The sequence below is a fragment of the Prevotella sp. S7-1-8 genome (assembly GCF_000758925.1).
GTDB lineage: Bacteria > Bacteroidota > Bacteroidia > Bacteroidales > Bacteroidaceae > Prevotella.
Genome location: NZ_JRNC01000012.1, coordinates 1 through 57,671 on the forward strand (window position 1 = coordinate 1; position 57,671 = coordinate 57,671).

The window sequence follows — 57,671 nt, forward strand, 5'->3', positions numbered from 1 at the left end:
GAACATGTTCAGGCGGGCGTCGCCGTTAAGGGCGCTGTCAGTGTGTCTTAAAAATGTTACACGTACCTTATGATTTGCCCAGGTCGCACTCTTTGATTTTTGCGATAACCGTTGAGCCTGCAAATCTCATTGATTGTCACGCCGCATTTTTTGGCAATAGACTCAAGCGTGTCTCCTTTCACCGCCTTGTAATACACGCGTTCAGGCTGGTTGGCCGCGCTCATGGCGTAGGCGGCCATGTTGTCCTTGCTGCGTCCGGGCACGCCGTATATTTGATCGCGCGTGTATCCGCCGTTGCCCACTTTGCCACGCTCGCGCGTAGCGTTTCTCGACTCCCTTTCGTAAGTGGCCTTGCTGAAGAGCACTTGGTCAGCCACGACATCCTGGTTGCGAAAATCGAAGAACAGCCCAGGGTTTAGCGCCACGCCGCATAGACGTGTCTCGAAGTGCAGGTGGGAACCCGTGCTTCGGCCGGTGTTGCCTCCGAGGCCGATAGGCTCGCCTGCCCTGACCACTTGGTTCTCTCTTACCAATTGTTTGGACAAGTGCCCATAAATGGTCTCCAACCCATTGGGATGGCGTATCACCACATAGTTGCCATAGCCGCGAGGCTCGTATCTCACGATGCGTATCTTGCCGTTGAAGGCCGCGCGGATGGTGTCGCCGATATAAACTTTGATATCAAGGCCTTTGTGTTGGCGTCCCCAGCGATTGCCAAAATTGCTTGTCACAACCCGGCTGGGCGTTGGCATGCAGAAATGGCGAAGGTTGATAATGAATGAGTCGGGTAGCTCTGTTTGGTGATGGGTGTATCTGTTGTTCCATTCGTCTCCATATAGTTGGGCCGCGGGGGATGCGATATTTTCTCTTGCTATGACGCTCCTAACCTCTATGGAGTCCAATTTTTTTGCTCGTCTGTCCACTGGCGCTTGTCGTGCCAACAAATCTTGACCGGCGACAGGCTCTGCCACGAGGGCAAAAAGAAGTGATATGGTCAGGGTCTTTAATGTCTTTTTTAAAGCCATAAGCTCTGTTTTGTACTTTAGATTTTTATGATGGGATGTAGCGTACGTCCCAAAAAGAAAAAAGAGAGATTTGCCAAACGAAATCGGTCTGTTTTCCAAAAGATGTCACAAATATAATAAAAATATCCACTTGTATCCTACAAAACGGTATAAAAATAATTACTATTTAACATAATCTTTTTGTTTTCCGGCCGTGATTAACATTTTGGGGCATGTTGTTCACTATATTGTAATCATTGTAAATTGTGGAAAACCTGAGGCTTCCAATGTGTTTGCGCGTTTGGTTTTCAGAGGATAGCCATTTTGTTGCGCGCCGCTTGAGATGTTGCTTGTTTTGTTCCACGGCTGCGGCATGTAAGTTCTGGGCGAGAACAATGTGGTTGGTGGAACCGTGATGCGCCATGCCCTTGGTCGCGATGCCTTGTGTGTTGTGCCGTATTGTCTCGATGGTCGTGCGACAATGGGCCCGTCGCGGGTGTCATGCCAAGTGGATTGTTGTCAATAAAACGGAGTGAAAAGCGTGTCTTGTAAAATGCGCGCGTTAGGTGTCATGATTGTGTGTTTGAAGTGCCGGGTCACCGTTTTCCGCGTGATTTTTGCCACCGCTTGCGCCGATTGGGCACTGTTCGTGCCACGTTTGGCCGCTAAACGCATGCTGATTAAGGCTTGATGGCGTTGTCATTGGGTAGCGAACGCGCCGCCATTGGGTATCGATGGCAAGGAGAAAAACAAAAAAAACAAAGTGAAAAGGTTGTATGTCTTCACAAGTGGCTTATTTGTAGGCGTTTGCGCAAGTGGCTCATTTTGGCCGTATTTACGAACAAGGCTGTTTCTGTTTGCGAATACGCACGTCACGGAGCGGTTGTTGTCAAAATAATTCGTGTGTTTGTATATCTGTTGCCTCAATCGTCTTTTGTCCATGATCAGCTGATGGCCGACCAGTTTACGTTGGTGTTTCGCAGCTCTTTCAGACGTTTCCAGAACAGGCTGTACTGCTCCTTCTCGCACTGTGGGTCGTCTTCTATGATTTTTTTCGCCTCGTCACGGGCCAACTGGACGATTTGCCCATCGCGAGCTATGTCGGCTATTTTCAGGTCGAACGCGACGCCACTCTGCTGCGTGCCCTCCAAGTCGCCGGGACCTCGCAGCTTCAAGTCGGCCTCGGCTATGCGAAATCCGTCGTTGGTTTGGCACATGATGTCTATGCGTTTGCGCGTCTCGGTGGCCAATTCGTAACCCGTTACCAACAAGCAGTAGCTCTGCTTGGCCCCGCGGCCCACTCGCCCGCGCAGCTGGTGCAGTTGGGACAGCCCGAATCGGTGGGCGTCGAGTATCACCATCACCGAGGCGTTGGGCACGTTCACGCCCACCTCTATGACGGTCGTGGCCACGAGTATCTGTGTCTCGCCGCTCGCGAATTTGCGCATCTCCTCATCCTTCTCTTTGGCTTTCATGCGTCCGTGTATCTTGCTGAGACGGTATTCGGGAAACACCTCGCAAAGGGTCTTGAACCCGTCTTCGAGATTTTTCAGGTCTATTTTCTCGCTTTCTTCTATCAGCGGGAATACGATGTACACCTGCCTGCCTTCCTTGATTTGCTGCCTGATGCCATTGTATAGCGAGGTGGTCTGGTTGTCATATTTATGTATTGTCACAATGGGTTTTCGACCAGGGGGCAGCTCGTCAATGACGCTCACGTCCAAATCGCCGTAGACGGTCATGGCCAAGGTGCGCGGTATGGGCGTGGCTGTCATGACGAGTATGTGTGGCGGCCGCTCGCTTTTGCGCCATAGCTTGGCTCGTTGCGCCACGCCAAATCGGTGCTGCTCGTCCACCACGGCCATGCCCAGCCGCTTGAACACCACCGTTTCCTCGATGATGGCATGGGTGCCCACGAGGATGTCGATGTCGCCTTTGGCCAAATCGGAGAGTATCTTGGCGCGCTTTTTGCCTTTCACCATGCCGGTGAGCAGTTCCACCCGCACGCGCATGCCTTTGAGAAACGAGAGCAGGGTGTCAAGGTGTTGTTCGGCCAGTATCTCCGTTGGGGCCATGATGCACGCCTGAAAGCCGTTGTCCATGGCGATGAGCATGGCCATAAGGGCCACCAATGTCTTGCCCGACCCCACGTCGCCTTGTAGCAGTCGGTTCATCTGCTCGCCCGTGCGCATGTCGTCGCGTATCTCGTGCATCACGCGTTTTTGCGCTCCTGTTAGTTCGAAAGGCAAGTTGTGGTTGAAAAAGCTGTTGAAGATGGGGCCAACTTTGCTGAACACGTAGCCCTTGTATTTTTTCTTTCGTTCGGAGGCGTAGCGTAGGATGTTGAGTTGTACGTAGAACAACTCCTCAAATTTCAGTCGTGTTTGCGCGCGCTGCACGTCGTCCAACGAGCGTGGGTAGTGTATTTTTCTGAAAGCCTCTTCGCGCGGTATCAGGTGCAGTCGCTTGGTCATGTTGGTCGGCAGTGTCTCTGGTATGGCGCCATCGGGTATGCGCGTGACGAGCGTCTTTGTGAGCCTCTCGATGGCGCGCGACTGCATGCCTCTGGCTTTCATCTTCTCGGTGGTGACGTAATAGGGCTGCATGCCCATCTCGTCCAGTTTCAAATCCGCCGCCCGTTCCATCTCGGGGTGCGCGAATTGGTACCGGCCTTGGTAGACGGCGGGCCGCCCAAAGACGATGTACTCATCGCCCACCTTGTAGTTTTTGTAAACATATTGCGAGCCATGAAACCACACGATGTCCGCCACGCCGGTGCCATCGGATAAGTGCGCCACCACGCGCTTCTTGCGATTGCCCATGGCAAACTCCTCGAAACTGAGTATCTTGCCTTTCACTTGCACGAAAGGCATGTCGCCGTTGAGCTCGCATATGGCGTAGACCTTGGTGCGATCCACGTATTTGTAGGGGTAATACTCCAACAGGTCGCGCCATGTGCGGATGTTGAGCTGCCCGCTCAATATCTCCTTTCTGTGCGGGCCTACGCCCGGAAGGTACGTGATGTCTTGTTCAAGGATGTTTCCCATGCTCGCGGTGTGGTGTGTCAGAGGTCTGTCGTGAGCAGCTCGGCGAGTTTCAGGTCGAGTGGGGTGGTGAGCTTGATGTTCTCCCGTTCGCCCTCCACCATGGCTATCGCGTGGCCCAAGCTCTCTATCACCGACGCGTCGTCGGTGAACGATTGGCTGTAGGGCTGGTTGAAAGCGCGCTTGGCCAACGCTATGTCGAAGACTTGTGGTGTTTGCACCGCGCGGAAAAGATCACGCCGCACGTTGTGCGATTGTCCGTTTTCCACATGGCGCAGTGAGTCGGTGACGGGCGTCACGGGTATGGCGGCTTGGTGCTTGCGGGCCGCGGCGAAGCATCGTTCTATGACGGCTGTTGATACGAAAGGGCGCGCGCCATCGTGAAAAGCCACCACGCCATTCGTGCCGTCGGGCACGGCGGCCAATCCGTTTTTGGACGAGTCGAAGCGCGTGGCGCCCCCGTTGACCACGGTGTGCGGTATCTTGAACGCGTGTTTTTGGCACAAATGGAGCCAAAAATCCTGTTGCTCTTGGGGCAGCGCGACGATGATACCTATCGCGTCGCTGTATGCGTTGAAACGCTCTATGGTATGCATCAGCACGGGTTTGCCGCGCAAGGGCAGGAACTGTTTGGGCAGTTCGGTACCCATGCGCAGCCCTTTGCCGCCGGCTACGATGATAGCGTAGTCCATCGCCTATCTCTTTTCCATGAGATGCGCATACTGCATTTTCTTCTGTAACTCGGCCGATTTCTCTTCGCCCACGAAAAAGCTCAGTATGCGATAGGCGTAGGGCAGGGTGGCGGCTGGCCCCTCGCCGGTGATGATGTTGCCGTCTTCTTGGTACAGCTCGGCCGTATAGGTGGCGCCCGTGAGGTATTTCTCGAAGCCGGGCGAGCAAGTGGCTTTTTTGCCTTGGAGCAATCCCAATGACCCAAGCACCATCGGTGCCGCGCAGATGGCGCCAATGCGCTTGCCGCGCTTGTGTTGCTCAATCAACGCTTGGCGCACGCCTTCGTGCTCGTTCAGGTTGGTCGAACCGGGCATTCCGCCAGGCAGGAGCAGCATGTCGGCGTCTGCGTAGTCGGCTGGACTGCCAAATTGCAAGTCGGCTTTCACGGTCACGCCGTGCGACGATTCTACATATTCTGACCCCGTGACGCTCACGGTCTTGATGTCAATGCCCGCGCGACGAAAGATGTCCACGGGAGCCAGCGCCTCTACCTCTTCGAAGCCGTTGGCCAAAAATGTATAAACTTTAGCCATAGTGAGTATGTTTTAAATGCGGAGACAACGTTGTCGCCACAATAATCCTTTACAAACTTACGCAATTTTTTCGATAGATAAGGGCCTGATCGGCTTAAAAATATAAAAAAGGTATATCTTTCGCCGCCTTGACCCTTGTCTCGCGATTGGTGGGAATGTGCTTTAAATCGCTCGCTGGAATGTCGATTTCCTCATTGGCGCCAAATCATCCGATATGGAAAAGTGGCTTGGCGAGCTACTCTATGCTCATCATCGTCACGTCGTCAAACTCGTTCATGTAGTCGAGTATGCGCCTATTGTGGTCGCCGCTTAGCACTTTTATCTCCATTTTGACCTCATAAATGCTGCCGTGCGATGTTCGGCGGTCGTGCAATTCGAACGAGTAGACCTCTTTGCAGTCACTCTTAATTTGCTCGATGACGCGCTTGGCGCTCTCTTTCGAGTCAGAGGTAAACGCTAATTGCAGTGCCGTGGTGCCCACTTGTGGAATGATCTCGTTGAGCACCTCCAATCCAAAAAGGATGAGGCCGGTGACCAGCGCCGCCACATAGAACATCCCGGCGCCACACGCCATGCCGATGGCCGCGGTGACCCATAGGCCTGCCGCCGTGGTGAGGCCGCGCACCACGTTGCGCTGAAAGACGATGAGGCCCGCGCCAAGAAAACCGATACCTGATACCACTTGAGCCGCCACGCGCGAAGTGTCTCTCACAGCGTCGCCAAAACCATATTGCGAAATGATTGTGAACAGGGCCGCGCCAAGCGCCACGAGAAAGTGAGTGCGGAAGCCAGCGTCCTTGGAGCGGTATTCGCGCTCGATGCCCACGATACCCCCAAGTATGAGCGCCAAGACGAGACGAAGGCAGTTTTCAAAAAAAAAGTGGTCCATAATTACAAAGCTGTTTGGTGATACGACAAAGATACTTCTTGTTGTTGGTATAACCAAGCGACAGGCCAATATATTGTATAAGGAAGAAACGGATTTGTAACAAAAGGACGCTTTTGTAAAAAGAATTAAATAAATAATTGGGTTGGCGTCTCGAATTTTCAACAATTCTATGTATATTTGCAAGAGATGTAAGCCCGACGCACTGCGTGGATGGTGATTGCGGCACGCTGCATAGACCGCTTGTTGCGCCATAAAAAGAAATGAGCGGTGGCAGCTCGAAGAATAGCTAACAACAGATATATGGCAAACCGAAAGCTTTGTTTCGCTCTTATCGGCAACGAATACCAGGCTCGAAAGTCAATGGTTGTCCAGCGTGTGTTGGATTATCTCAACGCGCGCGAGGCGGATGTTCGCATTGATCGTGCATACTATAACGTTCTCAGGCAGAAACTGCATGTTGATATTGTGTGTTCGGGCGTGTTTGACGATTGTGATTTTGAGGCCGATTACGTCATCTCGTTGGGTGGTGATGGCACATTTTTAAAAGCCGCCAACCGTGTTGGAGGGCGTAATATACCTATAATAGGTGTCAATATGGGACGGTTGGGCTTTTTAGCCGACGTGCTGCCAGCCGAGATAGAAAACGCCCTTGACGAGTTGTACAAAGGTGATTGTGCGATAGAGGCTCATTCAGTGATAAAGATTGAGGTGGACGGTGAGAAGATAAAAGGCCGGCCGTATGCGTTGAACGATATAGCGGTGCTCAAAAGAGACAACGCCTCCATGATTTCAATCAAGTGCAGTGTCAATGGAAAGTTCTTGGTAACGTATCAGGCAGACGGTCTCATCATAGCCACACCCACGGGCAGCACGGCGTACAACCTGTCTAACGGCGGCCCCATCATCGTGCCTTCCGCGCGTAATTTGGTCATCAGCCCAGTGGCGCCACATAGCCTGAACGTCCGCCCCATCGTAATCAATGATGACAGTGTGATAGACCTTGAGGTGGAAAGTCGCAACCATAATTTCTTGGCTGCCATTGATGGACGTTCGGAAAAGTTGCGCGAGGGTTCAAAAATACGCGTCAAGAAGGCATCCTACGATATAAAAATAGTGAAGCATAAGGGTAGCCATTACTTTTCCACGCTGCGTGATAAGCTGATGTGGGGCATGGATCAACGTTAGGATGTATTGCTCCACGCCATCCTATATAAAGATAAAGAATGAGCGATCGCTAATCATATTGCGTAGCATGGTGGCGACAAGTACACTGCCAAGATGAAAGATTTTGAGCATAAGAACATTTTTTCGGATACAAAACGTACCATGACCGGCACCAAGGGTGTCAACGCGGATGGTTCGCGCGGGTGGCTATCTATATTGCTAACCAAACTGTCGGGTAGTTCGCGGCGATTTTCTTCCACCGCCATCCTGCGGTGGTTGTGGTTGTCATGGCGTGGCAACAGGTTGCAGGCTACGTTGAACGCGCTTATCGGCTTGGCATCGGTTGGCGTTTCTCTCGCTCAGGTTTGGGCCGTTCAGCATGCCATCGACGTGGCGTCCAACCATGTGGATGGTTCTATTTACTGTGCCGTGGCCTTGATGGGCACATTGGTGTTGTGCGGTTTCGCACTCAATATAGCGGGCGTTTGGGTGCGCAATATATTGGGCATACGCGCGCAAAACCGAATGCAGCAACGCATGCTCGACCGTATATTGCGCTCAGAGTGGCAGGGACGAGAGAAAATGCACTCGGGCGATGTGCTCAATCGGCTGGAGACAGACGTTGGCACGGTGGTCAACTTTCTCACCGAGGTCATCCCAAACACGCTGTCGGTGCTCACGCTCTTTGTCGGCGCTTTTTTTTATTTGTTCTCCATGGACGCCACGTTGGCGCTTATCACGGTGGCCATCGTGCCTGTGTTCGTGGTGTTGAGCAAGGTCTATGTAAGACGCATGCGCAAACTTACGCGCGCCGTTCGTAACTCAGACTCTGACGTACAGAGCGTGCTTCAAGAAACCGTGCAGAACCGCATGCTCATCAAGACACTCGAGAGTGAGACCTCGATGGTGGACCGTCTGGAGTCCATGCAGAGCGTTTTACGGCAACGTGTGGTTAAGCGCACGGCCTTTTCGGTTTTCAGCAACTTGGTGCTGAACTTCGGTTTTGCCCTTGGCTATCTTGTGGCTTTTCTTTGGGCGACCATCAGGTTGTCCGATAACACGTTGACATTTGGTGGCATGACGGCTTTCTTGCAATTGGTAAACCGCATTCAGAACCCTGCTCGCAACCTTACGAAGCTTGTTCCCGCTTTCGTGTCGGTGTTCACGGCGGCCGAGCGATTGATGGAGTTGGAGGAAAGCCCATTGGACGAACAAGGCGCCCCCATTGCCATGGAGCCTCCTTGCGGCGTTCGTTTTAGCGGCGTGAGCTATTGTTATGACGACAAGGATGGCGACGTGATACAAGACCTCAATTTCGATTTCCCACCCGGTTCGTGCACGGCGGTGCTTGGCGAGACGGGCGCCGGCAAGACCACTTTGGTGCGCATGATACTCGCGCTCGTCAAGCCACGGAAAGGCAAAGTGGAGATATACAACGAGAAAAAGTGTCGCGAGTTGTCGCCGAGGATGCGTTGCAATTTTGTGTACGTGCCCCAAGGCAACACGCTGATGAGCGGAACCATCAGGGACAACCTGCGTCTTGGCAAGCTCAACGCTACCGACGAGGAGATGAAGTCCGCGCTCAGGGAGAGTTGTGCCGAGTTTGTGTTGGATTTGCCCGAGGGCTTGGACACGGTGTGCTCCGAGTCGGGAGGCGGACTGTCGGAGGGGCAGGCGCAACGCATAGCCATAGCCCGCGCGTTGCTTCGTGGGCGTGGCGTGATGCTCTTCGACGAGGCAACGTCGGCCCTTGACCCGGACACCGAGCGACAATTGTTGCGAAACGTATTGGCCAAACACGACAAGACGGTGATATTTATCACCCACAGGCCAGCCGTGGTGGACTATTGTGACCAAACGTTAAAAATAAAAAAACAATAAAACGCACTTTTAAGTTATGAAAAAGTTGTTATTGATGACCATGCTTCTGCTGGCTGGTGTTGTTATGACAAACGCCCAAGGCAATGTTGAAGACCCTGACGTAAAGTATGCCGCCGACCTGCTTCGGCCAGGCACGGTGGCTCCCGAGTTTGTCGTAGACGCTAAAGACACTACGGATAATACCTCCTTGAGCAGCTTTCGGGGGAGCTACGTGGTGATCGATTTCTGGGCTTCGTGGTGTCCGGACTGCCGAAGGGACATTCCTAAGTTGAAGCAAATCCACGATGAGTACAGTCCGAAGAGTGTGCGGTTCATCGGTGTTTCGTTCGACACCGACCGCGACGCGTGGGTCGGATGCATCCAAAAGAACAAAATGAACTGGCTGCACTACAGCGAGTTGAAGAAATGGAAGAAGGAGAGTAAGATAGACCAAGACTACCACGTGAATTGGATTCCCACCTATTATATAATAGACCCGGACGGCAAGGTGCTGCTCGGCACGGTGGTGTTGGATAAAGTGGAAAACGAACTTCGCAAGTTGAGTGAGAATGGTTTGATAGACAAGCGAGAGATTGAAGATGATAAATGCTGGGCTACGCCTGACGCCCCGGAGTTTCCCGGTGGAGAAGTGGCGCGACAAAAATTTGTTTCCGACAATCTCAAATATCCCGATATAGCGATGCAATATGGGGCGGAGGGAAAGGTAATCATGATGCTTGAGGTGGACGAAAACGGCAATTGTGGTAATTTTAAGGCTGTGGATTGCACTGTCTCAAACTACAATCGCGCTAAATTTGATAAGCTGACCACCTTCAAACAAGAAGAGCTGAAGAAGGCTATATCGCTTGCTTTTGCCAAAGAAGCCTATAACGTGCTGAAAAAAATGCCTGTGTGGAAGCCGGGAGTGTGGAATGGCAAACCGGTCAGGATAAAACTTCGCCAGACCTTTAGATATAATCTTAAATAGTTTGCGGGGCTGCAACCTTTTGCCGTTTCGGCTCGTCAAATACAGCGATGATACATTTAAAGGATATAAACAAGACCTATTTTGGCGCCCAGCCGCTGCATGTGCTCAAGGGAATTGACCTTGACATCGAGGAGGGTGAGTTCGTTTCCATCATGGGAGCGTCAGGGTCGGGCAAGTCGACGTTGCTCAACATCCTCGGCATTCTCGACAACTATGATAGCGGCGAATATGTGTTGGCTGGCACGCTCATCAAGAATTTGAGCGAGAAGCGAAGTGCCGAGTACCGCAACAGGTTCATAGGCTTTATCTTCCAGAGTTTTAATCTCATAGGCTTCAAGACCGCCGTGGAGAACGTGGAGTTGCCGCTGCTCTACCAAGGCGTGTCGCGACGCAAGCGGCATCAGCTGGCCTTGGAGTACCTTGAGCGTTTGGAGCTGTTGCCTTGGGCCGACCATTATCCCAACGAGATGTCCGGAGGCCAGAAGCAGCGGGTGGCCATCGCTCGCGCGCTCATCACCAATCCAAAAGTCATCTTGGCCGATGAGCCTACCGGCGCGCTCGATTCCAAGACGAGTGTGGAGGTGATGAAACTCCTCAAGAGACTAAACAAGGACGAGGGAAAGACCATTGTCGTGGTGACACACGAGAGTGGTGTGGCCAACGAGACTAACAAAATAGTGCATATCAAGGATGGCATGATAGGCAAAATAGAGGAGAACCTTGAACACAACGCGTCGCCATTCGGATTGAATGGACTGATGAAATAGCAGACTGGCATGCTTGACATTCTCGAAGAAATATGGGCAACGGCACGCCGCAACAGGCTGCGCACTGTGTTGACAGGCTTTTCCGTGGCATGGGGTATATTCATGATAATATTCCTCTTGGGTGCCGGCAACGGGTTTATCAATGCTGTCGAGCACAATTCGTCTAACTTTTTGGCCAACTCTATGCAAGTGAGCGGTGGGCGAACGTCCAAGGCTTACGACGGCATGAACGAAGGAAGGGAAATCACGCTCAACGACAGGGACATGCAAACCACTAAGCACAAGTACGCCAATGTGGTCAGGGAGTTGGGCGCACAGGTCATGCAGAGCGACGTTCAAGTGTCTTATGGCAATAACTATGTCAGTGGAACGATATGTGGTGTTTATCCCAACCTTATGCACATCAATAAGATAGAGATGTTGCACGGACGCTTTGTCAACGACATGGACAATGACCAGAGGCGCAAGGCGATGGTCATCAGCGAGAACCAAGCTAAGGAATTGGTGGATGGCGACATAGCCACCTTGGTGGGAAAGGAAGTCAAGGTGGACAACTTCGCGTTTCAAATCGTTGGCATTTACAAAAGCGACATGAGCCAGATGAATGCCCAGTTTTACTGCCCTTTCAGCACAGTTCGTACCATATATAACCGTGGTGACAAAGTGGAAAACATCATTTTTTCTTTCGACGGACTGAACAGCGTGCAGGAAAACGAGGATTTTGAGAAACGCTACACAACCGATTTGAACGCCAACCACAATGCGGCTCCCGATGACGATAACGCCATTTGGATTTGGAACAGGTTTACCCAAAATCTCCAAATGAACACAGGCATGTCCATTATCCGTACCGCTTTGTGGATCATTGGCATCTTCACGCTGCTATCGGGTATCGTCGGCGTGAGCAATATCATGCTTATTACCGTCAAGGAGCGCACCCGAGAGTTTGGCGTGCGCAAGGCCATCGGAGCCACGCCATGGTCCATCCTTCGGCTCATCATTGTCGAGAGCGTCATCATCACCACCTTTTTCGGATATATAGGCATGCTCCTTGGCATTGGGGCCAATGCCTATTTGGATGCCACCGCGGGGTCAAAGACGGTCGACTCGGGATTGTTTGAGATGACCATATTTCTAAATCCCACGGTGGGATTAGGTGTTTGTTTGGAGGCCACGTTGGTGATGATTGTGGCCGGAACCATCGCGGGGATGGTGCCGGCGCGGCGCGCGGCGCGCATCAAACCTATCGACGCGTTGAGAGCCGAATGAGCCAAGGCATGGCAATAATGATAGCAACAAAGTACGAACCATGAAGTTTGACATTGACACATATCGTGAAATATTGGATACGCTCACCCGAAACAAGACGCGTTCGTTCCTCACAGGGTTTGGTGTTTTCTGGGGAGTGTTCATGTTGGTGGTGCTCATTGGTGGTGGCGATGGGCTGGAAGAGTTGTTGGCTAAAAACTTCCAAGGGTTTGCCACAAACTCCGCTTTCACTTTCGCTCAGCCCACAACCAAGCCTTATGAGGGCTTCCGCAAGGGGCGTCAATGGAACATGACTTATAAAGATGTGGAGAGATTGCGCGCCAATGTGCCCGAGTTGGACATAGTGACCCCATTGGTGACAGAGTGGGGGAAAACCGTCGTCGCTGGCGACAAGAAGTTTGTGGCTAACGTCAAGGGTGTCTATCCGGAATATGCCAAAGTGGAGGAGCCGACCATTTTATATGGCCGATACCTCAATGACATGGACATTGCGGGAGACCGTAAGGTGTGCGTGATAGGCAAGAAGGTTTACAAGACGCTCTTTCCCAACGGTGGAGACCCATGTGGACAGCTGCTGCGCGTAGACTCGTTGTATTTCAACGTGGTGGGCGTGGATTACAGTCCGGGAAACATGAACATCAATGGCAACGCGCAAGAAAGTGTCACTATTCCGCTAACCATTTTGCAACGGCTCTATAATTTGGGCGATGTGGTACACCTCATTTGTGTCACGGGAAAACCTGGCGTGACCATGAGCAACTTGGCGCAACCGCTGCGCAATGTCATCGGGAGGGCGCATCGCGTTGACCCGACCGATGAAAAGGCCATCTCGGTCTTCAATACTGAGGTGATGTTTGGCATGGTGGACAGCCTGTTCGAGGGTGTCAACTTCCTGATTTGGCTGGTCGGTATAGGCACGTTGCTGGCCGGAGGCATCGGTGTCTCCAACATCATGATGGTCACGGTGCGCGAGCGTACCACCGAGATAGGCATCAGACGAGCCATCGGGGCCACGCCCAAGATGATACTGTCGCAAATTGTTTCGGAGAGCGTCGCGCTCGCCACGGTGGCCGGCATGAGCGGCATACTCTTCGCTGTGTTCGTCTTGCAAATGCTCGAGGTGGCCAATACCAACGACGGCATCATGGCGGCTCATTTCCAGATAGGGTTCTGGGCCGCGCTCGGAGCGTTGGCTTTCCTCATCGTGCTGGGCGTGGTGGCCGGTCTCGCGCCTGCCATCAGGGCCATGAGCATAAAGCCGGTGGATGCCATGAGAGATGAATAATTCACAATTAACAATTCTCAATCCACAATGATCGAGCCTCTGTATTCCACGCTTCACATTCATAACATGTAATCATAAAACATATAACTCATAATCGGTGATGAAAAAATATTTCAAATTTATCATTGCGGCGTTGGTGCTGCTTATTTTTATCGGAACGTTCGTATTCCTCTGGAAAAAGAGCAGGCCGCAGCCGGTGGCCTACGAGGAGTTTGTGCCCACCATGAGAGACCTGCGCAAAACCGCGGTGGTGACTGGCAAGATTGAGCCTCGCAACGAGGTGAACGTCAAACCACAAATATCGGGTATCATCACCAATATATACAAAGAGGCGGGCGACATGGTGACAGCCGGCGAGGTGATAGCCAAGGTGAAGGTCATTCCCGACATGAACATGCTCAGCTCGGCGCAGGCGAGAGTGCGCTCGGCAAAGATTGTGCTGAGCCAAGCCAAGGTGGACTTCGACCGGCAAAAAACGCTCTACGACAAAGGGTTGATAGCCGCCAACGACTATGACCAAGTGCGCAAGGCATACCTGCAAGCCAAGGAGGAGGTGCGGGCCGCCAACGATAACTTGCAGGTGGTGCGTGACGGCGTGTCGGCGCAAAACGCCAATACCAGCAGCACGCTCATACGGTCCACCATCAGCGGCCTTATCCTCGACGTGCCTGTCAAGGTGGGAAACACCGTCATTCTGTCCAACACGTTCAACGATGGTACCACCATCGCGTCGGTGGCCAACATGGGCGACCTGATTTTTAGGGGCAACGTGGACGAGACAGAGGTGGGGCAGATTGTCGTGGGCATGCCTATGAAAATTACCGTTGGCGCCATGGAGGGCGAAAAGCTCGCTGCCTCGCTGGAGTATATCTCGCCCAAGGCCGTGGAAAACAATGGCGCCAACCAGTTCGAGATTAAGGCGGCGGTGCATGGGACGAGTGGCACGAAGATACGCTCGGGCTATAGCGCCAACGCGGAGATTGTGCTGAAGGAGGCGAGGGGCGTGCTTGCCGTGCCGGAGAGCGCCATCGAGTTTGAGGGCGCTAACACTTATGTATATGTCGTTGGTGGCACGGCCGACAACAAGACGTATACCCGCCGCAAAGTGGTGACGGGGCTGAGCGATGGCATCAACATCCAAATAAAGAGTGGACTGAGGAAAAACGAGAAGGTGCGCGGGCCCAAGGTGGTGAAGACGGAGGATGAAAAATAAATGGTGAAAGGATTTCGAGGTCAAGCGTTCGCGGGTCGAGAAATCCTTTTTTTATGTTTACCCTAAGGTAAGTTTGCTTTTTTGGTAACAGAATGAAAGATAGGAAATAATTTGACATAAACTTTCCCATATTTTGTACATGGGGGCATTTAGAGTCGTTTCCGTTCTGAAACGACAAAAACGTTATCCTTATTTAATTACCTATGTATCAGAAAGGAATGGCAAATTTGTCATTTTCCTGTTTTGATAAAAATGGGTTGGTTTTGCGATTGCTGCTTAATCGCGATGTGATTAATGCTTAATCACGACGTGATTGGTGCCTAAACAGATAGTGATTAACGTCTAATCGTGGCGTGAATTGCGCTTAAACGTGGGCTACCCAAATATCTTTACAAAAATGCGCGGCGCACTTGTGTTTTTCCCTCCCTGTGTGGCGTGATGTCGAGGGCATAAAAAAGCGACTGGCATGGTAGCCAGTCGCCCAGTATATAGATAGAATGTTACCGTGAGGTACGTTTACAATCAGTTCACGACCACTTTCTTGCCGTTGTGGATATACACGCCTTTATGGGTGGGCTTGTTTGTTTTTACGCCCCCAATGGTGTACCAGCCATCAACGTTTTGCGAGCCATGCACCTTCTTGATGCCCGTGGGTGTGGTAACGATGCCTTTGGGCTTGGCGCCGGAGTAGTAGTCGTAGTAGCCGCCGTTAACAAATTCCAAGTCGGCTGTTTTCTTGCTTCCGTTGTCACAGTTGAAGATGATGCCGGCGTTGGGGTTGTTGGCAGGCTTGGTCTGCTTGTTCCAACTCCATTTGTAAACCTTGTTGCCAGCCTTGGTCGTTCCTACGTACTGGCAGTCCGCGCCGGGCCATGAGCCACCGGTGTAGTTGGCTTTTTGGTCCCACTGCCAGCAGCTTACGGTGCCTGTCCAGAAGCTCGGGGCCTCGAAGAAGGCGCATCGCTCGTCTTTGTCGATGGTGCAGAATGCGGGCGGCGTGAACGTTTGCGGCTCCTCGTCGGCGATAGCTTGGACGGCCGAAATGTCCACGTTGTCGGCCACATAGTATTTATAGCCATCACCCTCCACGGCTAATTTGTAGCCGTTGACGTCATAGCTGTCGGGTGTTCCCAAGGCCAACAGCACGTTGCCTTTCTCGCCTCGCACGATCACGATATAGCCATTGCCATGTCGCTCGGACTTGAGGATGGCGCTTTGGTTGGAAATGCCGGCGGCTTTGCGCGCCAAGATGAGCTTCTTGAGTTGGGTTTTGTACTGTTTCCAATGGGTGAGAAACACGCAGGGAGTGCCTGGCATGGCCATGATGTAGGCGTTGGCGGCTATGTAGTTGGCCGCGAGCCGGTTGTTGTCGCGGTCGGTGTCGTGATTGTCCACGAAGGTCACGGCGTACCTGCTGTATGCGGGGTCCTTGGCTGGGCAGTCGCCGTCCAGACGGTTCCATTGGCCGCTGCCGAGCGCGTCTTTGATGTAATATTTCAGCGCGAAGTCGAACGCCGCACTCTGTATCTTTCCATCTACCTTGGTGCCGTCTAACCAGCTTTTCAGTTTGGCGGGATCTCCGTCCCAGTATTCGCCCACGGAGTAGGTGGGTTGGGCCGAAGCGTTATACTCGCCAATGTATTTCGCGGCGAAACCCTTCACCATGTCGTAACGAAAGCCGGTGTAGCCAAGTTCCTCTTTGAGAAACCGCAAGTATAGTTTCACGTTCTTTCGCACGTTGTCCGAGGTGTGGTCAAGGTCTCGGCATCCGCGAAAGTCGTCGCCGGTGTCCATCGCTCCCGACACGTCGTAGCCGTTTTGCTTGGTGTTTCCGCCATCATCGTTTTGGCAGATGTCGGCCAGTGACCAGTGCATGGTTTGCTCTTTCCATGTCTCCTCGGGAAAGTCGCACCAGTTATGGTTGCCGTTGCGGTGGTTGATGACCACGTCCTCAATGACGCCCGTGCCTTTGTCCTTGTAAGCCTTGATCATCGAGCGCAGTTGGTCCTCTGTGCCAAACGCGCTCTTGTGGTTGAACCACCAAATGGGCGCGTAGCCCATCTGCATGGACGTCTTGTTGCAATTGCCCGACTGCGGCACCCATATCAGGTCGAAATATTGCGACAGCTCGTCGGCCTGGCTCTCGAGATTGGTCCACTGCGTGTCGCTGTAGCTGTCCCAATAAAACGCTTGCAACATCACGCCCTTGTAGTTGGCGGGCCAGCCCTGTGCGCCGGCGTTGGCGCAAAGCGATAGCAATAGGACAAGAAAGGAATAAAAATGTTTCATGATTTGTATTTGTTAGGTGGATTGAAATGATGCGTGTCTACAAGAAAGGCGTACCCCCGGAAGATGTGGGAGTACGCCTTGTTAGAAGTTTGTTTGTCTCCCGCGGCAGCTTATTTCTCTGTCACGGTAGCGGTTTTGGCTTCGGGGTCAAGTTCGATGAGATAGGTACCCGCGCCAATCTTGATGTTTGGGCCACCTTGGGTAAGACCCGTCAAGGCACCACCGAAGTTCTTTTCCCATGAGCCATCCCAACGGAACTTGTACTCACCATCTTTCATCTTTATGGTGATGGACCACTTCTTGGTCTTGGGGTTGTAGGTCATCAGTTGTCCCTTGTCCCATTTACCGGGGGTAGCGTCGCCGATAATCTCCCATCCTGTCTTGGCAATGGAGGCAAGCATCTTCTTGGTGTTGGCCGTGATGCGATACCAGCCGCCTTCGGTGAGCTTGATGTTGGCGCCATCGCCAAGGGCAAACTCTGCCTTGGTCTTGGTGTCGTTCCATTTCACTTCGTCTACGCTTCCCAGCCATTTGCCGTCATCGTAGAGCTTGAACTCTGTGTTGGCAGGATAGTAATAGATGCCCGTGTATTGGAAGTCGCGGCTCTTTGACTCGAGTCGGTAAGCGTCTTTTGCTGTCGGATTCCAACCCTGATAAGAGCCAGGCACTGAAAGCTCGGTACTCGACACTTCGATGTTGGTCTCTTCCATGGTGTAGGTGTACTTGCCCGCGGTGGTCAAATTGAGCTTCACGATGTATGCGTGTGTCTCGGCCACCTTGAGGTTGTTGCCATCTTGCGCCAAAACGTCTGGATTGGTTTTGTCGCTACCATAGTTGATTTTCCATCCCTCATTGGCGCGGAACTTAAACTCTTTATCTGTCAACGGTGTGATAGCCGTCCACATACGGGTGTCTTTGTCGTACTCCATCTTGGTGTCTTTGGTCCATCCACCAGACGTAGCCTCTCCAATCATGCCCCATGTACAAGGCTCTCCGATGGTCACCTTGCCGCCGGGTGCGAGCGTCACCTCCACAAATCCCTTGTGCTTTGCATCAACCTTCTGGTCTTTGGCGAGCACCTTGGTAACGTCTTTGCCATCCACGACAGCGAAAGAACACTCTTCATCGAACTGCACCCAACCTTTGTAAGTGCCGTCGCCGTCAGGGTCGCCAAGGAGATAAGCCTTGGTATAATCCCACTCCGGATAACCCACAGCCACGTAGGCATACTTCCAGTTGATGCTCACGGTGTTGGGGTCGTAAGGCGTGGCCTTGAAGTTGACAGTGTTCTGCGCGTCGTTGGTCATCGTCTTGAATGCCGAAGACTTGAGCGACACGGTGAAGTCGTATGTGTGCCCGGGGTAGGCGCCTACCTTTGCCAACAGCGCGTTCATTGCTTCGTTGGTGAATGTGAGCTTTGTGTCTTCTGTTATGCCAGCCACGACACTCTTCTTGTTCTCGTTATTGGTAATCGTAACCGTGTAATCCACTACCGCTCCTTTGCCGTAGTTTGCTTTTTCCCAACTGATTTGTGGAAAATCCGCAGCACTGTTTGCCTTTGTGAATGTTATCGAGGCTGGATTGACAGCGTTGAGCTTCGCGGCTTGTTGCAGCTTGAGTACTGGCGTGGTGATATCGTCAGAGCACGATGTCATGGCCATGAAACCAGCTGCGAGGAATAATATATTTTTTAATTTCATGATCTTTAGTTTTAATCAGTTTATCCATTAATAACCATCGTTCTGTTTCAAGTTGAGGTTGGAGCCAATGTCGTCTGAAGGCAATGGGAACACCTTATACTTGTCGTTCACGGCTTTACCTTCGGCCACGCCGCCCTTCCAAGGCCATACATAATCGGCAGAAGTATACTTGCCAAAGCGCACGAGGTCGGTGCGACGCTGAGCCTCAAAGAAGAGTTCGCGTCCGCGCTCGTCGAGCAAGAACTTCAACGTGAGGTTGTTGTCATCTATTGGCGCCGCGGTCTTGTCCTTGTATGCGCGCTTGCGCAGCAGGTTCAGGTATTTCATGGCATCGTTCTTTGAGGCGCCTGTGCCTCCGCGGAGAACCGCCTCGGCCAAGTTCAGGTAGATTTCGCCCAATCGGAACAATGGGAAGTCAACGTAAGCCTCGTTGGACGCGGGCTTGCTGCCATTCTTGTTAAGATTGCAGAACTTGGTCACGGGAATACCGTTGTCCTTGAAGTCGCCCTCCTTGACAATTTCCACATTCTTGGTTCCGTCCAAGCGCAGCATAGAGAAACGAGTGTCTTTTTTGTATTCGTTCTCGTTGGTGAATAGCTTGAGCAGTGACGACTTGGCGCGCACGCCCTGCCAAGCGCCCTTGGCATTAGTCTCTTCTTGGAATTGTGAAGAACCCCAACACAACAGAGCAGTCATACCACCCCAAGTCATGGTTTGATCACCTTCATAGCGAAGTGGGAAAATCATTTCCTTGGAATGATCATTGTCAGCCTTGAACATGTCAGCGTATTTGGGTTCCAACTCATAGCCGGCGTCGATAATCTTCTTGCAATAAGTGATACACTCTGTGTACTTCTTCACCCCCACGTAGGTCTCGGCATTGAGATACAAACGTGACAGGGCAGCCCATGCGGCGGCCTTGTTGGCCTGTCCGTAGTTGGGATTGTAACCCACAACTGGGGACGAGAGATCTTTCTCGCTTTCGAGTAATTCTTTCTCCACGTAGTTGAAGAGGTCTTTCTTCATGATTTGCTTGGGACGCTTGCTGCCTATCGGGCTGTTCTCGTCAAAGAACGGATAGTTGCGATACAAGTCAAGGGCGTACATGTAAGTGAGCGCGCGCAAGAATCGAGCCTCGGCCCTATACTCCTTGATAGTATTTTTCACTTCATTGCTACAACCGCGGCTACTGAGTTTGTCATCGGTGGTCTCACGAAGGAAAGCGTTGGCCAAGTTGATTTGGTAAGCCAATCGGTAATACGATCCCTTGATCCATGGACTTGACGAATCCCAAGAAAGATGGTTAAAGTCGGGGATTCCAGGGTCGTTCCAAGCGCAGTGGGCCATGTCTGAGGCTAATTCTTGCATGTTCCATAGCATGCGTAAGAAAGAAGCCTGCGAGCCACCGTCAATACCCTTGACGTCTTGGTCGGCGTCTCCACCTTTGTTTCCACCTATCACCATGCCCGCATAAATCTTGGCGAGACTTTGGGTGTAAGCGTTGATGTTGGCCTTGAACACCACGTTGGAAACCAACTCGTCCTTGTCCAAAGGCTGAGTGTCCAAGTCGTTTACGCACGATGTCGTTCCCAACAACGCTCCCGTGAGGAGCAAGAACAACGATTTTTTAATATGATATGTTTTCATTTTTTACTTGCTATTTAGAATTTGAAATTGAAACCAAACATAAACGAGATAGGTCTCGGATAGATCTTGTTGTCTATTCCTTCGCCGCTGATTTCAGGATCAATGCCACTGTACTTGGTGATGACAAATGGGTTTTGCACGGTGAGATACAGACGCGCGGACTGTTTGTCGGTGAACAGCTTGCTGAAGGTGTAACCGAGCGTGATGTTATCCATGCGCACGAAGTCGGCTTTCTGAACGTAATAGCTGCTGCGGAACTGCCCAATATGGAAGTTCTTGTTGGCGGCGGAGTTCAGGCGGTTCTTCAAGAAGCCTGACTGGTCGTACATCTGTGAGCCGTCCCATGCCTCGCGGTTAGACTGTGTGTTGTTGTACACGTAGTTGCCGATGCTTGAGCGAAGCGCGAACGACAAATCCCAGTTCTTGTAATTCATCTGCGAAGTCAAGCCCATGTACACGTCTGGAGCCGATTTCTTGTAAGGAATAAGGTCGGCCTCGTCTATCTTGTTGTCGTTGTTCTGGTCCACGTAAGCCCCCTCGATAGGAGTTCCGTTCTTGTCATACATCTGCTCAAACACGTAGAACGAGTTGTATGGCTTGCCAACGGAGTTAATCTGAACATTGTAACCCACGGCGCCATCTACACCACCATGAATCACGCCCTTGTATCTGGGGTCGTCGTTGATGGTAAGTTTGGTAATGGTGTTTTTGTTGTACGACACGTTGTAGCCCAATGTCCACTGGAAATTCTTGGTTGTGATGGGGTGCGCTGTCAACGAGAGTTCCACACCCTTGTTTTCCAACGTGCCCACGTTGGTCAATATTTCATTGCTGAAGTTGGTGCCGGCTGGTGCCGTCACGGTGTTCAACAGGTTGTTGGTCTGACGATAATAGAAATCCAACGTACCCGAGAGTATGCCCTTGAAGATTCCAAAGTCGAGGCCGGCGTTGTAGGTTGTGGTCTCTTCCCACTTCAAATTCTCGTCGTAAGCCAATGGCGCGATGAGCTGTACGCGCTTGTCACCGAAGTAGTAATTGGCTCCGGGCTGTGAGTAAGTGTAGCGCGCCATGTAAGGATAGTCGCCGCTATTGAGGTTCTGCTGACCTGTCACGCCGTATCCCAAACGCAGTTTCAGGTCGTTGAGCCATTGTGTGTCTTTCAAGAAAGACTCCTCGTTGATGCGCCAAGCCAAAGCCACGGATGGGAAAACACCCCAGCGGTTGTTCTTGTTGAAACGCGAGGAACCGTCGTTACGCAGCGTGAACGTCAAGAGGTAGCGATCCAATAAGGTGTAGTTCACGCGGCCGAAGAACGACACGAGGTAGTTTTCCGTGACAAGGTCTTCCGCGCCTTTGTAGAACTCTTTGCCGTACTCCTTGGCTTTGGCTGCGGAGTAGGGGAATTTAGTCCATTCCGAGCGATAGAAGTGCTGCCATGAATAACCGGCCATGGCGTCGATGAAGTGTGCGCCGAAAGTGTTGGAGTAGTCCATGTAGAACTCCATCAGCGTGTTGCGTTTGAGCTGCCAGAAGCTGCTGTTCTCACCAAATCCTTTCTTGAAGTTGCCCCAAGTCCACGACATGGGCGAGTTGTCCACGGTAACCACGTCGCCAGTTCCTTTGGAAACGTCATATCCTACGTTGAGGTTCGCGCGCAGTTCGGGCAAGAAATGGAATTTGTAATCAAGTTGAATGTTGCCGATGCTGCGGTACACCTTTGACTTGTCGCTCTTGTCCGTGAGTATGGAGACGGGATTAGCCAACGCAATGTCAATGGGCTTTCCGTCCTTCTTGAGATACATGAAATAGCCGTTGCCATACTTTGAGCCTTTCATATAGATGGGCTGCGTGGGGTCATATTGTGTCGCCATGCCCAAAGAGCCAAGGTCAGCAAAACGGTTTGTGTTGTAAATGCCCTTGAGGTTCAGCTGTACGCTGAGGTGCTTGTCAAAGAATTGCGGACTCAAGTTGACAGCGCCCGTGAAGCGTTCCATGTCAGATGTCTTCACGATACCATTCTCTTTCGTGTAACCTACCGACACACGGTAAGGCAGATTGGCCACCGCGCCCGACACACTGACGTTGTGATCGGTGCTCAACGATGTGCGCAACACTTCCTTCTGCCAGTTGGTGTTGGCGCTGCCAAGCGCGTTTGCCTGCAGGCTTCCCTTGCCAAACTTGGAGGTAACAAAGTGCTTGAAGTCGTTTGCCGACATCACATCCACCTCTTTGGCGTGGGTGCTTACCTTTACAGAACCGCTATATCCAACTTGGATGCCACCCACCTTGCCTTTCTTGGTGGTGATAAGAATCACACCGTTTGACGCGCGCGAACCATAGATAGCCGTTGCCGACGCATCCTTCAATATGGTCATGGTGGCAATATCGTCAGGGTTAACGGTGCTCAGAGGGTTGGCCATACCTTTGATTTCGCCATCATCCACTGGCACACCATCGATAACTACCAATGGGTTGTTAGACGCCGACATGGACGAGCCACCGCGAATACGTATCTTTGCCCCGGCGCCCGGCGCGCCACCATCCGTGATAACGCTCACACCGGCAGCCTTACCTACAAGCATGTCGCTTGCGGAGGTTACGGCGCCCTTGACCATTTTCTCTGCGTTCAATGCGGTGACACTACCTGTCAGGTCGTTCTTTTTAACCCTGCCATAACCAATCACCACCACTTCGTTGAGGGATTCGCTCTTCGCTTCTTTCAGGGTGAAGACCATGTTGGCGGTTGCCGGAGCTTCCACAACACCATAGCCAATATAGCTTACGGAGACTTTGGCGCCAGAAGCGGCGTTGAGTGTGAAGTTGCCGTCAATGTCGGTCACCGTTCCACTCGTATGCCCTACAATTCTAACGGTGGCGCCAATGATCGGTTCGCCGGCCTCATCTTTTACATGACCTTTCACAACGATTTGCTGCGCAAAGGCACTTGCTGAAAGGACCAACACGCACAAAAGTGTTAGTAATCTCAGCGGAAACGTGAATTTTTCCTGCTTCATCATTTTGGTTTTTAAGTTTATATTAAGTTATTGTCTCGTCTAAAGGTAGTCATCCCGTCCGCGAATTGTTGTTTAGGCTGCTGGGTCGGGGATGATTGTTTTTCTGTTAGCATCGATTGATATTGCAAAAATAGTCCTTATTTGGGTAGCTTGATGTTTTTTAACGGCAAATTTGATATTATTGACGTGCAATCGTTTGCACTGATTAAAGTAAAAATTGTATTTTTGCAAATGGCTAATTATATGTTAATTGCGTATTTTTGCAACATCTACCTCATAACCGCGCCGTCATGGTTGCGATATTAGAGCCATGGCATGGCAAGTTGCCTTCATTTCAGACCTAAATTATGAAACCGTCAATCCCGATAACGATGAAAGATATTGCCCGAGCCCTTGGGGTGTCGGTGGCAACGGTGTCTCGTGCCTTGAAAGACAGCCCAAGCATCAGCCTGGCGCAGCGCGAGAAGATACAGGATTACGCGCGGGAACATAATTATAGCCCAAACGTGCTGGCCGAGAGCTTGCGCAATAGCAGGAAGAGGCCCATGAAGATCATAGGCGTGATACTTCCGCAGTTTCAACACTATTACTTTTCGTCCGTATTGAGTGGCATAGAGCGAGAGGCCGCTTCGCGCGGATATGCCATCATGATTGGCCAGAGCGCCGAGGAATACGATCTCGAGGTGCAACTCTGCCGTCGGTTCTATGAGCAGAAAGTGTGTGGCGTCATCGTTTCGCAAGCCAAGGACACCCGGCGGTACGACCATTTCCAAAAACTCATTGACAATGGAATGCCGCTTGTGTTTTATGATCGTATTTGCACAGGGCTCGATTGCAACCGCGTCGTGGTGGATGACTACCAAGGAGCGTTCAACGCCGTTACCCATCTCATCGTGACTGGTTGCCGGCGCATCGCCTATTACAGCTCGCCGATGAACATGCAGATATCCAAAAATAGATACAATGGTTACCGTGACGCGCTGCTGCGGCATGGCCTTCAGCCCGACGAGCGTTTTTTTCGCATCTGTGACAACCGTGCGTACGCGGAGGCCATCACCCCTGACATACTATCCCAAAAAGACATTCCGGATGGGTTTTTCGCCGTGAACGACGACACGGCCATCGGCATTCTGTACACGGCCAAGCGCATGGGCTTCAAGGTGCCGGCCGAAATATCCATCTGTGGATTTACCAATGGCCAGCGCGCCATGGCTTGCGACCCTATGCTTACCACCGTGGAGCAACGCGGGGTGCGGGTGGGCGAGGAGGCCGCCGATATTCTTATTAACAAGGTTGAGGGGCTTACGCCAATGGAAAAGATAGACAAGCGGGTGGTGAGGACGCGCTTGGTGGTGAGGGGGACGACGAGATAGCTCGCGTCTCGAGGCTTTCAACTCACGGACAGGAAATGCCATTATTAAATTTTCATATCGCAATTTGGATTTAACGTTTCAATCATGAAAGATGTATACGATAATGTTACCATGGTGAAAAGCATGGGTTTTGCCCCTCGCGGTGCAAGGATCGAGCGTTGTTTGCGAGAAAGTTTTCGCGAGTATGATTTGACAAGCCGGATATTTGGGCGCGGCGCAAGCGTGGAAGCCAACGCCCGAGAGTCGTCGCGAGGGCATAACCGCGCGGACATCCGTTCAAATGCGGCCATTGCCTTGCGTGGGGCGGGGGAGTCGAGCCGTTGGCTCGGGCCGTTGCGCCAAGTGGGATATATGCCAAGGCAAGATAAAACAAGTACGAACAACGATAGCGCGGGGGCGCGCAAGGTGTCAACGCCTATCGTAAAATCAATATCAACAGCAAACGATAAAAATATAAAAACAGAACCGCTATCTTGACCGGTTGCCATAATTGAGCGTCGGAAACGACGCGTCGTAAATTATCACACCACCTAATTGTGCATCGTAAATTATGAATAGTGAATTAAAAAAGCCCAATTTGTCCTTTTGGGGTTTATGGAACCTTAGTTTTGGTTTCTTCGGCGTGCAGATAGCTTATGCCCTGCAGAGCGCGAACATCTCGAGAATTTTCGCCACGTTGGGGGCCGACCCCCACAGCCTTAGTTATTTTTGGATACTGCCCCCGTTGATGGGCATTGTCGTGCAACCCATTGTCGGGTCGTGCTCTGACAAGACGTGGACGCGTTGGGGGCGGCGCGTGCCCTACCTGTTTCTTGGCGCCGCGCTGGCCGTCATCGTGATGTGCCTGCTGCCCAACGCCGGGTCGTTTGGCATGGCCGTGTCCACCGCCATGATGTTTGGATTGGTGGCGTTGATGTTTCTCGACACCTCCATCAACATGGCCATGCAGCCCTTCAAGATGCTTGTGGGAGACATGGTCAACGAGAAACAGAAGGCAAAAGCCTATTCCATACAGAGCTTCTTGTGCAACGCGGGGTCGTTGGCGGGCTATGTCTTCCCGTTTTTGTTCGCCTTTTTAGGCATCGCCAACACCGCTCCCAAAGGCGTGGTGCCCGATTCGGTGATTTATAGCTTCTATGTTGGCGCCGCCATCCTCATCCTTTGCGTTGTCTATACCGTTGCCAAGGTGAAAGAGTGGTCACCAAAAGAGTACGAGCAATACAACGGAGCCACCGAGACCTCTGGTGAGGACAAGGCCAGTGGCAACTGGATCAAACTGCTCCAGAACGCTCCGGCCACGTTCTGGAAAGTTGGTGTGGTACAATTTTTCTGCTGGATTGCGTTCATGTATATGTGGACATACACCAATGGCACGGTGGCTGCCAACGTGTGGGGTACCACCGATGTCGCCTCCGAGGGCTACCAGACGGCCGGCAACTGGGTGGGCATACTGTTTGCCGTGCAAGCCATCGGCTCTGTGCTGTGGGCCCCCATCCTGCCCAAGTTCACCAATCGCAAGATGGCTTATGCCGTAAGTCTGTTCTTGGGCGCGGCCGGATTTGTGTCGTGCGCCTTTGTCCACGACCAGTACCTGCTCTTCGTTCCGTTCTTGTTGATAGGCTTCGCGTGGGCCGCCATGCTCGCCATGCCGTTCACCTTTGTCACCAACGCCTTGCAGGGCTACGGTCACATGGGCGCCTATCTGGGCCTGTTCAATGGCACTATTTGTATACCACAGATTGTGGCCGCGGCCATTGGCGGCGTCGTATTGGCTTTGGTTGGCAGCGTGCAGAGCCACATGATGGTTGTCGCCGGCATTTCGTTATTGCTGGGTGTCGCCGCCGTCTCGTTGATCAAGGATGTCAAGGACTGACGGTCTTGCAAAACACCTGATGTTTTCCATGCTCTCTCTCGCATCTCACTTCATCCCGGTTTGGGAAACAGAGGCTTGAGTGACAGGAGATGACAAAAGCGTTAAAGGCTGGGCTTCTCGCAAGGAGTCCAGCCTTGCGCGTGTCATGCCACAAACCAGCGCCTGCTGATATGGCGACAAAAATAAACATATGAGTAAGAGCAGACAATGTTCAGATTGAAAATTCCGCTTCAAATTTTCTTAATCAGCATACTGACAACTTGCGGATTTTATGTATTTTTGCAAACTTGTTTACATGTCGAATTGTATCTACGCACTTTCATTTTATTAGCGATTACATATAGATTCAATAAAATACAGAATGAACAAACGAACGAAAACACTATTTTCCGTGATGACAATGTTGGCCTGCGTTGTGTTTGCGCATGCAGAACCGATAACAAAACGACAAGCTTCAGACATTGCTTCAAAGTACGTTAAGAACCCAAAGCCTTGGAACGACATTCCACAAACTCGCTCATCAAAAGCTACATGCCCGCCCGCCTACTACGTCTTCACGGGCTCTGCCGACCATAAGTTTGTCATCATATCCGGAGAAAGCACGCTCAACGAAGTGGTTGCTTATGGTAGTGGGCAACTGAAAGACAGCGACAATGGCTCATATTGCTTCAAACAGTTTCTAAAAGATTATGAACGTGTGGTGAGGGCAGTGCGAGCCAACCCCGCGAAAGCGGCACGAACATCATCTTTAGTGAAACGCAAAGTAGGACCATTGCTTACTTGCAAATGGAGCCAATTCTACCCTTTCAACAAATACACTCCTGTTACCGGTGTGAAAAAAACGCCAACAGGATGCGTGGCAACAGCAACCGCGCAAATGATGTTTTATCACAAATGGCCTAAAAATCGTCCTAAAGATTATATATCAAAAACAGGTGATGAAGCGCAGCGGAGTGCCACCTATTGGTGGAATGACATGAAAAACACTGTCGCGGAGACAACTTCTGAGCGTTCGGCACAAGCCGTTGGCGTGTTGATGCGTGACATTGGCAAAGCAGTCAACATGACATATTATTACCAAGGAAGCAATTCTAATTTGCAGTACGCGTGCAATGCGCTTCGCAATGTTTTTGATTATACCGTGAAATTTCTCGACAAGGACTTTTTGCCAGCCAACCAATTTCACTCTAATGTGATACGAGAGCTGTCGGAAGGGTATCCCGTTTTGGTGGTGGGAGGCAATCACGCATTTGTTTTCGATGGCTACGACGAGCGGGGATTCATACATATCAATTGGGGATGGGCTGGTGAAAACGATGGCTATTTTGACATCAACACCGTTTATATGAACATCAAAGGCTTTGGCATTTCGGGTACTTTCTGGGACGACATGCAAGCGCTCCTCGCACATCCAAACAACGGGAAAGCCACTCCTTTTGAAGACATACCTCGCGGATTGGACGCTCGGGCCACCACAGCGTTCACCATTGACAAGACAAAGGGGGCGAGAACAGATGCGTTTAATGCCAAAATTAACAAACTTGGATCGTACAGTTCAGTGAGGGATGAGCTGGGTGTGTTCACGGGCAAGGTGGGACTTGCGCTTTATGACAGCGGCAATCATCTTGTTAAAGTATATCCGACAACGAATATCAACCACAGCTGGGCTTCCATTTTTGCAACCATGGACTTTGAGGTGAATAACTTTAATTTCGAAGGAGTGTCGAACGGAAACTACCGCTTGGTGCCAGTCTATTCGGAATTGCTTGATGCAAAGACTAAAAAGAATGGCGAATGGACTCGCGTCAACCACGTCAATGAGATGCAAGTGCAACTCTCAAACGAGGAAGTTACCATTGAAACAAACAATCCAAAAGATGTCGTGGTGATGGAAAAGGCTCCCTCGGTGCTGGCTCCTTTCTACGAAAACTCAGGCAAATATGCCGCTTTCAGCCTCACCTTATACAATCCAGGAAGAGAAGAGGTGCGCGGCGACTTGGTGATGACGCTTAAAAACAAGGTGACAGGCGAAGTGTTTAATGGCTTCCTGCTCACTCCTAACGTCGTCGCACAACGTCTTGGAAGCACCACGTTCGCCATCAACATGCTGTCACAATATTACAACGCAGGCAGAGTGGGAGCCTTAAAAACTGGCAAATATGATGTAACCTTTTCGATAAAAACTGACAGAAAAGGAGCGGAAGCGCTTATCCCCATCACCATGAAAGAGCCATTCGAGGTGGAGGTGATGACTGACAACAGTGATGGAACCATTGAATTTAGCTATGTAGACTTCCTTGTGGATGGTAAAGAAACCAATTACACTACATTTGATTTGAACACAACAGCCGAAATAGGATTGCAAGTACAATCGAGGGTGAGAGGATATGGATTGAGAAATGGCTATCATGGCAACGTTTATTACAGATTGTTAGACTTAACAACTGGCAAATGGATTGATTTAGGCGTAGTTCATCATGTTTATCTGCCTTGTGAGCAACCAAATGACAAAGCTCAAACACGTCTCACATTTCCTACTTCCAAATTAGAAGCCAACCACGCTTACGAAGTACATGTGGAGATTGAACGAAATGGAAAACGTGAGGACGTGTGGAATCCTTTGGCTTTGCGCCATGTGTTCCATATGATAAACGCCCCCACAGACATAAAGGCATGTGAAAACAAAAAGAGAATTCATCAACATATAGTCAATCTGGAAGGAGTGCGCCAAACAAAAGCGTGGGACAGTCTGCCTGCGGGCATTTATATCGTAGATGGCAAGAAGATATTGAAGAAATAAAAACGGGCGTAAATGACAAAAAAACATTCCTCTGTTCGACAGAAGAGGAAAAGTTTGCAATAAGAAATATTCTTGCGCCAGGCATCAACACTCGCGTGTTTGCAAGCAACCGGTGGGTTGACTGTAAATGCGCGAGTGTTGCATATCGTTCATTATCAAAACGGTGTACATGGCGAGCATTCTCGGTCGGCAGTAAAATACATGCTATTGACCGGCAAAAGAATTGTGTTTGCAAGACAACCAGCGTCACTTCTCGCCTCAAAAGCTTTGGCCTGTTCAACCAAACGTCGTATTTTTGGCTCGCCAAGGCATGAAAACTGACCTTCAAATGGCCCAAATGAACCCCTTGGGAGGCTATGATTGGTTTTTTGAAATGACCAAATAATCGGACAAAAACCACCCCAACAACACCTGCGTTCGGGAGGTGAGAACAATATCGGCGCAATCGATTGCGTAACGTTTTCCAAAAAATTAGACTTGCAAGCCAGCCACACCTTATATATTATTCATATATTTGCAAGGATTAGAACCAAACCTAAAATAACTCAATCGCAAACCCTTAGTCTATGAATCTATTATTTAACATTGAATACAAAACGGTTTTCGGGGAAGACCTCATCTTGAATGTGGCCAACGAGGGGCAGCTTGCCGCAGGGCTTCATACTCCTTATAGAATGTACACCACCGACGGATTGCACTGGAAGTGCGACCTTAAGTTACCTGCCACCACAGACCATGTTTCCCTTTGCTACTACTACTCGGTAGAATGCGACGGAAAGGTAACGCGCAGGGAATGGACCACCCTTACCCATCAGCTTGACCTCACGGCGGAAAAGGCGAAGCAATACCAGGTGTACGACCACTGGATGCAGATACCGGAAGACTCGTACCTGTACTCCTCAGCTTTCACCGACTGCCTTCACCGCAGCACATTGCAAGCCCTTCAGCCTACGGCTTACGACAAGACGGTGCGCATCATCGTGCGTTCTCCGCAACTCAACCCCAACCAACACTTAGTGCTGTCGGGCGACACCGAAGCCTTGGGCGAGTGGAATATCAGCGAGGCACTGGCCATGACCCAGCACCAGCACAACGAATGGGTTGTGGACGTGGACGCCGAGACGCTGAGCGGGCAGCGCATAGAATTGAAGTTTGCCGCCCTGTCGACTCATTCCTCCAAAGAACCCATGTGGGAACCGTGCTTCAACCGCACCATCGACGTACCCAAACTCAACCATGGCGACGTGGTGGTGTACCACTTGGACCAGGCTTTCATGCCAATGCCCAACACGAAGGTGGCCGGAACGTTGGTTCCCGTATTCTCACTGCGCAGCAAAGGGAGCTTTGGCGTAGGCGACTTCGGCGACCTCAAGGCAATGATCGACTTTGTGGAAGTCACCGGACAGCACGTCCTTCAGCTGCTGCCCATCAATGACACCACTGCCACCTATACCTACACCGACTCTTATCCTTACAGCTGCATCAGCGTGTTTGCGTTGCATCCGCTTTATTGTGACTTGCGACAACTGCCCAAACTCAACGACAAGGAGCAACAAGCGCGATTTGACGCATTGCAAGAAGAATTGAACCGCCTGTCACAAATAGATTATGTGCGCGTGATGAAAGGCAAGATGGATTTCTTGCGGCTACTCTTCAAGCAAGAGGGCAAGCGCACCATGGGCACCAAGGCATACAAGGAGTTCTTCCAAAAGAGCGCGCGCTGGCTGGTGCCTTACGCGCAGTTCTGCTTCTTGCGCGACCAATACGGCACGGCAGACGCCGCCCAATGGCCCGATCACCACACATGGAACGAGGCGGATCGCACGGCGTTGAGCGCCCCAAGCGACAAGGCTTGTCAACAAGTGGCTTTCTATTACTTCGTGCAGTTCGCGCTGTACACACAGATGAAGGAGGCGCACACCTATGCGCAAGGCAAGCGCATCGTACTCAAAGGCGACGTGCCGATTGGCGTGAGTCGCCACGGTTGTGACGTTTGGGTAGAGCCCAAATACTTCAATATGGACGGACAGGCAGGCGCGCCACCCGATGATTTCTCCGTAAACGGACAGAATTGGGGATTCCCCACCTACAATTGGGATGAGATGTTGAAAGACGGATGCGCTTGGTGGGAACGCCGTTTCAAGAACATGGCAGAGTTCTTCGACGCTTACCGCATCGACCATGTGTTAGGATTCTTTCGCATTTGGGAAATACCCATTAGCTGTGTCAACGGCTTGTGCGGCCAATTTTCGCCATCGTTGGGCATGTCGCGCGAGGAGATAGCATCCTATGGGCTCAACTTCCAAGAAGATTTGTTTACCAAACCCTACGTCCGCAACTGGGTCATCGACAGGGTGTTTGGCGAACATCAGGAAGAGGTCATCGCCAAATATCTCAACCATATTCACGATGACGTGTTTGAGTTGAACGATCATTTCAACACCGAGCGCAAGATTGAAGCCGCCTTCGAGGGGCAAGAAATGGACGAGAAGAACACATGGATACGCGACGGACTGTATGCGCTTGCCAACGATGTGTTGTTTGTTCGTGACAAGAAAAATCCGAACCTGTTCCACCCGCGCATCACGGCACAATTCAACTTTATCTACGAAAGCCTGTGGGACGTGGACAAACAGGCGTTCAACCGTTTGTATAATGAGTACTACTATCGCCGCAACAACCAGTTCTGGTATCACGAGGCGATGAAGAAATTGCCCAAATTGATACAGGCTACCCGCATGTTGGTGTGTGCCGAAGACTTAGGAATGGTGCCCGATTGCGTGGCATGGGTGATGAACGAGCTGCGCATCTTGAGTCTCGAGGTGCAGTCTATGCCCAAAGACCCAAAGGTTACCTTTGGCTATTTGTCACGCAACCCATACAGAAGCGTGGCTACCATATCCTCGCACGACATGCCGACACTGCGCCAATGGTGGGACGAGGACTACCCACGCACACAGCATTATTACAACACCATGCTGGGAAAGGAGGGCCCCGCCCCCCATCCACTGCCTGGTTGGTTGGCTCGCGACATCATTTGGCAACACTTGGCATCACCCTCCATGCTCTGCATCTTGTCCATACAAGACTGGCTGGCCATGGACGAACGCCTCCGATTGGACGACGCCAATGCCGAACGTGTCAACATCCCGGCCAATCCCAAGCACTATTGGCGTTATCGGATGCACCTGAACATAGAAGACATGCTGACCGACAACAGCTTGGTGAGCAATCTACGTGAGCTGAACTCACAGTCGGGAAGGGTCTGACACCCTACCCCTTATAACATATGGCCACAAGGGTTTGCGCCCTTGTGGCATACCTTTCAACCACAACGTCATGAAGAAAATCAACCTTATCCTTTTGTTTTTTATGCTGTCAATGGCATTGTTGGCACAAGTAGTCAAATCGCCCGATGGCAATGTATGTGTCAACTTCTGTCTGCAAGGCAATGGGGTGCCCACCTATTCCATGACCTACAAGGGCAAAGCCGTGGTGAAACCCTCGCGATTGGGTTTGGAACTCATGAAGGACAAGCACGCCTCCAAGGGGCTCAAGGAAACCGACTTGATGAATGGGTTTACGGTTAAAGACACTCAGGCATCAACCTTTGACGAGACATGGAAGCCCGTTTGGGGAGAGACCGCAACCATTCGCAACCACTATAACGAATTGGCCGTCAATCTTTCGCAGCCATCATCCAAACGAATGATGGTCATTAGGTTCAGGGTTTATGACGATGGCATGGGCCTGCGCTATGAGTTTCCGAGGCAAGACAGCCTGACTTATTTTATCATCAAGGAAGAACACACGCAGTTTGCGATGGCCGGAGACCATACGGCTTGGTGGATTCCAGGCGACTATGACACGCAAGAGCAGGAGACACAGGAGAGCAAACTTTCGGAAATCAGGGCTCGCTTCCACGACGCTGTGAACTGGGGAAACTCGTCGGTGGCAGTATTCTCGCCCACCGGGGTGCAGACATCGTTGCAGATGAAGAGCCAAGACGGCTTGTATATCAATATTCACGAGGCTGCCTGCGTGGACTATTCCACCATGCACCTCAACCTTGATGACAAGACTATGACGTTTGAGAGTTGGCTCACGCCAGACGCATACGGGGCCAAAGGATGCTTGCAGACGCCATGCGTGAGCCCGTGGCGAACGGTGATGGTGAGCGACGACGCACGCGACATGCTGTCGAGCAACCTCATACTGAACCTCAACGAGCCATGCAAGATAGAGGATACAAGCTGGATTCACCCCATAAAATACTGTGGCGTGTGGTGGGAAATGATCGTCGGCAAGAGCTCATGGAACTACACGGACGAGTTCCCTTCCATCAAACTTGACCAGATAGACTGGTCGAAAGCCAAACCAAACGGGCGTCACGCGGCCAACACGGCCAAGGTGAAACGGTACATTGATTTCGCCGCCAAAAACGGTCTCGACCAAGTTTTGGTGGAGGGTTGGAACGTAGGATGGGAGGATTGGGCCAACCATTGGAAACAAAACGTATTCGATTTCGTCACCCCTTATCCAGATTTCGACATTAAGGGCCTCAACGATTACGCCCATTCCAAGGGCGTGAAACTCTTGATGCACCATGAGACATCATCGAGCGCCGTAAATTATGAGCGGCATTTGGAAAACGCTTTCAACCTCATGAACAAGTATAACTATGACGCGGTGAAGACGGGATATGTCGGAGACATCATCCCGAGGGGCGACCATCACTTCTCGCAATCCATGAATGACCACTACATGTATGTTGTCAAAGAGGCCGCCAAGCACCACATCATGGTCAACGCGCACGAGGCAACTCGACCCACTGGGTTGTGTCGCACGTGGCCAAACATGGTGGGCAATGAGAGCGCGAGGGGCGGCGAGTACGAGGCTTTTGGCGGAAACGCCCCCGGCCACACCGTCATCCTGCCTTTTACGCGCCTGCAAGGCGGGCCGATGGACTATACGCCGGGCATCTTCGCGACCAAACTCTCTGAGTGGAGCGATAACAAAAGCTATGTACATTCCACCCTCGTGGGGCAGTTGGCGCTATACCTTACCATGTACAGTCCTTTGCAAATGGCCGCCGACTTGCCGGAGCACTACGAGCGTTTTGACGACGCTTTCCAATTCATCAGGGACGTGGCGTGTGACTGGGACGACTCCAAGTACCTCGAGGCGGAACCCGCCCGGTATATCACCGTGGCCCGCAAAGCCAAGGGAACGGACAATTGGTTCGTGGGAGGAAAGTGCAACGAGGACGGGCATGTCAGCGTGGTAAGGCTTGATTTCTTGGATAAAGGCAAGGCCTATCGGTGTACCATCTATGCCGATGGCAAGACGGCCGACTACGAAACCAACCCGCAAGCCTACACCATCAAGCGCAAGACGGTGAAGTGTGGCGACGTGTTGAAAATAAAACAAGCCCGCGGCGGTGGCTTCGCCATGTCGTTGTTCGCCAAATAACGCGCGCCGAAAGCCCTTTGATGACGATATGGGATAGATGGAAATGAGGAGGGATGGCGAACCGCCAAGCTCTTCGGGATTGAGCGACAAGCATGGAGGCGATTGCCCCCAAGGGATGAATGAATGTACTTGCGCTGTTTAAAGATAATAAAAAAAATATGATACGAGAAAATTTTTTAGCTGGAATCCTCTCGTTTTTGATAGGTCAGCCCATGTGCGCGCAGACTTTCGACGAGATGGTTTATAGTCCGAAATCCACAGTTTTCAACCTCAACGCCCCTACCAGCGCCAAGCGCGTGGAGGTGAAATTGTATGACGATGCGTTGGGGGGCAAGCCAATCAAGACCCTGTCGATGAGGCGTGTTGGCAACGATAGATGGAGTAAGTCGGTGAAAGGAGATTGGAGGGGCAAGTTCTACACTTTCCAGATACCGTCGCTTGGCAAAGGCGAGACGCCTGGAACGTTCGCCAAGGCTGTGGGCGTGAATGGCAAACGTGGGGCCGTTATTGATATGAAAGACACCAATCCGGCAGGTTGGGATCGCGACGCGAGGCCTGCGTTGGCGTCGCCGGCCGATCTCGTGATATACGAGATGCACCATCGAGACTTTTCCATCGACCCGTCATCGGGATTGCGTCACAAAGGCAAGTTTTTGGCGCTCACGGAGCCGCGCGCCATAGAGCACCTGCGTATGTTGGGTGTCAATGCCGTGCACATCCTGCCATCTTTTGATTACGCCTCGGTGGACGAGACCAAGTTGGACCGCCCACAATACAATTGGGGGTACGACCCACTCAACTACAACGTGCCCGAGGGTTCTTATTCCACCGACCCCTACAACCCCACGACCCGTGTGCGCGAGTTCAAAGAGATGGTGCAGGCGTTGCACAAGGCCGGTATCAAAGTTTTCTTGGACGTGGTATACAATCATACTTTCGATATAGACGGCAGCAATTTCCAACGCACTTACCCCGATTATTATTATCGAAAGAATGCGGACGGCACTTATTCTAACGGCTCCGGGTGCGGCAACGAGACAGCTTCGGAGAAACCCCTGATGCGCCAGTTCATGATCGAGAGCATGAGATATTGGGCCACGGAATATCATATTGATGGTTTCAGGGTGGACCTTATGGGCGTGCACGACATTGAGACGATGAACCTCATACGCAAGGAGTTGGACAAGATAGACCCTTCCATATATATATATGGAGAGGGGTGGAGCGCCGGCTCGTGCGCTTACCCGGCAGAGAAGTTGGCGCTCAAGGCCAATATGAGAAAGATGCCACGTATCGGCGCGTTTAGCGACGAGTTGCGCGACGCGCTTCGAGGGCCATTCTCTGATGATAGCAAGGGGGCGTTTCTCGCTGGAGTCGCCGGGCAGGAAGAGAGCGTAAAATATGGCATAGCTGGCGCTATAGCCCATCCGCAGGTAGACATGGATAGGGTGAACTACGCCAAGGAGCCGTGGGCGACGGAGCCAACGCAAATGATCAGCTACGTGAGTTGCCATGATGACATGTGCCTTAACGACCGCTTGAGGGCCAGCGTGCCAAACCTCACGACCGCGGAGCAAATCAGGCTGAACCTTTTGGCGCAGACGGTGGTCTTCACGTCGCAGGGCGTGCCTTTCATGTTGAGTGGAGAAGAGATGTTCCGGGACAAGAAAGGGGTGCACAACAGCTTTAACGCTCCCGACTCCATCAACCATCTTGACTGGAATAATTTGCGTCGTTACCCACAGGTGTTCGCTTATTACAAGGGCCTTATCGCGCTGCGCAAGCAGTTCAAGGCTTTCCGTTTGGGCACCGCGGAGGCAGTTCGTCGCGACTTGTTTTTCTTGCCAACGCAACCTTGCGTGGTGGCCTATCGGGTGTTGGACGAACCTACGCGTAGCTATATCTATGTGCTGCTAAATGCCAACAAGACCGAGCGCAAGGTTCGATTGCCGCATGGCGTGTACGATGTGCTGTGTTATGACGGTGTTATCGACGTTACCGGAACGGAGAAACTGTTTGTTGACGAGGATGCTGGCATGGCGATAGTGCCTGCCCAGTCGGCCATGATACTGAAGACAAAAACGACAAATTAATGCGATATGAAAAGAGTGGTATTCTTCTTTTGGCTTTTAATGCAAACGTTTAGCATGAACGCGAAAGTCAAAGTGACACGCGTAGACCCTACCAATTGGTATGTGGGCATGAAAGACCCAAGTTTGCAACTCATGTTCTACGGTGATGATCTGGACGGCGTGGAGGTCACCACAGACTACCTTGGCGCGCGCGTGGACAGCGTTGTGCACCTTCCTAACGCCCATTACCTGCTCGTTTATCTCAATTTGCGCGACGCCCGTCCGGGTGTCATGACGCTAAGGCTGGCCAAGGGCAATGCCACCAAGAAAGTGCTATACGAGCTGAAAAAACGAGAGATGAGTGGCGATAAGCGCATGGGATTTACCAATGCCGACGTGTTATACATGCTTATGCCCGACCGTTTCGCAAACGGCAACGGCAAGAACGACCAGATAAAAGGCATGAACAAATATGTCTGCGACCGTACCAAGCCGAGCCTGAGGCATGGCGGCGACCTCGAGGGCATACGCCAACACTTGGACTATTTCAACCAGCTGGGTGTGACGGCGCTGTGGTTCACGCCCGTGTTGGAGAACAACTCGCCAGACACCAACGGCTTCAGCACCTACCACGGATATGCCACGACAGACTATTACAAGGTGGACCCTCGCTTCGGCACAAACGAGGAGTATCGAAAACTCATCCATGAGGCGCATGAAAAAGGGCTGAAAGTGGTCATGGACATGATTTTCAACCACTGCGGCTTGGAGCATCCTTGGATATCGGAGATGCCCAGCCCCGATTGGTTCAACTGCCCCGAATGGCTTCGCGATGGGCGCGACAGTGGGCGCGACAGCAAAACCGGCATGGCCAATGGCGCCAAGACTAACTCCAAGTACTTGCAAACGAGCTACAAGCTAACGCCCGTTCTCGACCCATATGCGTCCATGGTAGACATGAGAGAGACTGTGGACGGATGGTTCGTGCCATCCATGCCCGATCTGAACCAGCGCAACCCACACGTGATGAAATATCTCATACAGAATAGTATCTGGTGGATAGAGACCGCCGGCATAGATGGCATACGCATGGATACCTACCCATATGCCGACCGCAGGGCCATGGCGCGATGGATGAAAACGATCGATACGGAGTACCCCAATTTCAACACCGTTGGAGAAACTTGGGTCACTGAGCCCGCCTACACGGCCGCTTGGCAGAAAAATTCCAAACTGTCAGATGTGAACAGTTATCTCAAGACGGTGATGGATTTCAGCTTTTTCGATAAGTTGAACAAAGCCAAAAACGAGGAGACGGACGCATGGTGGAGTGGGTATAACCGTATATACAACAGCTTGGTGTATGATTATCTCTACCCCAATCCATCCTCCGTGATGGCCTTTATAGAGAACCACGACACCGATCGCTTCCTTGGCAAGGGCATGGATGTGCCGGCTTTAAAACAGGCGTTGGCCCTGTTGCTCACCATAAACCGCACGCCGCAACTGTATTACGGCACCGAAGTGTTGATGAACGGCACCAAGGAGGTGAACGATGGGTATGTGCGCGAGGACTTCCCCGGTGGCTTTCCCCGCGACACCCACAATTGTTTCACGTCGAAGGGCCGCTCCAAGGCGGAGAACGACATGTTCTCATGGCTCAGCCGTTTGCTGCATTGGCGTCAAGCCAACAAGGTTATCACCAAGGGCAGCCAAACGCAATTCATCCCATTTCATGGCGTTTACGTCATCGCTCGCCAGTATCAAGGGAGGACGGTGCTTGTCGCGCTCAATGGCAAGAGGGGTGACAATGTCATGTCGGTGAAACGTTACGCCGAGGTAATCGCAAATCACGCCACGGCCAAAAACATCCTCACCGGCCAGCAAGTTGACTTGACCAAGGACGTGCCAATGGCAGACCGCGCGGTCATGGTGCTCGAGTTCTAACCGTGGATAGCCGATGGGGGCGGCGTGATATCTACGGACACAAATATCTTTCACAAAGATTTCTTATGCCATCAAACAGCTTGACGCAAGCTCATGACAGAGTTTTGTTCAAGTTGTTTGATTTTTTTTATTTGCTTTTTTTGCTTTAAATGACGGCTTGTTCCCAAAAATTGCTACCTTTGCAACCAGAAACAAAAATATATTGTTTTTTTCAGAAGAATCAAGCGTGCCTAAGAGCATGCCAATTGGATAGCGAACATTTAAACAACACCATGCGTATTTCTTTCATATGTGAACACGGGCCTTTCGCTCAAGACGTTTGTAGCTTTGGTGGTGAGACTCTAACGAAGGCTTGCATGGGTCGGTTGTTAAGTTATGTTACCCCCCCCCTTTTTATATTTAACATCTTTTTACAATACGGGATATGACTCGTTTCTCTTGTCTTTCTTCTTCGCGAGAAAGGCCGGGGGCGCTGTCGCCATGTCTGTACGTAGGCTGTTATTCTCCATTTGGAAATGGAGAAAAAGTAGATGTCTGAGCTTTGCGTGCCCGCCTAAGAGCGGCAAAGCCTCTATGGCCTGTCTCTGCGCCTGCTTGCTCGTGGCGGAGGCAAATGGTGTCGTTGGATACATGGTTTGTACATTATAAAACAAATAACGATATGAAAGAGACAACAAAACGGAAATACCTTCGGCCGGAGGTGATGATAATAGGCATTCTGGACGAGTGTCAGCTACTTGCGGGTTCGAACCCCAACAGTTTGGGGTTAGATCATACTGATGCACAAATTTGCGACATAGATTCTGAAGAGAATTGGGAGAAAATATGTGAATGCGAGGGGGATTATTGCTACTATAAAAAAGGATATGAGCCTTAAGTTTTTCCAAATATACCGAATGGTTTCGTAAGCGTCCAGTGGTCGTCGGCTTTCTCTCCGGCAAATAGCCCTTGTATGTTGGTGTCGTACAAGGGCTTTTCTATTTAAAAGTTTGCTTGGGCAGGCGTTTGTCGCCGCTCCTGTCATGAGTTTCGTTGAGTGTATGCGTAAATTTTCGGGCAAAGGTCGTAAAGCGGCCATGTCGCAAAGAAAAACCGCTTATGTAGAATGCTCACATTATTTCTTGTCATCGTTTTTGTCGCTATTTGCTTCAAAACGTATTAGCGTCAAGTCGTAAAGCTCGCCTCTCTTGTTCCGTCGCTCAACGTTTTGGCCTCGAGAACGAAATAGAGGGCTGGCGTGCCTAATTTTTAGAACAATACTTAATTGCAAGTTTAGTCCTTAATCGCATTTTATTTCAATATTAATCACTAACTTTGCGACAGCGAATAAACTATAATTTAAGATTTGTGTCATGATGTTAGATAAGAAAAAGACTATCAACGAGATACGCGATTATTTGATGATTGGCATAGCCATGCTGTCTTACAGTATCGGTTGGAATATCTTTCTTCTGCCAAACAGCATTGCCACGGGTGGCGTGCCGGGTATTGCCTCCGTGGTGTTTTGGGGTGTGGGCATTCCTGTCCAAATCACCTATTTCTTTGTAAATGCCGTTCTTCTGCTCATCGCGTTGCGTATATTGGGTTTCAAATTCTGCATCAAGACCATATTTGGTGTCATTGTCCTTACGCTGATGACCACCGTGGTGCAAAAGGCCACGGCCGGATCGAGCCTGCTACACGACCAGCCTTTCATGGCCAGCATTATCGGCGCCATCTTTTGCGGTTCGGGCATCGGGATGGGATTGGCTTTCCGGGGTTCCACGGGCGGCACCGATATCGTGGCCGCAATCATCAACAAGTATCGCGACATCAGCCTTGGTCGCGTCATCATGCTTATCGACATTGTTATCATATCGTCCACCTATTTGGTGTTTCACAATTGGGAGAAAGTGATATATGGTTATGTTGTACTGTTGGTGACGAGTTTTTGCGTAGACCAAGTGGTGCAGTCCATGCACCGCAGCGTTCAGTTTTTTATCATTTCCGACAAGTACAAGGATATCGCTTCGCGTATAGCCCTGTATCCACATCGTGGCGCCACGGTCATAGAGGCGCACGGTTTCTATACCGGGCGCGATGTCAAGATGCTGTTCGTGATGGCCAAGCGCAGGGAGAGTGGCGTCATTTTCTCAATCATTAATGAGATAGACCCCAAGGCATTTGTCACCCAGACCAATGTGATAGGCGTGTATGGCGAGGGTTTTGCCAAGTTCAAGGTGCGGCCGCCACGCCAGCCGCGAACGAGAAAAATCACGCCATTGCAACAGGTCGCGCTCAACAAATAGCCTACGTTCGTGTAGCCGACGAGAGCATTGTGGCATCGCCTGTACATTTGGGAATGTGGAAACAGGACAGGGCCTCAACCGTGGTCATGGCCTATAACGACGACGAACCCCATCTCACCAATACGTTGCGACAGCGCCCGGACGCTACGCTCAACCGCGTGGAGCGCTTTTCAGGCCTTGGCCGTTTTAAGGTCATCAAGAAGCTCGCTCGATTTATTCGCTACAATATCGCCGAGATAAGATTAAAGGACGAGCGGTTTGTCTTTGGCTTGACGGTATCGTGAGCGTCGCCGTCACGCATAGATTTGTGCCCCTAACAACACGCCAAGGCTACCCTATAACTCTTTGAAAATATCCGACAAACGGTCGCTCGTAAGCGGCTTGTTCTCAAATGATAAATCTATCTGTCAAAATACGCTGTTTTCGCGAGTTTTCCTCAATGTGTTAATTGCCACCAGATTATACTCTCCAGAGTGTTTTTCTTGGCAAAAAAGTTTTCTATACCTATTCCGATTAGGTATCAATTACCATGCGATTCGAACTTAAACGTGAAGTGTATGCTGCCTAAACGCATCGCCTTTAGCACTTATTCGCGCAGCCTTTAGGCATTGTTCGCATTTTCGACTTTCTTTTTTTGTCTTTCCATGGTACAAAAAAAGGTTTTACGCTATGATTTTTTCTGTAGAACACCAAGTTTATGAACCCCCTGATTTAGTGATTTTATATTGACACATTCGCATGTCGCCCCATTGTGTCGCGAATTTTTCCATGTGAGTGTCGTGCTCCAATCATCCGCGATACACGCTGCTCATGTTGGTTATAGCCGTTGGCGCGACCAGTTCTTTTTTATTAGGGTATTCCCTAATATCCTGTAGGGATTGCTGCCGTTGAGTTTGGTATGTCTTTTATATCTTTGTCTGCGTAATAAACAATACTATATAAACCATGCGAAAAAATCTTTTTCAACACATAGTAGTGACGCTTGCCATGGTCATGACGCTTAGCTCATGCTCTATCCTGACGATGAGAGACACGGCACAAGTGGTTGGCAATTTGCGCCGCGGCCAAACATACGAGGAGGTCGTCCAGGTCATGAGGGGCAAACCCAAATACCGTAGGTTCACAGAAGAGGGGTTGGAACAGTGGGAATATCGCAGAAACATGAATATGGCTGGCGATTATGATGTCATCATCATCGGGTTTAGGGACGGTCGCGTGATTAGCATGGACTCGTTCCGATATGTTGCCCCATATCAACCCACGATTAAAGTGGACAAGTGAGAAAAAGGCAAGAAAGCCATTGGTTTGGTGCCAAGGCCGTCTTCCTTGGCTCTTCTCGTATGCCTTATACCGCATTTTATGCCTGCGCTCCGCCAGTGCCTTTGTCAAGGCTCTCATGCGTTGGATGGGTGGTAGCTATGCCATGCGCTCAGAGTGTTGAGGGCGAGGAGTGTCCCTTGGTGTACCGAAATGGCGAGACGGTGGCTTTTCGACCGGTGGGGCTTTGTGCCATATTTGCGCCGCGATAGAAGGCGTTTTTTCCAAAGCCAACAGGCAAGGCGGTGGCGGTGTGCCTGCTTCTCGTTGCCGTTTCTCAAGCGAGACCCAAGCCGTGGCGCCATCCAAATTGTGTGTAATGGATATCCCCATAGGGCTTCGACGTGTCTATGCCGACAACCTTAAGCCATTAGCTTTAAAATATACAGGGGCACTTTGGTTTAAACCAAAGTGCCCCTGCGTGTTGCTTGGCTGTTTAAGTTGTAACCCTCCGGTGACAACCCAATTTTAAATTATTTCTCTTCGGGAGCCTTGTCGATAAGGTCCATGAACTGGTCAAGTTTAGGCGTGATGATGATTTGGGTGCGGCGGTTTCGCTGCTTGCCAATCTCCGTGTCGTTGGAGGCTATCGGGTTGAACTCGCCACGGCCGCCAGCGGTGAGGCGTTTGGGAGCCACGCCGAAATGATCTATGAGGTATTGCACCACCGACGAGGCGCGCAGGGCTGAGAGATCCCAGTTGTTGCGTATGTTTTGCATCAGTTTTGAGGATGTGTTGATGGGCACGTTGTCAGTGTTGCCCTCGATGAGCACGTCATAGTCCTTGTAGTCCATGATAATCTTGGCAATCTTGCTCAAGGTCTCTTCAGCCCTGTCGTTAATCTCATAGCTGCCGCTCTTGTAGAGCATGTTGTCTGCCAAGGAGATGTATACCACGCCTTTAAGCACCCGAACGTCCACCTCTTTCATTTCCTCGCGACTCAAAGAGCGTGTCAATCTGTTGGTAAGCGCCATGTTGAGCGAGTCGCTTTTGGTTTTCACCTCCACCAAATGGCGTATGTATTGGTTCGACTCGTTGATTTGGTCCACCAATTTTGAGATGTTGATGTTGTTGTCCGTGGTGTTCGAGAGGCTCTTGTCAAGGCTCTGTTGCAGCGCGGCGTAGTCTCTCTTTTGCTGCGCCAACTGGTCCTCCAAAGAGGTGACGCGCGCCTTTGCGGCGGCCAATTGCTCCTTGGCGTCTTGGTAATTGCCGGTAAGCTCTCGGTTCTCGTTCTGGCAATTCACCAAGTCTTTCTTGCTGGCACAGCTCGAGATGAGCAGCGCGCCAGTCATCATGGTCATTATTAAAACTGTTTTTCTCATGTCTGTTTATATTTTTGATGATCTATTGTATTATTGTCACGCTATGCTAATAAGGTAAGCCAAATTTATGAAAAAGACGGCTTAAGAGTAAAATTGTTGCGTTCTGTTTGTTTTTTTTAACCACAAACGCGTTTATTTAATATATGATGACATGTGACAAGCCTTGCCAAACGGAATGTAAAGTGAAGAGAGTGATAAGCTGTATGGTTCGTATGTATGCATTAATGGTACAAAATCCATGCACATATACGGCTTTTGATGGATTTTTTTCTTAAATTTGTTGCCCAATGAAAGTTATGGCCTTTTTTTTGATGAGCGTGTTTTCCGTGCTATCCGTGAGTGCCAATGAAAACGACACAACCGATTGCAAACATTGGAGCGCGGGCTTGACCGTGCAGCCTGGATGGGTTATTGGAGCTGACCAATATGTGCGAAAGTGGCTGCGAGGAAACTTTGCCATTGCCTTTGACGCGGCGGTGCGTTATGCAGTTTTGCCTGGCGACAGTGACGCTTACGCGAAAGACTTCGGGTATCCGGCTCTTTCGGTTGGTTTGAAATATGCGCTAAACCACGGTGTGACGATGCGGCGTGAGAAAGATGCGGCATGGGGTTTGTTGCGGCCGGTGGATTATACCTCGCGGTTGGGAAATACCGTGACGCTCTACGCTATGTTTGAGCGTGCCATCCTTCGAACACCCCATTGGCGGATAGACTATACGTTGGCAACGGGGGTGGGGTATACCAAATCGAAATACAACACCTACAATGCCATAGACAACGAGTTTATCGGCTCGCGATGGCTTATCTATTTTGGCGCGGGCGCGCATGCCACCTACTACCTCGACAGGGCGTGGGGAGTGCGTGCCGGCGTGGATTTTTACCATCATAGTAACGGCGCGATGAACCGCCCAAACAAGGGCGTCAACGTTCTGGGCCCATCCGTGGGGGTGGTGTACGAGCCTTGTCATGATGAGTTGGACCGCCCCGGAAAACCATGCGCGCGACAACCTTTCACGCCTTTTAGTTTCATGGACTTCACTTTCAGTGTGGGAGTCAAGACGCTGCACGAAGATTGGCAGCTCACGCAGTTCAGAACGCCACCCGGCGCTCCCAATTACCGCACGCCGAACTTCAAGGTTTATCCCACTTACTCGTTGCAAACATCGTTCATGAGGCGCTACGCGCGGCGATGGGCATCGGGCATTGGCGTGGACGTCTTTCTCGTATCGTATGCCAACAGGGTAAGACAGTTGGACGAACGGGACGGGTTGCGTCTCAAGCATAGTCCGTGGTCTATGGGTGTCTCGGGGAAACATCGTGTGTATTATCATAACCTCTCACTTGACATGTCGTTGGGATACTATCTTTTTAGGGCCTTGGGTGACAATGCTAACAAGGTGGAAACTCCCTATTATGAGCAGATAGGTGTGCACTACACCTTCACGAAACTCAAATGCCTGAACATCGGCATCAACGTAAAAGCGCACAAAACCAAGGCCGATTACACGGAGCTGGCGCTTTCTATGCCAGTGACACTTTGACACTTGCAATGCGAGCCTTGTAATACATGGCAACATGAAAAAGTCTACATGCTATGATGTTTTCAGCTAAAAAAACATAATATCATACTATTTTTTGTACCTTTGCAATTAGAAGTTACGAAAAGAGTGTAATTTATTGGAAATGAGCGTAGGTTAATTGCTCTTGATAGTAATAGGTTACGATTTAGTTAGTTATCTACTGCATTATCCTTCTGCGCGTTGCGTAACCTTCAAAGAACTCTTCGTATGCAAAAGTAGCTATTTAATTCGAGATTTTGATATAAACTCCCGTTTTTTATCCCCTCATTCATAAGAATTTTCCGTAAAAGCGGTATTGTCCGTCGGCACACCATTGCCCAAAACGAGTTTGGAACAAACGTGTGCCGACTACCGCATAGCTGGAGAAAAGGGCATTGCCTCACGCCTAAACGATGTTTAGACAGATGAAGCAATGCCCCTTTCTTTTGCGCCTATGCCAAGAGATGCTTTTACGGGTTTTCAAATGATTTTTCTTTTTTCGCTGTCTCTTTTGCCGGAAGCGGAAAGTGAATGCAGAGTGTGTCAGCCTGCCCCATGAATGAAACAGGCGCCCACACACAGCCGGACAAACCGGGAAGAATGATTGTTGCCACCCGGCTGAACAAGTTCCGTCGGATCGGAAACAATCATACTTCCTTTGTTGTGGTTTGCCCTTTTCACGCTTCCGGTGATGTCTTTTTCCTTTTGGTGATTCTTTTTTTTACGGATTTTCCCCTGAAGTTTTTTTCTACACAATCTGCCTCTGTTTTCGTTTACCTCCATTTTGCGCCTTTCAGTAAGCCGCATCAGTCAGTCATTTTCGTTCTGGGCGCAAAGGTAATTCCGGGATTGGACGGGAAAGCAAGGTCAAGCCTCCTGTTTTCGGTAAAAATCTCCAGCCCTGCGGGTAGTATTTTGACCGAAAAACCTTGCATTCCCTAATCCCTACCTTTTCAAGCACCCGAAACGAAAACGACCGATGCGACAGAAAGACGCATAAAAAAAATGTCGGATAAACGAGAGGCAGATAAGATAGTTTGAAACTCAACTCCCTCAGCTCTTGAATCCGCATTAAAAACAAAAAAATCAAAAACAGCGAAGATATGACGGCAACGGCAAATTTCAGACAAATGGCGCAACACATCGGGTTGGCGATATGCGGCTTGATGATGCGCACCGCCTTCGGGGTGTTCGGCATCCTTTGGGGCATCATCAGAGAGATTGTAAACGGAGTGTTCCGAGTGGCGATAGGTGTAATCGTGGCTATCCTTTCCACCATTGCCTTCTTTGGCTTCATCCTTTGGTTATTCACCCTTTAACCCTTACCGACATGGCAAAAAGAAACAGCAAGACGGCAGCGCAGCAGTGCAGATATTACGAGGTGGACAACATCTTCGTGTATATGGTGGAAACGTACATCAACGGCAATTTTGAAACTTTCCGAAGATTGTACCACGAACTGAACAAGGACGCACGGAGGGATTTCATGGACTTCCTTCTCAGCGAGGTAGAGCCGACCTATTGGAGAGAGATACTGAAACAGATAATCTAAAAATGACAGCGATATGAAAGGAACAGACCATTTCAAGAGAACGATATATATGTACTTGGAACAGCGTGCGGAGGAAGATGCGCTATTTGCAAAGAAGTACCGCAACCCTGCCAAGAACATGGACGAGTGCGTGACCCACATTCTGAACTATGTGCAGAAAAGCGGTTGCAACGGTTTCACGGACGGAGAGATATTCGGGCAAGCCATCCACTACTATGAGGAAAACGAGATAGAGGTGGGCAAACCGATGGACTGCCAAGTGGTTGTGAACCACGTTGTGAAACTCACGGCAGAGGAAAAGGCGGAGGCACGTCAGAACGCTGTCCGCAAATACCAAGAGGAGGAACTCCGCAAGTTGCAGAACCGCCACAGACCGTCAGCGAGAAAAGAAAACCAACCCCAACCCTCATTATTTGATTTAGGCTTATGAAACCGAAGACCAAGATACAGAAAGAGGTGGCAAGACTTTCCGCCAACCTTCGCCCCATATCAGCGACACAAATAGATTGGGCATACCGCCACTGCGTTGAGCATATCGGCTACCGCACCAAGAAAGGGAACATCACCTGTTCCGACTGCGGTCACGAGTGGCACAGCGACAGCGGACTATGCGACACCCTTGAAGGCTGCACCTGCCCCAAATGCCATGCCGAACTCAAAGTGCAGGACACACGCAGACGCATCTACAAGGAAACGCAGAATTTCAGCGTGATAACCACCTGCAAAGGGTATCAGGTAATCCGCGTGGCGCAGGTCAGATGCGAGAGCAGGAAAGGCGAACCGATGCGTTTCTACTGCCACGAGGTCGTGCAGCGTTGGATTTCACCCGACGGCAAGGTTACGGACATGGCGTTGCTCCGTGGCTTCCTTTTCTGCTATTGCGATGTGTGGGCATTAGGCAGCGATATGGAGGTAAGACCGCACAACAGCCTATACGATGATGTGGTGGCAAGAAGCTGTGCATATCCAAAGATGAGGATATTGCCCCAACTCAGACGTAACGGCTTCAAGGGCGATTTCCACGGCATCTCCCCCGTGCGTCTTTTCAAAGCCTTGCTTTCAGACCCAAGAATTGAAACCCTTATGAAAGGCGGTGAGATTGAGGTCATGAAACACTTTCTTTTCAATACCCGTACTGCCGATGAATGTTGGGCATCATATCTGATTGCCAAGCGTCACAAGTATCAGATAGACAACCTCTCAATGTGGTGCGACTATCTGCGTATGCTCAAAAAACTCGGTCAAGACCTCCGTAACCCGAAGAACATCTGTCCCGAAGATTTCATGGCGGCACACGACAACGCAACCCGAAAAATTGAAGCCATACACGAGAAGGAAAGAGCCGCAGAGCAACGCCGTTGGGAGATTGAAAGGCGTGAGCGTGAGCAACAGCGACAACTCCAACGAAAGAAAGATGCGGAGGATTTCATCGCCAACAAATCCAAATTCTTCGGCTTGGTAATCACGGACGAGGAAATAATCGTCAAGGTGCTTGAAAGCATAGACGAGTATTACAACGAGGGCAAGACGCAGGGCATCTGCGTGTTTGGCAGTGGATACTACAAGAAAGCCGACACCCTCATACTATCGGCAAGGATTGGCGATGAGATTATTGAAACCGTAGAGGTGGACTTGCGAACCCTCGAAGTGGTGCAGTGCCACGGCAAGCACAACCAGGACACCGAATATCACGAGCGCATCATAGACCTTGTGAACAAGAACGCCAACCTTATCCGTGAGCGGATGAAAGCGGCATAGCATAACCCCTAAAACAACATTGATATGGAAGTAAGAATTGAAAGTATGATTTGTGTGTGGGATGATGCAATCCCCACGATGTTCCTTGAATTTGTGAACCTCCTCACTCTCACAACGAGTGAGGGGGAATTGAGAAAGAGCGTAAAGGAGTTTGCCGAGAAGCACGAACTTGACAAGTTTTTCCTTTACGGCTTCGGCTCACACCATTTCTACCTGCACCAACGCTACACAAGCAACCCCGAAATGGTGATGAAGAACAGAGTTCTGTCAGTACATTTTTAACCATCTAAAAAGCAACATTATGACAACACGAATGACCATCAACGGAGTAAGCACCTGCGCGGAAGCAGGTACGGAGAAATACGAGCGTTTCCAATCGGGTATCGGAAGACGCAGGCGGACACTTGTGCAGTACGACTACCGCCACCCCATAGACAGAGAATTGTTCTCTTGTGTCAAACCCACGTTGGACGAGTGCCGAGCCGCACGGGACAAGTGGCTGAACGCAAAGAAGGGAAAGGAGGACAGACTATGAACACGACCTATCAAACGCTGATAGTCAAGTTCAGCGAACCTATCACGGCATTGGACGGTATCTTTGACGATACCGGAGCGTGGGGAACGGACACCCTCAAGGGGTGGATAGATGATTACGAAAGCACACGTTTCACCGCCACCGACAGCCATACGGCAGTCATCACGAGCGAGTACAATATGGAATGTGTGAAAGAGTGGCTACAACGGCAGACCCCCATTTCCGAAATGCGAGAATTTTGAACGGGATGGCGGTGTCCGCACCGCCAATACTTAAAACCCTAAAAACAAAAGATATGATAGCCAAGACGATATTACAGCAGATAGGCGGAAAACGCTTCACCGCCATGACAGGTAGCCGTGATTTCATAGATATGGGCAACGGCTTACGGATGAGCCTTGCAAGGAACAAAACAAGTGCCAACCGCCTTGACATCATCTATGACGAAGGGGCAGACCTCTACAATATGCGCTTCTACCGCAGGACGTTCAGCAAAAAGACCTTTGAGTGCAAGACAAAGGACATTGCCGTACACGAGGGTATCTATTTTGATATGCTGGAGGAAATGTTCACGATGGTGACGGGACTTTACACACGCTTTTGAGTGGCGGGGCGGCGAGAGCCGCCCTACTTTCTTTCAGTGAGCATGATGGCGGACAAAGAAAGTAGCAAAGAAACCTTTGTCCAATCTGCGATAACTAAAAAATCCGCAAGTAAAACTTGCGGAGGCTATATATTGGGTCGTTATTTTTTGGTGGAGGGGAATGATAATCTCGAACCGTTGAACTACACATTTCTGCTTCGTCTCCATTTCCCCCAACGATTTGATACGTTCAATCATTTTTGTTGTTCCTTTCTGAATTTTCCTAAATACTTTCTTCATAATTTCGCTATACTTTTTATGGTTAATAACTATGTTTTGTATTGCTCTCACAACACTTACAACTTGAAGTGTTATTTGGAAACCGATAGGCAAAAATGGCTCAACGATGTCAATTAACGAGAAAATCCTACGATAATCTATCAAGTGATAGAGCAAAAGACGTGCCAAGTTAAATATGGCACGTCTTTTGCCAGTTTTGTCAGTCCTTTTATGGGATATACAACAGCGCAAACTCCGCCTTTCTCCGTTTGAGCAGCATGGCGTGGCGTTTTCCTTTGTAGTTGCAGAAGGCTATATACTCACGGTAGATGTTCCTGTCACCAGCTTCCAGCTTCTTGATTAAGGTGCTTTTGGGGATTGTTTTGCTGCCTAACAGCTTCGCCGGTCCCACATTGTAAGCTAACGTGCCAAGCAAAATCGAATCAACCCCGAATTTACGGAACATGGCGACAAATTTGCGCAGGTCTTTCCGCAAAAGTTCATCCGCATCCCGTTTTGTCATGGTTCGTGCCGAATACTTCTCGTTTGGCAAAAGTTTGTGACCCCAACCGACGTATGGGTAGTGTTTTTCTGAGTGCCAGCCTTCAAAGTAGCGGCAGCATAAAAAAGCACGTTCCATAAGCGGCAGTCGGTAGATTGCCGCCTGCCCGTCCGTTCCCTCTTGGCGGCTGATCTGCGCGGACACAGAACAGACCGTCAGAAGTGAACAGAGCATTGTCATGAATACACGCATCATTTCAACAAGGGGCTGAAGTTGCCGATGGGAACGATGGTAAGATCGTCGTCCTTTACATTCCTGTTGTTGAAGTCAAATTCCAGTTCGTAGGAGTTGCTAAAGTTATCCTCCACCACCACGATGAAATTATGCGCCTCATCACCCGCCGCCGTGTAGTACAGGCGGAATTTTTCGTTCTCCAGCAGGTAGCGGTCGTTAGGCAGGAAGGTGATGCCGTTATCCATTTTGAGCGAGCCTTCCCCCTCGAACTGGAAATAGCGGATGGTATAGAGCGTACCCGAAAAGTCGCCCTCCTTTTTCAGTTCACAGCGGATTTCCACTGTCTGCCCCTTTACTACCTTGTTCGGCACGGGCATGACCTCCACCGTGAAGGGATAGGACTGCTGGATGTCCATGTCATCGTCACATGACACGAGGGTGAATGACATGGCGGCTATCAGGCATAACGCCACTGCCTTGAATATTGATGTTCTCTTGTTTCTGTTGTTCAGTATGTTCATTGTTCTTCGATTTTTAGATGGTTGTTTTTCTGTTTTTTCGTTGTCAGTTGCAGGTACTCGTTCAAGTCCTTGCAACCGTCATAGAGGGAGGAACGGTCGGTGACACGTTCCCCGTATCGCATGGTAAGTGCGGCAAGCGTCCGCCGTCCGGCTTCGTCACGGTCGAGGAAGCAGCCGATGCGCCCGTATCCGTCCAGCAATCCCGCCGCCTTCTCCACGTTGGCGACTGAGTTCAGCACAAGACAGTCAGCGTTACCGGTTACACCAAGCGTCACGGCAGAGAGAAAGTCCATGAAGCCCTCGAACACGAGGCACTCGTCAGCCGGGATGTCATTCGCCTTTACCAGTGATACAGACTTCGGAGGTATGCAACCCTTGAAATATCGGCTTCTGACTTCATAGCCACCTGCCATGTTCGGAAAGCCAACGGCAAAATACCGTTTCCCACGCACACCGTAGTTCAAGCGGCAGCAGTGACGGGATGCGATGGCGTAAGGGATGCCCCGTTCCTCTAAATACTCCGTCAGCAGTGAGCGGAGCAGCGGAGCGACCTCCACATCCTCAAAAACGGATTCGGTCGGCTTCGAGAGATAGACGGGCTTTTCCCATCCGGCAACCGTCATATTGGCGGCTTCCGCTATGAACTTCGCTTGCTTCATGAAGTCATCGCTTTGCAGAAACTCCCCGGCAAGCGTGAAGATGTCGCCGCCCTTGCCCAAACCGAAGTCGTACCAGAGCTGTTTCGCCACGTTCACACGGAAAGAGGATGTGCGCTCGCCCCTGTACGGGGCAAGATACCACAGCTCGTTACCGCTCCTTCTGACAGGCTCATGCCCCAGCCGTGCGAGAAAATCCGCAAGCGGCATCCTTCTGACAGCATCTATTTCCGTCCTTTCCATGCCCGTGTCAGTTGATGATGAACTTGATACCGACCCCGAACTGCGTGTGGAACTTCCGTGTGTCGCCACCCCAAAGGCAACGCTCCCGCAGGTTGGCAAGCAGGGCGATACGGTCTGCCACGTAACACTCCACATCGAGCGTCAGCGCACCGCCGTAGATGAAGGCGTCCCGGTCGTGCAGCGTGGAGCCGTCATGCAGCACCTTCTTCCCCCAATTTACCGCCTCATATCCGGCGAGAGCCGAAGCCCCGGCATAGACGAAAACAATCTTTCGGGCGTCCGACAGTATCTTGAAGTAATAGCCGCCCTCCGCCGTGAACTGCGCCACGGGTATCTTGGTGTCCTTGTAGGGATTGTTCTTCAACAGGTATTCGCCACCGAACACCCACTTGTTCCCCTTCTTCGTGTAGGTGGAGAGAGCCGCCCCGAAGCTGTACCCGCCGTCCTTGCCGCCGAGATTGAAGCCGTCCGCCATGTCCGCCCTCACCTCGATGCCCTGCATCTTCGGCAGACACCGCTGGGCGTGCGCCTGCCCTGTAAAAAGGGCAAGCGACGCGATGATTATTGCGATGTACTTTCTCATGGTCAGCGTACTTGAAGTTCGTTGATGGTACCCGCGCGTACCAAATCCTCGTTCTCAATCACGAAGGACTGGTGACGGCCGCCGTTCTTCTCGTTCAATTCCACCACGAGGCACTTGTCATCGGGGATGGTGAACTTCGCCATCGTGAAGACCGTGCGCTCGCTCTTTTTGCCCGGCACGAGGGTGGCGTAGTTCTGCGCGCGGAGCGGCAGAATAATCTGCTCCTGCACGGCAGTACGCTTCGCAACCTTCTTGTCCACGATTTTCCAAGTGATGTAGTCCACATCGAAAGGCACGTTGCTCTGGTTCTTTATCTCCGTGTGGAAATAAAGCAAGCCGTTGTGCGTGTAGATGCCTTTCAACAGGTATTGGATGCCGAAACGCTTGCAGCCGATATGCTTCACCTCGCGCTTGTTCTGTTTGTGGATGGACTTCATGATAAGGCGCACCAGCATCGGGCTTTCGCTGCCCAGCTCTTTCAGATAGATTTCCTGCGCGTTGTTCGGGCGGTTCACCGTGCTGCCGTCATGGATGAAGTCGCACATCTCCACGTTGAGCAACAGCGGTTCGGCGGCGTACTTCACGTTGAAGGTGTAGAAACTGCCGTCCTCCGTGATGACGGACATATTCGTTTCGTTGGGAAAATTCCTTACGGTAGCCTTCACACGGATGATGTTCTCCGCTCCGTCGGCTTTCCCGGCAATCAGGTCGGGCGAGCCTAAATCGACATAGCGCACCTCCGCCGGAAAAATGACGTGGACGGTCTTGTCGTAGGTCACTTCCAGACCGTGCGGCGGTATCATGCGGTCGAAGGTCAGCTTGCGTGACAGCCCGTGATATAGGTCGCCGTCCGCCTCCTTCTGCGGATAGACCTCCTTCGTCAAGGTCGGTTGTTCACTTCCGTTGGTCGTTTCAACGGTTACATTCTCCTGCGCGTTGGCAGTTATGATGCCCATAGCGAGGGCAAACATGATGATTACTTTTCTCATTACTTTTGGATTTTAGTGGTAATTTTTATTGTTTTCAATATTTTTCTTGGTAAAGCATGACCCTGTACCCGGCTTTCAGATGCACCTTGACGGTTCGCATCTTTTTGGCGATGTACTGGCTCGTGCCTTGTATCAGCCCCTTGCCCAAGTCGGAGGCGAGCTGCGCCCCGGCATTGGTGGAGATGTTGATGCTGCTTCCCAGCGAGCCGCCCATGTTGGCGGCGACCTCCCGGACGGCGTTCATCTCCATCGAGTTCGGGATGAAGATGCCGGGCTGTCCGTCCGTGTCATAGACCGCAAGCTCCACGGGGATAATCGTGCCGTCGTATTCCAGCGAGGTAATCTCGATGTCGAGCCGCTCACCCTGTATCTTGCCCGTGCCGACCACCACCGCACCCCGGGGTATTGTCCTGCCTGCCACCGCCATAGGCTCCAGCAGGCGCAGCCTTACCGTCTGCCCGTCCGTCACGCTCTGCGCCCCATGCACGCACGCCGGTATGGTGTTCCTGTCCAATACCTCCGCCGTGCCGACAGCCGTGTTGAAACCCCGGTTGCGTTCCTGCGATAAGGCGGCGACAAACTCCGCGTTACTCATAGGCTGTGAGAGTGAAGAAACTACTTGATGCTCCACCTGTCTGATAGGCATTGCCTTGTTCTTCTTCCCTTTCTGCACGGTAGTTGGCTCTGCCCTCTGTTCCGCCGATGGCTGTCCTCCGTTCTGACCGCCCATGTACTTTGCCGCCAGCTCGTAGGACTTCTCCATAAGAGCCACCTGCTCGTCCATAGAGGAAGCCTTGCCCCTCTCGCTTTCCAGTTCCGACTCCAGCGATGCGATGCGCTCCAACAATTCGTCCATCTCCGCATTGTCGTTTTTCGGCTGGTCGTAGAAGTTTCCGAGCGTGGCGTTCAGGTCACGGTAGGCGGCTGCGGAGGACTGGATGGTCTGCGGCGTGGCTGGCTTTGCCCTTTCTTCCTTGCCGCCCGGATTGGCGAGGTCGAAGTCCACTCCGTTCTCCGTTCCCGCTATCTCGCGGTCGAACATGTCGCCCAGCTGCCCGATGGCACGGTTGCGGCTCTCCTGACGCTCTTCCATCTCCCCATGCTCGTAGGCTTTCAGCTTGTCGCCGATAATCTGCCGGTTCGCCTTGTCAGCGTCGGGCATCTCGGTGTTGTATCCGTCCGTTCCCGGCGGTTGCTCCTTGCCGGAGGACGGGGCGAATATCAGCCACATCGCCCCGATGAACACCAACACCATAGCGGGCAGCACGATCATCTTCTGCCGTTTCAGCCGTTGCGCCTCTGTCAGCGGTTCGCGCTCCTTTTTCGGTTTCCCCGTTTCGGGAGCAGCTTTGTTCTCTTTCGTCGGTTCATTCTTTGTCTGTTCCATATAAATAAGGTGTTAAGTGATTGCCTGTTTCCGCCGGGGTCGGCAGTTCCACCCGTCCGGCGTGTCCCGTTTCCATATGTGAGCCGTCGTTCCTGCCGATGTCATAGACGGCTCTGCCGAAGGTGTAAAGGGCAAGCACCGCGAAGGCGGCGAACATCCCCAGCACGATGCGGCGGCGTGTTTCCGGCGGCAAGCCGTCCAGATACCCTTTGAGACTTGCCGCCAAGCGTTTCCGTTTGTCGTGGAGTTTCCAATACATGCCCCACATTGATTTTCTGATACTTTTCATGTCCTGTTACCGTTTGATAGTCTGTAAATCCTTGTTCTCAATGATGGTGAAACCCTCGATGGTAAAACCGTTCGGGTTGTCATCCGACCGCGATGCGTTCAGCAGGCGGCAGGTGGTCACGAGGCTGCGCTCGGTGACGTTGCTCTGCCGGATGATTTTCTGTGTGGCGTAGGTCACGGCACGGTAGGGATAGGCGTTGAAGTCGCACACCACGCTGTCCACCTTCAGCACTTGGTTGATGTTCCCGGCGATGATGCGGTTGTAGTACCCCTTCTCCGCGAAGTCCGAATAATAGTGGTACACGCTCTTGTCCGCCAGCAGCAAGGCACGTTTCACGTTGTGTTCAATCGCGCTTTTTTCAGGTGATAGCGTGAAGAACATCTCGTGGAAACGGCGCACATGTTCCCGTGCCTCCGCCGGGCGGTTCTGCGACAAATCCTGAGACAAGGCGAGCATCAGGCTCTTGCCGTTGTCCAGCACATAGATTTTCTCCCGTTGCTTCTCTGCGAAACGGTAGGAGTTCCACACGCTCCACACCGTCACCACGGCGCACAGCGAGAGGAAGACGATACCGAACAGGCGTATCTGCCTGAACGACGATTCGATGTTTCTAAGTGATTTGAATTCCATTTATATTTTCCAATTTATGATTGCACATTGATTATTTCAGCAATTTGCCGACACGTCCGACTGCGTTTCCTGCGGCTGCACCCGCCACGCTGCCCGCCATGCTTCCGGCTCGTCCCGCCATCTGGTTCACGTTGCGACCGTAACCGCCCATGCCTCCGGCTTGGATAATCCAGCCCGCAACGGTGGGAATGGTAAAGTAGCCGATGATGCCGATGCAGAGGAATACGATATACACCCCGTCGCTCGAATCCAGCGAGAAGTTCGGGTCTGCCTGCATCCGCTCGATGTCGTTTTGCAGCATCAGAACCTGTATCTTCGCCAGTATGGTGCTGAACATGTCCGATACCGGTAGCCACAGATAGACCTGTATATAGCGGCATATCCACTGCGTGAGCGTGTTTTGGAAACCGTCCCATACCGACAGGGCGAAGGCTATCGGACCGAGAATCGCCAGCACCACGAGAAAGAAGGTGCGGACGGTGTCTATCACGAGGGCGGCGGCTTGGAACAGCAGTTCGAGTATCTCGCGGAAGAAGTCGCGGATGCTCTTCTTCATGTTGTACATTCCCCGGTCGATATACATTCCCGCCATCGTCACCATGTCGGAGGGCGACCAGCCGAGTTCCTCCAGTTGCTTGTCAAATTCCTCGTTGGACACGAGGTAGGCGGTTTCGGGGTTGCGTACCATCGCCTCGTATTCCAGTTTGTCCTTCTGCTCCCGGTATCGGTTCATGTCCAGCGTTTCCGCCTCCAGCATCTTTGCCGTGCCCTGTACGACGGGTGAGAGGATGCTGTTTATCGTGCCCAGCACCACAGTCGGGAAGAACATGATGCACAGACCGATGGCAAAAGGACGGAGCATCGGGAATACGTCTATCGGTTCAGCTCTCGCCAGCGACTGCCATACCCGGTAGGCGACGTAGAACAGCGCACCCAGCCCGGCGATGCCTTTCGCCACACCAGCCATGTCCCCACACAGCGGCATCATCTGCTCATAAAGTGAACGTAAAATCTGATGAAGGTTGTCGAACTTCATAGGCTACCAGTATCTTTCGTTCATGTTCCCGTACAGCCCCATGATGCGGTCGAGGTCGTTCTTCTTTTTCGCACGCAGGTAACTCACGGAGATGTTCTTGTTCGTGTAGTAGCTCACGAGGTTGCGGTAACGCTTCATCTTCGAGTGGCAGCGTTCCACCACGTCCATGCGCTCCTTGTCGGTCATGGAGAGCGTGGTGATGTTCACCACGTTCCTGAGTTCCGTCAACACTTCGTTGCTTTCCTCCAGCAGTTTCGTGTAGCCGAAAGCGATTGCGGAAAGCTCTTCGGGTCTGAAATTCCCGTCACGGAGCATCCGTTGGAAACTGTTCACATAGATGTCTGTGATGTCGCCCACCATCAGGATGGTCTGCTGCACCTTGCGGGCGTCCTTGACCAGATTGTTCACCGATTTGAGGGCATCGTAATACTTCTTGCCCTGCTGATAGATTTTCACCGTCTCCTGAAAGT

General features: G+C 51.2%; 52 protein-coding genes (1 of these 52 running past the window's edge). 29 read left to right on the forward strand and 23 right to left on the reverse strand.

All coding sequences use genetic code 11. The features are described 5' to 3' along the window. Positions 1-56: 56 nt before the first annotated feature. The 5 genes from HMPREF1640_RS02100 to HMPREF1640_RS02125 form a co-directional block, all read right to left on the reverse strand. A complete protein-coding gene (locus HMPREF1640_RS02100; RefSeq protein WP_036892012.1) occupies positions 57-1,025 on the reverse strand; it encodes a M23 family metallopeptidase in 969 nt (322 codons plus the stop codon). Positions 1,026-1,948: 923 nt separating this feature from the next. Beyond that, complete coding sequence (recG, locus tag HMPREF1640_RS02110; RefSeq protein ID WP_036892014.1) at positions 1,949-4,051, reverse strand: ATP-dependent DNA helicase RecG; 2,103 nt, start codon at positions 4,049-4,051, stop codon at positions 1,949-1,951. 17 nt (positions 4,052-4,068) lie between these two features. Then, positions 4,069-4,740: a 2-C-methyl-D-erythritol 4-phosphate cytidylyltransferase gene (locus HMPREF1640_RS02115; protein WP_036892015.1), complete on the reverse strand. Its 672-nt coding sequence runs from the start codon at positions 4,738-4,740 to the stop codon at positions 4,069-4,071. Between the two features lie 3 nt (positions 4,741-4,743). After that, positions 4,744-5,313 carry a DJ-1 family glyoxalase III gene (locus HMPREF1640_RS02120; protein ID WP_036892016.1) on the reverse strand — a complete coding sequence of 190 codons (570 nt, stop codon included), beginning with the start codon at positions 5,311-5,313 and terminating at the stop codon, positions 4,744-4,746. Between the two features lie 235 nt (positions 5,314-5,548). Beyond that, positions 5,549-6,202 carry an MgtC/SapB family protein gene (locus tag HMPREF1640_RS02125; protein WP_036892018.1) on the reverse strand — a complete coding sequence of 218 codons (654 nt, stop codon included), beginning with the start codon at positions 6,200-6,202 and terminating at the stop codon, positions 5,549-5,551. A gap of 300 nt (positions 6,203-6,502) precedes the next feature. Between HMPREF1640_RS02125 and HMPREF1640_RS02130 the strand changes: the two genes are divergently transcribed. The 7 genes from HMPREF1640_RS02130 to HMPREF1640_RS02160 all read left to right on the forward strand — a co-directional run bounded on the left by HMPREF1640_RS02130 (position 6,503) and on the right by HMPREF1640_RS02160 (position 14,748). Continuing rightward, the gene (locus HMPREF1640_RS02130) at positions 6,503-7,387 is read left to right on the forward strand and encodes an NAD kinase (protein ID WP_036892019.1); all 885 of its coding nucleotides are present in this window, start codon (positions 6,503-6,505) and stop codon (positions 7,385-7,387) included. A 93-nt stretch (positions 7,388-7,480) separates the two neighbouring features. After that, a complete protein-coding gene (locus tag HMPREF1640_RS02135; RefSeq protein ID WP_231565818.1) occupies positions 7,481-9,247 on the forward strand; it encodes an ABC transporter ATP-binding protein in 1,767 nt (588 codons plus the stop codon). A 16-nt stretch (positions 9,248-9,263) separates the two neighbouring features. Then, a complete protein-coding gene (locus HMPREF1640_RS02140; RefSeq protein WP_036892021.1) occupies positions 9,264-10,214 on the forward strand; it encodes a thioredoxin-like domain-containing protein in 951 nt (316 codons plus the stop codon). A gap of 47 nt (positions 10,215-10,261) precedes the next feature. After that, the gene (locus HMPREF1640_RS02145) at positions 10,262-10,981 is read left to right on the forward strand and encodes an ABC transporter ATP-binding protein (protein ID WP_036892023.1); all 720 of its coding nucleotides are present in this window, start codon (positions 10,262-10,264) and stop codon (positions 10,979-10,981) included. 9 nt (positions 10,982-10,990) lie between these two features. Further along, positions 10,991-12,250: an ABC transporter permease gene (locus tag HMPREF1640_RS02150; protein ID WP_036892025.1), complete on the forward strand. Its 1,260-nt coding sequence runs from the start codon at positions 10,991-10,993 to the stop codon at positions 12,248-12,250. A 40-nt stretch (positions 12,251-12,290) separates the two neighbouring features. After that, positions 12,291-13,535 (forward strand): ABC transporter permease, encoded by a 1,245-nt coding sequence (locus HMPREF1640_RS02155; RefSeq protein WP_036892026.1) that lies wholly within the window; start codon positions 12,291-12,293, stop codon positions 13,533-13,535. Positions 13,536-13,635: 100 nt separating this feature from the next. Then, positions 13,636-14,748, forward strand: coding sequence for an efflux RND transporter periplasmic adaptor subunit (locus HMPREF1640_RS02160; RefSeq protein WP_036892027.1), 1,113 nt, complete (start codon positions 13,636-13,638; stop codon positions 14,746-14,748). Positions 14,749-15,270: 522 nt separating this feature from the next. Here HMPREF1640_RS02160 and HMPREF1640_RS02165 read toward each other — a convergent pair. From HMPREF1640_RS02165 to HMPREF1640_RS02180, 4 genes are all read right to left on the reverse strand, one after another. Next, on the reverse strand, positions 15,271-17,037 hold the full coding sequence (locus HMPREF1640_RS02165; RefSeq protein WP_036892028.1) for an alpha-amylase family glycosyl hydrolase: 1,767 nt from the start codon (positions 17,035-17,037) through the stop codon (positions 15,271-15,273). 110 nt (positions 17,038-17,147) lie between these two features. Continuing rightward, positions 17,148-18,737, reverse strand: a complete 1,590-nt coding sequence (locus tag HMPREF1640_RS02170) for a SusF/SusE family outer membrane protein (RefSeq protein ID WP_036892029.1) — start codon at positions 18,735-18,737, stop codon at positions 17,148-17,150. 27 nt (positions 18,738-18,764) lie between these two features. Continuing rightward, a complete protein-coding gene (locus HMPREF1640_RS02175) occupies positions 18,765-20,384 on the reverse strand; it encodes a RagB/SusD family nutrient uptake outer membrane protein (RefSeq protein ID WP_036892031.1) in 1,620 nt (539 codons plus the stop codon). Positions 20,385-20,398: 14 nt separating this feature from the next. After that, positions 20,399-23,398 carry a TonB-dependent receptor gene (locus tag HMPREF1640_RS02180; RefSeq protein ID WP_036892065.1) on the reverse strand — a complete coding sequence of 1,000 codons (3,000 nt, stop codon included), beginning with the start codon at positions 23,396-23,398 and terminating at the stop codon, positions 20,399-20,401. A gap of 347 nt (positions 23,399-23,745) precedes the next feature. On the opposite strand from HMPREF1640_RS02180, the gene HMPREF1640_RS02185 reads away from it, so the two are divergent. The 8 genes from HMPREF1640_RS02185 (at position 23,746) to HMPREF1640_RS02220 (ending at position 38,935) form a co-directional block, all read left to right on the forward strand. Next, complete coding sequence (locus tag HMPREF1640_RS02185) at positions 23,746-24,771, forward strand: LacI family DNA-binding transcriptional regulator (RefSeq protein WP_036892032.1); 1,026 nt, start codon at positions 23,746-23,748, stop codon at positions 24,769-24,771. 84 nt (positions 24,772-24,855) lie between these two features. Further along, the gene (locus HMPREF1640_RS02190) at positions 24,856-25,248 is read left to right on the forward strand and encodes a four helix bundle protein (protein ID WP_052051667.1); all 393 of its coding nucleotides are present in this window, start codon (positions 24,856-24,858) and stop codon (positions 25,246-25,248) included. Positions 25,249-25,321: 73 nt separating this feature from the next. Further along, positions 25,322-26,644, forward strand: a complete 1,323-nt coding sequence (locus HMPREF1640_RS02195; protein ID WP_036892034.1) for an SLC45 family MFS transporter — start codon at positions 25,322-25,324, stop codon at positions 26,642-26,644. A gap of 361 nt (positions 26,645-27,005) precedes the next feature. Then, positions 27,006-29,444, forward strand: coding sequence for a C10 family peptidase (locus HMPREF1640_RS02200; RefSeq protein ID WP_036892036.1), 2,439 nt, complete (start codon positions 27,006-27,008; stop codon positions 29,442-29,444). A gap of 566 nt (positions 29,445-30,010) precedes the next feature. Beyond that, the gene (locus HMPREF1640_RS02205; protein WP_036892038.1) at positions 30,011-32,713 is read left to right on the forward strand and encodes a 4-alpha-glucanotransferase; all 2,703 of its coding nucleotides are present in this window, start codon (positions 30,011-30,013) and stop codon (positions 32,711-32,713) included. Between the two features lie 70 nt (positions 32,714-32,783). Next, entirely contained in the window at positions 32,784-34,916 is a 2,133-nt protein-coding gene (locus tag HMPREF1640_RS02210) for a glycoside hydrolase family 97 protein (protein WP_036892040.1), read from the forward strand. 212 nt (positions 34,917-35,128) lie between these two features. Continuing rightward, positions 35,129-37,009 carry a type I pullulanase gene (gene pulA / locus HMPREF1640_RS02215; protein ID WP_231565819.1) on the forward strand — a complete coding sequence of 627 codons (1,881 nt, stop codon included), beginning with the start codon at positions 35,129-35,131 and terminating at the stop codon, positions 37,007-37,009. A 6-nt stretch (positions 37,010-37,015) separates the two neighbouring features. Beyond that, positions 37,016-38,935 (forward strand): glycoside hydrolase family 13 protein, encoded by a 1,920-nt coding sequence (locus tag HMPREF1640_RS02220; RefSeq protein ID WP_036892042.1) that lies wholly within the window; start codon positions 37,016-37,018, stop codon positions 38,933-38,935. A gap of 410 nt (positions 38,936-39,345) precedes the next feature. Here HMPREF1640_RS02220 and HMPREF1640_RS02225 read toward each other — a convergent pair whose 3' ends face one another. After that, positions 39,346-39,567, reverse strand: coding sequence for a hypothetical protein (locus HMPREF1640_RS02225; RefSeq protein WP_036892044.1), 222 nt, complete (start codon positions 39,565-39,567; stop codon positions 39,346-39,348). A 29-nt stretch (positions 39,568-39,596) separates the two neighbouring features. On the opposite strand from HMPREF1640_RS02225, the gene HMPREF1640_RS02230 reads away from it, so the two are divergent. The 4 genes from HMPREF1640_RS02230 to HMPREF1640_RS02245 all read left to right on the forward strand — a co-directional run bounded on the left by HMPREF1640_RS02230 (position 39,597) and on the right by HMPREF1640_RS02245 (position 42,504). Continuing rightward, positions 39,597-39,812, forward strand: coding sequence for a hypothetical protein (locus HMPREF1640_RS02230; RefSeq protein WP_036892046.1), 216 nt, complete (start codon positions 39,597-39,599; stop codon positions 39,810-39,812). A 478-nt stretch (positions 39,813-40,290) separates the two neighbouring features. Continuing rightward, positions 40,291-41,223, forward strand: coding sequence for a YitT family protein (locus tag HMPREF1640_RS02235; protein ID WP_369699817.1), 933 nt, complete (start codon positions 40,291-40,293; stop codon positions 41,221-41,223). 53 nt (positions 41,224-41,276) lie between these two features. Further along, positions 41,277-41,507, forward strand: coding sequence for a hypothetical protein (locus tag HMPREF1640_RS02240; RefSeq protein WP_036892050.1), 231 nt, complete (start codon positions 41,277-41,279; stop codon positions 41,505-41,507). Positions 41,508-42,168: 661 nt separating this feature from the next. Further along, entirely contained in the window at positions 42,169-42,504 is a 336-nt protein-coding gene (locus HMPREF1640_RS02245; protein ID WP_036892052.1) for a hypothetical protein, read from the forward strand. A 509-nt stretch (positions 42,505-43,013) separates the two neighbouring features. Here the strand turns inward: HMPREF1640_RS02245 and HMPREF1640_RS02255 are convergent. Beyond that, on the reverse strand, positions 43,014-43,865 hold the full coding sequence (locus HMPREF1640_RS02255) for an OmpA family protein (protein ID WP_036892054.1): 852 nt from the start codon (positions 43,863-43,865) through the stop codon (positions 43,014-43,016). A 287-nt stretch (positions 43,866-44,152) separates the two neighbouring features. Here HMPREF1640_RS02255 and HMPREF1640_RS02260 point away from each other — a divergent pair, with 287 nt between their 5' ends. Then, positions 44,153-45,406 (forward strand): acyloxyacyl hydrolase, encoded by a 1,254-nt coding sequence (locus HMPREF1640_RS02260; RefSeq protein WP_036892055.1) that lies wholly within the window; start codon positions 44,153-44,155, stop codon positions 45,404-45,406. Between the two features lie 230 nt (positions 45,407-45,636). On the opposite strand, the gene HMPREF1640_RS13900 is transcribed toward HMPREF1640_RS02260, so the two are convergent. Continuing rightward, entirely contained in the window at positions 45,637-45,849 is a 213-nt protein-coding gene (locus HMPREF1640_RS13900) for a hypothetical protein (protein ID WP_007567577.1), read from the reverse strand. Between the two features lie 106 nt (positions 45,850-45,955). On the opposite strand from HMPREF1640_RS13900, the gene HMPREF1640_RS13110 reads away from it, so the two are divergent. From HMPREF1640_RS13110 to HMPREF1640_RS02305, 9 genes are all read left to right on the forward strand, one after another. Beyond that, positions 45,956-46,366, forward strand: coding sequence for a hypothetical protein (locus HMPREF1640_RS13110; protein WP_004291538.1), 411 nt, complete (start codon positions 45,956-45,958; stop codon positions 46,364-46,366). Positions 46,367-46,527: 161 nt separating this feature from the next. Beyond that, a complete protein-coding gene (locus HMPREF1640_RS02270) occupies positions 46,528-46,743 on the forward strand; it encodes a hypothetical protein (protein WP_004291535.1) in 216 nt (71 codons plus the stop codon). An 11-nt stretch (positions 46,744-46,754) separates the two neighbouring features. Further along, positions 46,755-46,976, forward strand: a complete 222-nt coding sequence (locus tag HMPREF1640_RS02275; RefSeq protein ID WP_004291534.1) for a hypothetical protein — start codon at positions 46,755-46,757, stop codon at positions 46,974-46,976. A 13-nt stretch (positions 46,977-46,989) separates the two neighbouring features. Further along, a complete protein-coding gene (locus HMPREF1640_RS02280) occupies positions 46,990-47,406 on the forward strand; it encodes a PcfK-like family protein (protein ID WP_004291533.1) in 417 nt (138 codons plus the stop codon). After that, positions 47,403-48,734, forward strand: coding sequence for a PcfJ domain-containing protein (locus HMPREF1640_RS02285; RefSeq protein WP_004291532.1), 1,332 nt, complete (start codon positions 47,403-47,405; stop codon positions 48,732-48,734). Before HMPREF1640_RS02280 ends, HMPREF1640_RS02285 begins: the two co-directional genes overlap by 4 nt. A gap of 24 nt (positions 48,735-48,758) precedes the next feature. Further along, a complete protein-coding gene (locus HMPREF1640_RS02290; protein ID WP_004291531.1) occupies positions 48,759-49,016 on the forward strand; it encodes a hypothetical protein in 258 nt (85 codons plus the stop codon). A gap of 19 nt (positions 49,017-49,035) precedes the next feature. Further along, positions 49,036-49,269 carry a DUF3873 domain-containing protein gene (locus HMPREF1640_RS02295; RefSeq protein ID WP_004304291.1) on the forward strand — a complete coding sequence of 78 codons (234 nt, stop codon included), beginning with the start codon at positions 49,036-49,038 and terminating at the stop codon, positions 49,267-49,269. Continuing rightward, positions 49,209-49,511, forward strand: a complete 303-nt coding sequence (locus HMPREF1640_RS02300; protein WP_005783104.1) for a hypothetical protein — start codon at positions 49,209-49,211, stop codon at positions 49,509-49,511. The genes HMPREF1640_RS02295 and HMPREF1640_RS02300 overlap by 61 nt, the downstream gene beginning before the upstream one ends. A gap of 53 nt (positions 49,512-49,564) precedes the next feature. Further along, the gene (locus HMPREF1640_RS02305; RefSeq protein ID WP_004304290.1) at positions 49,565-49,873 is read left to right on the forward strand and encodes a hypothetical protein; all 309 of its coding nucleotides are present in this window, start codon (positions 49,565-49,567) and stop codon (positions 49,871-49,873) included. Positions 49,874-49,906: 33 nt separating this feature from the next. Here the strand turns inward: HMPREF1640_RS02305 and HMPREF1640_RS13905 are convergent, their stop codons facing one another. The 11 genes from HMPREF1640_RS13905 to HMPREF1640_RS02360 form a co-directional block, all read right to left on the reverse strand. Beyond that, positions 49,907-50,296, reverse strand: coding sequence for a hypothetical protein (locus tag HMPREF1640_RS13905; RefSeq protein ID WP_004291527.1), 390 nt, complete (start codon positions 50,294-50,296; stop codon positions 49,907-49,909). A gap of 64 nt (positions 50,297-50,360) precedes the next feature. After that, positions 50,361-50,888, reverse strand: coding sequence for a hypothetical protein (locus tag HMPREF1640_RS02315; RefSeq protein WP_004291526.1), 528 nt, complete (start codon positions 50,886-50,888; stop codon positions 50,361-50,363). Next, on the reverse strand, positions 50,885-51,388 hold the full coding sequence (locus HMPREF1640_RS02320) for a DUF3872 domain-containing protein (RefSeq protein ID WP_004291525.1): 504 nt from the start codon (positions 51,386-51,388) through the stop codon (positions 50,885-50,887). Before HMPREF1640_RS02320 ends, HMPREF1640_RS02315 begins: the two co-directional genes overlap by 4 nt. Then, positions 51,385-52,287: a toprim domain-containing protein gene (locus tag HMPREF1640_RS02325; protein WP_004291524.1), complete on the reverse strand. Its 903-nt coding sequence runs from the start codon at positions 52,285-52,287 to the stop codon at positions 51,385-51,387. Before HMPREF1640_RS02325 ends, HMPREF1640_RS02320 begins: the two co-directional genes overlap by 4 nt. Positions 52,288-52,294: 7 nt before the next feature. Next, the gene (locus HMPREF1640_RS02330; RefSeq protein ID WP_004291523.1) at positions 52,295-52,870 is read right to left on the reverse strand and encodes a conjugal transfer protein TraO; all 576 of its coding nucleotides are present in this window, start codon (positions 52,868-52,870) and stop codon (positions 52,295-52,297) included. 2 nt (positions 52,871-52,872) lie between these two features. Then, the gene (traN, locus tag HMPREF1640_RS02335; protein WP_004291522.1) at positions 52,873-53,859 is read right to left on the reverse strand and encodes a conjugative transposon protein TraN; all 987 of its coding nucleotides are present in this window, start codon (positions 53,857-53,859) and stop codon (positions 52,873-52,875) included. A 34-nt stretch (positions 53,860-53,893) separates the two neighbouring features. Then, on the reverse strand, positions 53,894-55,246 hold the full coding sequence (traM, locus tag HMPREF1640_RS02340) for a conjugative transposon protein TraM (RefSeq protein ID WP_004291521.1): 1,353 nt from the start codon (positions 55,244-55,246) through the stop codon (positions 53,894-53,896). Continuing rightward, on the reverse strand, positions 55,227-55,535 hold the full coding sequence (locus HMPREF1640_RS13465; protein WP_004291520.1) for a TraL conjugative transposon family protein: 309 nt from the start codon (positions 55,533-55,535) through the stop codon (positions 55,227-55,229). The genes traM and HMPREF1640_RS13465 overlap by 20 nt, the downstream gene beginning before the upstream one ends. A gap of 6 nt (positions 55,536-55,541) precedes the next feature. Next, the gene (traK, locus tag HMPREF1640_RS02350) at positions 55,542-56,165 is read right to left on the reverse strand and encodes a conjugative transposon protein TraK (protein ID WP_004291519.1); all 624 of its coding nucleotides are present in this window, start codon (positions 56,163-56,165) and stop codon (positions 55,542-55,544) included. Positions 56,166-56,196: 31 nt separating this feature from the next. Next, positions 56,197-57,201 (reverse strand): conjugative transposon protein TraJ, encoded by a 1,005-nt coding sequence (gene traJ / locus HMPREF1640_RS02355; RefSeq protein WP_004291518.1) that lies wholly within the window; start codon positions 57,199-57,201, stop codon positions 56,197-56,199. A 3-nt stretch (positions 57,202-57,204) separates the two neighbouring features. Beyond that, positions 57,205-57,671: the 3' portion of a DUF4141 domain-containing protein gene (locus HMPREF1640_RS02360; RefSeq protein WP_004304283.1), read on the reverse strand. Its footprint extends 163 nt past the window's final position; the window shows 467 of its 630 coding nt (coding positions 164-630); the start codon falls outside the window, past its right edge; the stop codon is at positions 57,205-57,207.

Excerpts from the sequence above, each read along its gene's own strand:
- HMPREF1640_RS02100 (WP_036892012.1), bottom strand. The coding sequence starts at position 1,025 with ATGGCTTTAAAAAAGACATTAAAGACCCTGACCATATCACTTCTTTTT.
- recG (WP_036892014.1), bottom strand. The coding sequence starts at position 4,051 with ATGGGAAACATCCTTGAACAAGACATCACGTACCTTCCGGGCGTAGGC.
- HMPREF1640_RS02115 (WP_036892015.1), bottom strand. The coding sequence starts at position 4,740 with ATGGACTACGCTATCATCGTAGCCGGCGGCAAAGGGCTGCGCATGGGT.
- HMPREF1640_RS02120 (WP_036892016.1), bottom strand. The coding sequence starts at position 5,313 with ATGGCTAAAGTTTATACATTTTTGGCCAACGGCTTCGAAGAGGTAGAG.
- HMPREF1640_RS02125 (WP_036892018.1), bottom strand. The coding sequence starts at position 6,202 with ATGGACCACTTTTTTTTTGAAAACTGCCTTCGTCTCGTCTTGGCGCTC.
- HMPREF1640_RS02130 (WP_036892019.1), top strand. The coding sequence starts at position 6,503 with ATGGCAAACCGAAAGCTTTGTTTCGCTCTTATCGGCAACGAATACCAG.
- HMPREF1640_RS02135 (WP_231565818.1), top strand. The coding sequence starts at position 7,481 with ATGAAAGATTTTGAGCATAAGAACATTTTTTCGGATACAAAACGTACC.
- HMPREF1640_RS02140 (WP_036892021.1), top strand. The coding sequence starts at position 9,264 with ATGAAAAAGTTGTTATTGATGACCATGCTTCTGCTGGCTGGTGTTGTT.
- HMPREF1640_RS02145 (WP_036892023.1), top strand. The coding sequence starts at position 10,262 with ATGATACATTTAAAGGATATAAACAAGACCTATTTTGGCGCCCAGCCG.
- HMPREF1640_RS02150 (WP_036892025.1), top strand. The coding sequence starts at position 10,991 with ATGCTTGACATTCTCGAAGAAATATGGGCAACGGCACGCCGCAACAGG.
- HMPREF1640_RS02155 (WP_036892026.1), top strand. The coding sequence starts at position 12,291 with ATGAAGTTTGACATTGACACATATCGTGAAATATTGGATACGCTCACC.
- HMPREF1640_RS02160 (WP_036892027.1), top strand. The coding sequence starts at position 13,636 with ATGAAAAAATATTTCAAATTTATCATTGCGGCGTTGGTGCTGCTTATT.
- HMPREF1640_RS02165 (WP_036892028.1), bottom strand. The coding sequence starts at position 17,037 with ATGAAACATTTTTATTCCTTTCTTGTCCTATTGCTATCGCTTTGCGCC.
- HMPREF1640_RS02170 (WP_036892029.1), bottom strand. The coding sequence starts at position 18,737 with ATGAAATTAAAAAATATATTATTCCTCGCAGCTGGTTTCATGGCCATG.
- HMPREF1640_RS02175 (WP_036892031.1), bottom strand. The coding sequence starts at position 20,384 with ATGAAAACATATCATATTAAAAAATCGTTGTTCTTGCTCCTCACGGGA.
- HMPREF1640_RS02180 (WP_036892065.1), bottom strand. The coding sequence starts at position 23,398 with ATGAAGCAGGAAAAATTCACGTTTCCGCTGAGATTACTAACACTTTTG.
- HMPREF1640_RS02185 (WP_036892032.1), top strand. The coding sequence starts at position 23,746 with ATGAAACCGTCAATCCCGATAACGATGAAAGATATTGCCCGAGCCCTT.
- HMPREF1640_RS02190 (WP_052051667.1), top strand. The coding sequence starts at position 24,856 with ATGAAAGATGTATACGATAATGTTACCATGGTGAAAAGCATGGGTTTT.
- HMPREF1640_RS02195 (WP_036892034.1), top strand. The coding sequence starts at position 25,322 with ATGAATAGTGAATTAAAAAAGCCCAATTTGTCCTTTTGGGGTTTATGG.
- HMPREF1640_RS02200 (WP_036892036.1), top strand. The coding sequence starts at position 27,006 with ATGAACAAACGAACGAAAACACTATTTTCCGTGATGACAATGTTGGCC.
- HMPREF1640_RS02205 (WP_036892038.1), top strand. The coding sequence starts at position 30,011 with ATGAATCTATTATTTAACATTGAATACAAAACGGTTTTCGGGGAAGAC.
- HMPREF1640_RS02210 (WP_036892040.1), top strand. The coding sequence starts at position 32,784 with ATGAAGAAAATCAACCTTATCCTTTTGTTTTTTATGCTGTCAATGGCA.
- pulA (WP_231565819.1), top strand. The coding sequence starts at position 35,129 with ATGTGCGCGCAGACTTTCGACGAGATGGTTTATAGTCCGAAATCCACA.
- HMPREF1640_RS02220 (WP_036892042.1), top strand. The coding sequence starts at position 37,016 with ATGAAAAGAGTGGTATTCTTCTTTTGGCTTTTAATGCAAACGTTTAGC.
- HMPREF1640_RS02225 (WP_036892044.1), bottom strand. The coding sequence starts at position 39,567 with ATGTATCCAACGACACCATTTGCCTCCGCCACGAGCAAGCAGGCGCAG.
- HMPREF1640_RS02230 (WP_036892046.1), top strand. The coding sequence starts at position 39,597 with ATGAAAGAGACAACAAAACGGAAATACCTTCGGCCGGAGGTGATGATA.
- HMPREF1640_RS02235 (WP_369699817.1), top strand. The coding sequence starts at position 40,291 with ATGTTAGATAAGAAAAAGACTATCAACGAGATACGCGATTATTTGATG.
- HMPREF1640_RS02240 (WP_036892050.1), top strand. The coding sequence starts at position 41,277 with ATGTGGAAACAGGACAGGGCCTCAACCGTGGTCATGGCCTATAACGAC.
- HMPREF1640_RS02245 (WP_036892052.1), top strand. The coding sequence starts at position 42,169 with ATGCGAAAAAATCTTTTTCAACACATAGTAGTGACGCTTGCCATGGTC.
- HMPREF1640_RS02255 (WP_036892054.1), bottom strand. The coding sequence starts at position 43,865 with ATGAGAAAAACAGTTTTAATAATGACCATGATGACTGGCGCGCTGCTC.
- HMPREF1640_RS02260 (WP_036892055.1), top strand. The coding sequence starts at position 44,153 with ATGAAAGTTATGGCCTTTTTTTTGATGAGCGTGTTTTCCGTGCTATCC.
- HMPREF1640_RS13110 (WP_004291538.1), top strand. The coding sequence starts at position 45,956 with ATGCAGAGTGTGTCAGCCTGCCCCATGAATGAAACAGGCGCCCACACA.
- HMPREF1640_RS02270 (WP_004291535.1), top strand. The coding sequence starts at position 46,528 with ATGACGGCAACGGCAAATTTCAGACAAATGGCGCAACACATCGGGTTG.
- HMPREF1640_RS02275 (WP_004291534.1), top strand. The coding sequence starts at position 46,755 with ATGGCAAAAAGAAACAGCAAGACGGCAGCGCAGCAGTGCAGATATTAC.
- HMPREF1640_RS02280 (WP_004291533.1), top strand. The coding sequence starts at position 46,990 with ATGAAAGGAACAGACCATTTCAAGAGAACGATATATATGTACTTGGAA.
- HMPREF1640_RS02285 (WP_004291532.1), top strand. The coding sequence starts at position 47,403 with ATGAAACCGAAGACCAAGATACAGAAAGAGGTGGCAAGACTTTCCGCC.
- HMPREF1640_RS02290 (WP_004291531.1), top strand. The coding sequence starts at position 48,759 with ATGGAAGTAAGAATTGAAAGTATGATTTGTGTGTGGGATGATGCAATC.
- HMPREF1640_RS02295 (WP_004304291.1), top strand. The coding sequence starts at position 49,036 with ATGACAACACGAATGACCATCAACGGAGTAAGCACCTGCGCGGAAGCA.
- HMPREF1640_RS02305 (WP_004304290.1), top strand. The coding sequence starts at position 49,565 with ATGATAGCCAAGACGATATTACAGCAGATAGGCGGAAAACGCTTCACC.
- HMPREF1640_RS02315 (WP_004291526.1), bottom strand. The coding sequence starts at position 50,888 with ATGATGCGTGTATTCATGACAATGCTCTGTTCACTTCTGACGGTCTGT.
- HMPREF1640_RS02320 (WP_004291525.1), bottom strand. The coding sequence starts at position 51,388 with ATGAACATACTGAACAACAGAAACAAGAGAACATCAATATTCAAGGCA.
- HMPREF1640_RS02325 (WP_004291524.1), bottom strand. The coding sequence starts at position 52,287 with ATGGAAAGGACGGAAATAGATGCTGTCAGAAGGATGCCGCTTGCGGAT.
- HMPREF1640_RS02330 (WP_004291523.1), bottom strand. The coding sequence starts at position 52,870 with ATGAGAAAGTACATCGCAATAATCATCGCGTCGCTTGCCCTTTTTACA.
- traN (WP_004291522.1), bottom strand. The coding sequence starts at position 53,859 with ATGAGAAAAGTAATCATCATGTTTGCCCTCGCTATGGGCATCATAACT.
- traM (WP_004291521.1), bottom strand. The coding sequence starts at position 55,246 with ATGGAACAGACAAAGAATGAACCGACGAAAGAGAACAAAGCTGCTCCC.
- HMPREF1640_RS13465 (WP_004291520.1), bottom strand. The coding sequence starts at position 55,535 with ATGAAAAGTATCAGAAAATCAATGTGGGGCATGTATTGGAAACTCCAC.
- traK (WP_004291519.1), bottom strand. The coding sequence starts at position 56,165 with ATGGAATTCAAATCACTTAGAAACATCGAATCGTCGTTCAGGCAGATA.
- traJ (WP_004291518.1), bottom strand. The coding sequence starts at position 57,201 with ATGAAGTTCGACAACCTTCATCAGATTTTACGTTCACTTTATGAGCAG.